Source organism: Streptomyces sp. NPDC102462 (assembly GCF_044765425.1).
In the GTDB taxonomy this organism is placed as follows: Bacteria; Actinomycetota; Actinomycetes; order Streptomycetales; family Streptomycetaceae; genus Streptomyces.
The window spans coordinates 1-52,814 of record NZ_JBIWKB010000063.1 but is presented as its reverse complement, the minus strand read 5'-3'; the positions used below and the strand labels follow the sequence as shown (position 1 = coordinate 52,814).

37 protein-coding genes, 4 pseudogenes and 1 riboswitch are annotated in these 52,814 nt (G+C 70.4%); of the genes and pseudogenes, 15 read left to right on the top strand and 26 right to left on the bottom strand.

What is annotated here, in order from left to right; all coding sequences use genetic code 11:
- From ACIRFL_RS36150 to ACIRFL_RS36135, 4 genes are all read right to left on the bottom strand, one after another.
- The coding region (locus ACIRFL_RS36150; protein WP_404037456.1) for an RHS repeat-associated core domain-containing protein at positions 1-4,545 on the bottom strand (4,545 nt) is incomplete at its 3' end.
- Positions 4,546-4,695: 150 nt separating this feature from the next.
- Entirely contained in the window at positions 4,696-8,334 is a 3,639-nt protein-coding gene (locus ACIRFL_RS36145) for a LamG-like jellyroll fold domain-containing protein (RefSeq protein ID WP_404037453.1), read from the bottom strand.
- A 329-nt stretch (positions 8,335-8,663) separates the two neighbouring features.
- Positions 8,664-9,635 (bottom strand): NmrA/HSCARG family protein, encoded by a 972-nt coding sequence (locus ACIRFL_RS36140; protein ID WP_404037450.1) that lies wholly within the window; start codon positions 9,633-9,635, stop codon positions 8,664-8,666.
- Positions 9,632-10,594, bottom strand: a complete 963-nt coding sequence (locus tag ACIRFL_RS36135; protein ID WP_404037458.1) for an NADP-dependent oxidoreductase — start codon at positions 10,592-10,594, stop codon at positions 9,632-9,634. The genes ACIRFL_RS36140 and ACIRFL_RS36135 overlap by 4 nt, the downstream gene beginning before the upstream one ends.
- 132 nt (positions 10,595-10,726) lie before the next feature.
- Here ACIRFL_RS36135 and ACIRFL_RS36130 point away from each other — a divergent pair, with 132 nt between their 5' ends.
- Complete coding sequence (locus ACIRFL_RS36130) at positions 10,727-11,722, top strand: GlxA family transcriptional regulator (protein WP_404037447.1); 996 nt, start codon at positions 10,727-10,729, stop codon at positions 11,720-11,722.
- Positions 11,723-11,976: 254 nt separating this feature from the next.
- Here ACIRFL_RS36130 and metE read toward each other — a convergent pair whose 3' ends face one another.
- From metE to ACIRFL_RS36110, 4 genes and pseudogenes are all read right to left on the bottom strand, one after another.
- Positions 11,977-14,301: a 5-methyltetrahydropteroyltriglutamate--homocysteine S-methyltransferase gene (gene metE, locus ACIRFL_RS36125; protein WP_404037444.1), complete on the bottom strand. Its 2,325-nt coding sequence runs from the start codon at positions 14,299-14,301 to the stop codon at positions 11,977-11,979.
- A 167-nt stretch (positions 14,302-14,468) separates the two neighbouring features.
- Positions 14,469-14,694, bottom strand: a riboswitch (cobalamin riboswitch).
- Between the two features lie 157 nt (positions 14,695-14,851).
- A pseudogene (locus ACIRFL_RS36120) lies at positions 14,852-14,988 on the bottom strand (NADP oxidoreductase); the annotation flags it as partial.
- A pseudogene (locus ACIRFL_RS36115) lies at positions 14,989-16,183 on the bottom strand (DUF692 domain-containing protein).
- Positions 16,180-16,983 carry a TIGR04222 domain-containing membrane protein gene (locus ACIRFL_RS36110; protein WP_404037441.1) on the bottom strand — a complete coding sequence of 268 codons (804 nt, stop codon included), beginning with the start codon at positions 16,981-16,983 and terminating at the stop codon, positions 16,180-16,182. The pseudogene ACIRFL_RS36115 and the gene ACIRFL_RS36110 overlap by 4 nt, the downstream one beginning before the upstream one ends.
- Positions 16,984-17,488: 505 nt before the next feature.
- Here ACIRFL_RS36110 and ACIRFL_RS36105 point away from each other — a divergent pair.
- The 3 genes from ACIRFL_RS36105 to ACIRFL_RS36095 all read left to right on the top strand — a co-directional run bounded on the left by ACIRFL_RS36105 (position 17,489) and on the right by ACIRFL_RS36095 (position 20,143).
- Positions 17,489-18,613 carry an SPFH domain-containing protein gene (locus ACIRFL_RS36105; protein WP_404037438.1) on the top strand — a complete coding sequence of 375 codons (1,125 nt, stop codon included), beginning with the start codon at positions 17,489-17,491 and terminating at the stop codon, positions 18,611-18,613.
- Positions 18,610-19,428 carry a C40 family peptidase gene (locus ACIRFL_RS36100; RefSeq protein WP_404037436.1) on the top strand — a complete coding sequence of 273 codons (819 nt, stop codon included), beginning with the start codon at positions 18,610-18,612 and terminating at the stop codon, positions 19,426-19,428. Before ACIRFL_RS36105 ends, ACIRFL_RS36100 begins: the two co-directional genes overlap by 4 nt.
- Before the next feature lie 106 nt (positions 19,429-19,534).
- Positions 19,535-20,143 carry a response regulator transcription factor gene (locus ACIRFL_RS36095; RefSeq protein WP_404037433.1) on the top strand — a complete coding sequence of 203 codons (609 nt, stop codon included), beginning with the start codon at positions 19,535-19,537 and terminating at the stop codon, positions 20,141-20,143.
- A 219-nt stretch (positions 20,144-20,362) separates the two neighbouring features.
- On the opposite strand, the gene ACIRFL_RS36090 is transcribed toward ACIRFL_RS36095, so the two are convergent.
- The 4 genes from ACIRFL_RS36090 to ACIRFL_RS36075 all read right to left on the bottom strand — a co-directional run bounded on the left by ACIRFL_RS36090 (position 20,363) and on the right by ACIRFL_RS36075 (position 27,654).
- Entirely contained in the window at positions 20,363-20,713 is a 351-nt protein-coding gene (locus ACIRFL_RS36090; RefSeq protein WP_404037431.1) for a hypothetical protein, read from the bottom strand.
- Positions 20,710-20,880: a hypothetical protein gene (locus tag ACIRFL_RS36085; protein WP_404037428.1), complete on the bottom strand. Its 171-nt coding sequence runs from the start codon at positions 20,878-20,880 to the stop codon at positions 20,710-20,712. Before ACIRFL_RS36085 ends, ACIRFL_RS36090 begins: the two co-directional genes overlap by 4 nt.
- A gap of 280 nt (positions 20,881-21,160) precedes the next feature.
- Entirely contained in the window at positions 21,161-22,948 is a 1,788-nt protein-coding gene (locus tag ACIRFL_RS36080; protein WP_404037425.1) for a sigma-70 family RNA polymerase sigma factor, read from the bottom strand.
- A 401-nt stretch (positions 22,949-23,349) separates the two neighbouring features.
- Positions 23,350-27,654 (bottom strand): CshA/CshB family fibrillar adhesin-related protein, encoded by a 4,305-nt coding sequence (locus ACIRFL_RS36075; protein WP_404037423.1) that lies wholly within the window; start codon positions 27,652-27,654, stop codon positions 23,350-23,352.
- A 606-nt stretch (positions 27,655-28,260) separates the two neighbouring features.
- On the opposite strand from ACIRFL_RS36075, the gene ACIRFL_RS36070 reads away from it, so the two are divergent.
- The gene (locus tag ACIRFL_RS36070; protein ID WP_404037419.1) at positions 28,261-29,166 is read left to right on the top strand and encodes a GNAT family N-acetyltransferase; all 906 of its coding nucleotides are present in this window, start codon (positions 28,261-28,263) and stop codon (positions 29,164-29,166) included.
- A 457-nt stretch (positions 29,167-29,623) separates the two neighbouring features.
- Positions 29,624-31,804 carry a SpoIIE family protein phosphatase gene (locus tag ACIRFL_RS36065; protein WP_404037416.1) on the top strand — a complete coding sequence of 727 codons (2,181 nt, stop codon included), beginning with the start codon at positions 29,624-29,626 and terminating at the stop codon, positions 31,802-31,804.
- A 33-nt stretch (positions 31,805-31,837) separates the two neighbouring features.
- On the opposite strand, the gene ACIRFL_RS36060 is transcribed toward ACIRFL_RS36065, so the two are convergent.
- Together ACIRFL_RS36060 and ACIRFL_RS36055 are read right to left on the bottom strand one after the other, a co-directional pair.
- Positions 31,838-33,022, bottom strand: coding sequence for a type III polyketide synthase (locus tag ACIRFL_RS36060; protein ID WP_404037414.1), 1,185 nt, complete (start codon positions 33,020-33,022; stop codon positions 31,838-31,840).
- A 183-nt stretch (positions 33,023-33,205) separates the two neighbouring features.
- Positions 33,206-33,961 (bottom strand): NIPSNAP family protein, encoded by a 756-nt coding sequence (locus ACIRFL_RS36055; protein ID WP_404037412.1) that lies wholly within the window; start codon positions 33,959-33,961, stop codon positions 33,206-33,208.
- A gap of 69 nt (positions 33,962-34,030) precedes the next feature.
- Here ACIRFL_RS36055 and ACIRFL_RS36050 point away from each other — a divergent pair, with 69 nt between their 5' ends.
- Entirely contained in the window at positions 34,031-34,408 is a 378-nt protein-coding gene (locus ACIRFL_RS36050; RefSeq protein ID WP_404037409.1) for a hypothetical protein, read from the top strand.
- 37 nt (positions 34,409-34,445) lie between these two features.
- On the opposite strand, the gene ACIRFL_RS36045 is transcribed toward ACIRFL_RS36050, so the two are convergent.
- On the bottom strand, positions 34,446-35,351 hold the full coding sequence (locus tag ACIRFL_RS36045) for an SDR family oxidoreductase (RefSeq protein WP_404037406.1): 906 nt from the start codon (positions 35,349-35,351) through the stop codon (positions 34,446-34,448).
- 100 nt (positions 35,352-35,451) lie between these two features.
- Between ACIRFL_RS36045 and ACIRFL_RS36040 the strand changes: the two genes are divergently transcribed.
- The 3 genes from ACIRFL_RS36040 to ACIRFL_RS36030 all read left to right on the top strand — a co-directional run bounded on the left by ACIRFL_RS36040 (position 35,452) and on the right by ACIRFL_RS36030 (position 37,446).
- Entirely contained in the window at positions 35,452-35,997 is a 546-nt protein-coding gene (locus ACIRFL_RS36040) for a TetR/AcrR family transcriptional regulator (RefSeq protein WP_404037403.1), read from the top strand.
- 202 nt (positions 35,998-36,199) lie between these two features.
- Positions 36,200-37,228 (top strand): aldo/keto reductase, encoded by a 1,029-nt coding sequence (locus tag ACIRFL_RS36035; protein WP_404037400.1) that lies wholly within the window; start codon positions 36,200-36,202, stop codon positions 37,226-37,228.
- Between the two features lie 38 nt (positions 37,229-37,266).
- Entirely contained in the window at positions 37,267-37,446 is a 180-nt protein-coding gene (locus ACIRFL_RS36030; RefSeq protein WP_404037397.1) for a hypothetical protein, read from the top strand.
- A gap of 112 nt (positions 37,447-37,558) precedes the next feature.
- Here the strand turns inward: ACIRFL_RS36030 and ACIRFL_RS36025 are convergent, their stop codons facing one another.
- A complete protein-coding gene (locus ACIRFL_RS36025) occupies positions 37,559-38,413 on the bottom strand; it encodes an NAD-dependent epimerase/dehydratase family protein (RefSeq protein ID WP_404037394.1) in 855 nt (284 codons plus the stop codon).
- 135 nt (positions 38,414-38,548) lie between these two features.
- Between ACIRFL_RS36025 and ACIRFL_RS36020 the strand changes: the two genes are divergently transcribed.
- Complete coding sequence (locus ACIRFL_RS36020) at positions 38,549-39,397, top strand: helix-turn-helix transcriptional regulator (RefSeq protein WP_404037391.1); 849 nt, start codon at positions 38,549-38,551, stop codon at positions 39,395-39,397.
- Between the two features lie 89 nt (positions 39,398-39,486).
- Here ACIRFL_RS36020 and tpg read toward each other — a convergent pair whose 3' ends face one another.
- On the bottom strand, positions 39,487-40,044 hold the full coding sequence (gene tpg, locus ACIRFL_RS36015) for a telomere-protecting terminal protein Tpg (RefSeq protein WP_404037388.1): 558 nt from the start codon (positions 40,042-40,044) through the stop codon (positions 39,487-39,489).
- A 9-nt stretch (positions 40,045-40,053) separates the two neighbouring features.
- Positions 40,054-42,282: a telomere-associated protein Tap gene (tap, locus tag ACIRFL_RS36010; protein ID WP_404037385.1), complete on the bottom strand. Its 2,229-nt coding sequence runs from the start codon at positions 42,280-42,282 to the stop codon at positions 40,054-40,056.
- A gap of 192 nt (positions 42,283-42,474) precedes the next feature.
- Here tap and ACIRFL_RS36005 point away from each other — a divergent pair, with 192 nt between their 5' ends.
- A complete protein-coding gene (locus ACIRFL_RS36005; protein ID WP_404037382.1) occupies positions 42,475-42,807 on the top strand; it encodes an antibiotic biosynthesis monooxygenase family protein in 333 nt (110 codons plus the stop codon).
- Here ACIRFL_RS36005 and ACIRFL_RS36000 read toward each other — a convergent pair.
- On the bottom strand, positions 42,693-43,394 hold the full coding sequence (locus tag ACIRFL_RS36000; RefSeq protein WP_404037379.1) for an alpha/beta hydrolase: 702 nt from the start codon (positions 43,392-43,394) through the stop codon (positions 42,693-42,695). The genes ACIRFL_RS36005 and ACIRFL_RS36000 overlap by 115 nt on opposite strands.
- A 12-nt stretch (positions 43,395-43,406) precedes the next feature.
- On the opposite strand from ACIRFL_RS36000, the pseudogene ACIRFL_RS35995 reads away from it, so the two are divergent.
- Positions 43,407-44,154 (top strand): annotated as a pseudogene (locus ACIRFL_RS35995) (helix-turn-helix domain-containing protein).
- A 59-nt stretch (positions 44,155-44,213) separates the two neighbouring features.
- On the opposite strand, the gene ACIRFL_RS35990 reads toward ACIRFL_RS35995, so the two are convergent.
- The 4 genes from ACIRFL_RS35990 to ACIRFL_RS35975 all read right to left on the bottom strand — a co-directional run bounded on the left by ACIRFL_RS35990 (position 44,214) and on the right by ACIRFL_RS35975 (position 48,292).
- The gene (locus ACIRFL_RS35990; protein WP_351738851.1) at positions 44,214-44,615 is read right to left on the bottom strand and encodes a DUF6009 family protein; all 402 of its coding nucleotides are present in this window, start codon (positions 44,613-44,615) and stop codon (positions 44,214-44,216) included.
- A complete protein-coding gene (locus tag ACIRFL_RS35985; RefSeq protein ID WP_404037374.1) occupies positions 44,612-46,138 on the bottom strand; it encodes a phage/plasmid primase, P4 family in 1,527 nt (508 codons plus the stop codon). The genes ACIRFL_RS35990 and ACIRFL_RS35985 overlap by 4 nt, the downstream gene beginning before the upstream one ends.
- Positions 46,135-47,247 (bottom strand): bifunctional DNA primase/polymerase, encoded by a 1,113-nt coding sequence (locus ACIRFL_RS35980; RefSeq protein ID WP_404037372.1) that lies wholly within the window; start codon positions 47,245-47,247, stop codon positions 46,135-46,137. Before ACIRFL_RS35980 ends, ACIRFL_RS35985 begins: the two co-directional genes overlap by 4 nt.
- 706 nt (positions 47,248-47,953) lie before the next feature.
- The gene (locus ACIRFL_RS35975) at positions 47,954-48,292 is read right to left on the bottom strand and encodes a zinc-binding dehydrogenase (protein WP_404037369.1); all 339 of its coding nucleotides are present in this window, start codon (positions 48,290-48,292) and stop codon (positions 47,954-47,956) included.
- Positions 48,293-48,637: 345 nt separating this feature from the next.
- On the opposite strand from ACIRFL_RS35975, the gene cpt reads away from it, so the two are divergent.
- Positions 48,638-49,168 carry a chloramphenicol phosphotransferase CPT gene (gene cpt, locus ACIRFL_RS35970; RefSeq protein WP_404037366.1) on the top strand — a complete coding sequence of 177 codons (531 nt, stop codon included), beginning with the start codon at positions 48,638-48,640 and terminating at the stop codon, positions 49,166-49,168.
- A 44-nt stretch (positions 49,169-49,212) separates the two neighbouring features.
- Here the strand turns inward: cpt and ACIRFL_RS35965 are convergent.
- The 3 genes and pseudogenes from ACIRFL_RS35965 to ACIRFL_RS35955 form a co-directional block, all read right to left on the bottom strand.
- Positions 49,213-49,410: pseudogene (locus ACIRFL_RS35965) on the bottom strand (IS630 family transposase); the annotation flags it as partial.
- 51 nt (positions 49,411-49,461) lie between these two features.
- Positions 49,462-50,487, bottom strand: a complete 1,026-nt coding sequence (locus tag ACIRFL_RS35960) for a GNAT family N-acetyltransferase (protein WP_404037363.1) — start codon at positions 50,485-50,487, stop codon at positions 49,462-49,464.
- A 306-nt stretch (positions 50,488-50,793) separates the two neighbouring features.
- A complete protein-coding gene (locus ACIRFL_RS35955) occupies positions 50,794-51,927 on the bottom strand; it encodes an FAD-dependent oxidoreductase (RefSeq protein WP_404037360.1) in 1,134 nt (377 codons plus the stop codon).
- Between the two features lie 110 nt (positions 51,928-52,037).
- Here ACIRFL_RS35955 and ACIRFL_RS35950 point away from each other — a divergent pair, with 110 nt between their 5' ends.
- A complete protein-coding gene (locus ACIRFL_RS35950) occupies positions 52,038-52,724 on the top strand; it encodes a TetR/AcrR family transcriptional regulator (RefSeq protein WP_404037358.1) in 687 nt (228 codons plus the stop codon).
- Positions 52,725-52,814 lie beyond the last annotated feature (90 nt).

The following is a 52,814-nucleotide window of genomic DNA, read 5'->3' as shown; positions in this document are numbered from 1 at the left end:
GAGTTCGGAGTAGGCCGCGCCGAGGACGTAGCCGGTGGTGCCACCCAGGGTTTTGGGGTTGCCGAGGTTGTCGTAGGTGGGGGTGATGCCTTCGAGGGGCAGGCCGGCCACAGCCGGTTCATCGATGCCAGACGGCAGATTCGCCGCGTTGTAGTAGGCGCTGAACTTCAGTGTCTGCGGGACGCCCGCCTTCACGAACTCGTCAGTGGCCGGCAGGGTCAGCTGGCTGTCCCTGGCGTTGTAAAGGCTGTCGAAACTGGTGACCTTCTGGATGTAGGCCTGACCCGTGGTTCCGCCGACGTAGCGGGTGGCGGTGTCGTGCTGGCCCTTGGCGACCTGGTCGTAGTCCCAGTGCGCGAGTTTGTTGGCGTCCGTGGTGTCGGACTGCCACAGGTCGGTCCTACGGCCGAGGATGTCGTACTTGTAGAGGAGCTTGTTGTTCTCGGCGTCCTGGGTCCATTCGACCTGGTCCAGCGTGGTGTAGTGGGTGTCGGTCGTGCCCTTGTCGGGGTCGGTGGTGCTGGTCTGGCGGCCGAACAGGTCGTAGGTGTAGGACCAGACACTGTTGTCGTGTGCGGTGATGGTCTTCTGCTGCCCGCCGGGGGTGTAGGTGTAGCGGGTGTGGTTGTAGGAGCCGGTGGCCTGGGAGGCGGCGTACTGGCGGGTTTCGGTCGTCTGGCCCAGCGCGTTGGTCAGCGTGGAGGTGGCCTGTCCGCCGGCGGGGGCCGTCTGGATGACCCGGTCACCCTGGTAGGTGGTCGTGGTGGTCCAGCGGTGGACGCCCTGCACCTTGGTCTCGCCGGTGATGGCCCGGGCGGCGCCGTCGTAGGTGGTGTCGATCTGCATCGGGGCCTGGCCGCCCTCGACGGTGGCCGGGGTGCCGGACGGCGCGTTCTTCGCGTCCCAGATGTCGCTCAGGGTGGAGACGGCCAGGCCGCGGGTGTCGTACTGGGTCAGGGCCACGATCCGCCCGCCCGACGGTGACGGGGACTGGGTCTCCCGGGCGCGCAGCAGCGAGTCGTAGATGGTGTAGGTGGTGTTGTAGCCCGAGGCGGTCGGAGTGAGGGTGCTGGTGGAGACCCAGGACGCGGTGTCCTTGGACAGGTGGTACTCGTACTTGTAGTTCGGTGTGGCCCCGCCGATGCGCAGCCGGTTGGGCAGCCAGACGTCGGTGACGCGTCCGAGGCTGTCGTACGCCGACTCGGTGACCTTGTTGTTCGGGTCGGTGATCTTGGTGGGCGCGCCGGTGGCGAAGTCGATGAGGGTGTTGGTCGTGTAGTCCTTGCCGTCGGCGACCGCGGTGGCCGTGAGCGGGCCGGTGTCCGGGGGCGTGTAGGTGGTCTTGCTGATCTGGTCGTCGTTGGTGTCGGTGACGATCCGTGGCCGACCGAGGGTGTCGAACGTGGTCGTGCTGACCTTCTGCCAGGTCGGCTTGCCGCTGCTGTCGTAGCCGCCGGCGCGTCCGGCCCACCGGGGATCTCCCTTGGTGGGGGTCTGGTCCGCGGTCCACGCTGTGGCGGCGTCGTAGGTGGTGGCGGTGTCGGAGACGATGTCGCCGGGGGTGGCGGAGGAGGCCGGGAAGTCGAGTGCGCTGTCGGCGGTGGCGCAGGGCTTGGCGGTGGTGCGGGTGCGGGAGACCAGGGAGGTCAGGCCGGCTGAGAGGTTGCGGGCGTACCAGGTGCGGGTGCAGGTCTCGTCTCCGGTGACCGCGTCGTCGCCCTTGTCCTCGACGGTCTGCGGCATGCCGTAGTCGTCGTAGGTGGTGGCGGTGGAGCGGATACGGTCGGTCGGCTGGCTGCTGCTGGTGATACGGGTGCGGGTGTGGGTGGCGGCGGTGCGGACGTAGTACGCCTCGGTGTCGGCGTAGGACTTGTGCTGGGTCGCGGTCCTGCGGGACCAGGGGTCGTTGACGGTGCCGGTGACCTCGTCGGCGCCGTTGTAGGTGACGGTTTCCCGGGTGAAGCCGGCGTACTGGTCGGCGTCGGTGAGGGCCGGGGCCTTGATGCCGGTGCTCTGGGCGCTGCGGCGGGCGTCCGGGTCCAGGGTCTTGCCGTCGGCCTTCAGGAGACGGTCGCCGTTCATGCCGCGCAGGTAGACGGTGACGGTCTTGCTCCGGGTGCCGCCGCTGGGGCCGGTGAGGTGGGTGACCTTCTCGAAGCCGCGCCAGATCGACCAGGTGCGTTCCTTCTCCGGGGTCATCGGGTCGTCGTTGTAGTGCCAGGCTCCGCCGCCGGAGTACTGGTAGGTGTCGGTGATGGTGCCGGACGCCCCCGTCTCGTCGGTGGCGTTGACGGCGGTGACGGGGTACTTCTGGAACCAGTCCAGGACGGGGTCGATGTCACCGCCGTTCGGCCGCCAGTACACCGGATAGCAGGTGCGGGTGTTCTGGTCGGGCCGGGGCATGGTCTGCCCGGCGACGCAGTCCGCCGCGGCGTAGGTGACCGCGGTCCTGCCGCCCGTCTCGGTGGTGATGCCGGTCAGGCGCGGCTTGGCCAGGGGAAGGATGTCGTCGGCGGCGCCGTCCACCCGGTTGGTCAGGAACTCGTAGGTGAAGGAGACGGGGTCCAGCGACAGGGGTGTGCCGTGCTCGCCCGTGTGCCGGATGGACTGCAGCCACAGGGACTGGTCGGCCGAGTCACCGCTCTCCCCCGGGTCGACATACACCTGGGTCAGCTTCCAGGAGTCCACGGGTTCGAAGTCGGCGCTCGAGCTGCGCGCGGCGTTCCAGGCGTGGGTGGTGACGCCGGTGAGGCGTTTGCGGGTGAAGAAGGTGGGGCCGACGTTGCCGGTGCACGGGTCGCCGTTCTTGCAGATGGCGTCGAAGGGTACGTCGGGCCAGTGCGGGCTGGTGGATTCGGTCAGGTCGTCGCAGCCGTTGTCGGTACGGATGCATCGCTCGGCATAGGTGAAGGTGACCTGGTTGGAGGCGGTGGGGGTGGCGGTGAACAGGGCGCCGGCCCGCTGCCCGTACAGGATCTTGGTGAGGTAGCCGCCGCGGGTGTAGTAGGAAGTCCCGGTGCTCGCGCCGTTCTTGGCGTAGTAGTTGGACTCCTTGGTGTACCAGTACGACATGGCGTTGCCGTGGGTGTCCTCGACGTAGTCGAGATTCCACCGCCATGCCTGTACCACGGAGCGGCCGGAGAACGAGGTGCCGCGGCCGTAGCCGGGTTCGCCGGAGTCGTCGCCGAACACCGCCGCTGTCCATACCGAGTTGGTGCGCTCGGTGTCGGCGCCGTCGAGTTTGTTCAGGCCGAAGACGTACTTCGTGCCGTTCCCGGTGACGACGGTCCAGTACTCGCCCTTGCCGTCGTTGCCGCTGTCGCCGTCGTCACCGTTGTCGGCGCCGGTGGAGTGCGTGACGGTCGACGCGTCGTCGTTCTTCAGCCGCCAGGTTCCGGTGGTGTCGTCCTTGACCAGTTCGGTGGCCTTGCCGTTCAGGACGAGAGAGGCGTTGTCGTACTTCCAGCACAGGTCGTACTTGCCGCTCTGGCCGTCGTCGTCGCACGAGCCGTACTTTCGCTCCACGTAGGACGAGGTCAGGTCGAAGCCCTCGCCGATCAGGCTGCCCTGGTTGTTGGTGTTGGCGGTGCGTCCGTCCACGCTGCCGGAGTCGTAGGAGATGGACAGGTCAGGGCTCGGGCCGGCCGCGGCCGGGGGTGTCTTGAGCGGGTAGTTCCAGGTGAAGGTGCCCGAGGAGCCGCCGGCTTCCCAAGTGGAGGATGCGGACAGCGGGGTGGCCTTGTAGTCGCCGCCGCCGGACTTCGTCCCGGCCGCGAGTGCCAGCACCATGGTCTGCCCGCCGACCGTTGCCGCTTTCGCGGACGGGGCGGCGCTGAAGGAGAGTTGGGTGCGCAGCGTGTGTGCACCGCGGTCGTTGGCGGAGTTCACCGGCTCCGTCGTGAGGCACGTCGCCTTGCCGGGGTCCGTGAGGGCGCAGCCGGGCAGCCGCACGGCCTGGAGGCGTCCGGCCCAGTCTCCGCCGTAGGCACGGGCGATGGCGGAGTAGTCGATGCCGAGGTCCGCGGTGCCGCCGCTGCGCGGACCCGTGACGGCCAGAGCCAGCCCCTTGATGCCGAGGGCTCGTGTCTGTGTGCGGCTGAGCACCCGCACCGTGACCGCCTGCGCCGCCTTCTTCGTCCGCCCCGCCGCGGTCGTGGGCGTGAACAGTGTCAGCGGCAGGGACCCGGCCGTGGCCTTGGCCGTACCGGTGGCGGGTGCGGTGAGCGTGGCGCTCCCGGGCGCGGGCCAGGTCACGGTCGTGTCCTGGTCGCGCAGTGCCCGGGCCGCGGCCTTCTTGTTCGCCGCTTCCTGCCGGGCGATCAGGCGCGAGGTCGCCGTCTGCTTCGGCTTGAGCGGCACCGTCCGCACCGAGACCTGCTTCGGATCATCCGGCCGGCCCAGCGGCTCTGCCTCCCGCGCGAGGGCCGTCAAGGGGCTGAGCAGGCCGGGCAGAAGCGTGAAGGCGGCGGTGACGGCTATGCGGCCGCGCCAGCGGGATGACCCCGTGGCGGGGGCAGAGCGGCGGAACAGCGGCATGGGTCTCATGTCCAAGCTCCATCCAGAGCCCCGCTTGAGGCGGGGCGTGACGTGGGGTGTGGTGCCGGTGCAGGCTGGTCGAGGTCGCAGCCGGGCCGGCTGCCGTTCGGGCGGGCCCGGGAGCGAAGGGTGGTGACCCCTTCGCCCCCAGGCGACCGGTCAGTCGGAGGAGATGACGCGGGACTGGACTGCCTCGCGGTTCATGGCGCCCGTCCAGATCCGGAGCCGAGTGACCTGTCCCGCGAAGTGGCTGCTGCTGGTGGTGCCGCCCATGGACAGGGCCCCGGTACCCTGCAGGGGCCCGGTGAAGACGTTGTTCTCGCCGTCGGCCACCGGCGTCGCGCCTACGTACAGGTGCAGGCGGCCGCCCTGCTCCTGGGCGTCGTATACGCCGGTCAGGGTTACCGTGGCGGAGGCGTCGGCCAGTTCGGACAGGTTCGTCACGTCGGCCGTGGCCACGGTGGTACCGGAGGGCGTGGTACGCAGGAACTGCCACACATAGGTGTCCTGCGCCAGCTTCTTCACCGTCAGGGCCCAGGAGGCTCCGCCGGTCCCGGCCTGCCCGGCGATCTGAGCCTGGTAGCCGTCGGGCTTGGTGTTCAGGACATCCGGATTGATCCTGGCCTGGGCGGCAACGGTGAACGAGCCCGTGTCGTCGACCACCGGTCCGGTCGTCGAGGCGTACCCGCCCTTGCCGTCCAGGACCAGGGCGCTGCTCTCCTCGTCGAGGGTGGCGCCGGAGGACAAGGTCATGGAGCCGAGCGGGTACGGCGAGAACTCGCTGACCGAAGATCCCGTCGAGTTCTCGGCGTTCCAGTCGGCCACCAACTCGACGTCAGGCGCTCCGTCTTCGCGGGCTTGAGCCTCCTGAGCGATCTCGTCGGCTGACAGGGCGCTCTGCCAGGCGGCGACTTCGTCGATGCGGCCCCGGAAGTACTGCCCGGCCGCGTTACGCACGATGGACCGTCCTACCTGCAGGCCCTTCCCCGCTTCCCAGGGCACGTAGGACGGTGCGGCATCGCGCAGGTTGACCGGGGCGCCCTGGGCGCAGCCGTTGACGTACAGCTGGATGGTGTCGTTCTGCGGCATGCGGTTGCCGTTGGCATCGGTGGCGGCGGTGTAGACACCGGCGACATGGGTCCATACCCGCAGCGGGGGGTCGGTGGCTGTGGCGACGGACTTGACGAAGACCGGAGTGGCGGAGTCGGTGGCGGTGTAGTGGAAGACGTAGGAGCGGGTGGAGGACGAGTAGTACAGGGCGAACGCCTGTGCCTCGGCACCGGGTTCGGCCAGGATCATCCGGCTGGTGGAGGCGTCCGTGAGGTTGACCCAGGCGGACACGGTGAACGAGTGCGCGGTGTTCACCACCGGCTCGGCGGATTCCGCGTACGCCTGCTGCCGGGCGGGATCGCTGCTGTCCAGCCACAGCGAGGTGTCCTCGTCCCCGCGGCGCGCCATGCTGGAGAATCCTGCACCGCCTGTCATTTTCAGGTCGTGCTGCGGGTCATCGCCCACGCTGTTCTTGGCCGTGGTCACATCGGAGCCGGGTGCTCCGTCGTCGAAGTGCCAGCGCCCCACCGGCCCCGGCGGAAGGCTGACCTGGAAGTCGAAGGTCTCCGGCTCCCCCGTGCGCGATCTCACGTCGATCGCCCACACCGTCAGGTGATGGGTGCCACCCAACGCCGGAGTGACATCGGGGGCCTCGGCGGTGTGGTCGGCTTGGGCCTCGATCGTCCGCGGCTTTCCGACGTTTCCTGTCGGTCCGGCCAGCACCCACCGGTACCTTTTGATGTCCGGGTCGGCGCTGTTGGGTTCGAACACGAAGGAACCGGGAACTCCCGGCCCGCCCTTGGCCGGGCAGGAGTTGGTCGTGCACTCCACATACGGGGAACCCTTCACGGGATCCTCCGGGTGGATTCGGGGGGCCTTGGGCGCGGTGGAGTCGATGACGAAGTAACACCACGGCGAGAACGTCGAGTACAACTCGCCGCTGGTGCCGTTGTAGGACCAGTGGGACTGGGTGCGGGCCCGGTAGCGGTAGGTGGTGCCGTCCGTGCGCTTCGTCGTCTGCTTGTCCAGCAGCGTGCCGTCCGGGACGTAGCCGCTGTCGGGACTGTCATCGGCCCAGATCTCCTCCCACCCGCCCGTGTCCAACTGGCGGGCGATGCGGTAGTTGATCTTCAACTGGCCCTTGCTGTCGTTGGCACCCGGCTGGACCTGCGTCTCCACCCTCGCCCGCACGGTGGGCTGGTCCACCGTCACCGCCAGCGGACTGTCGTCCGGATAGCAGTACCCGTGCGCGTTCGCCCCCGCCACTCCCGGGATGACACCCACGTTGATCGGGACACCGGGGTTGGGTACGTAGTCGACGGTGATCTCGGCGTTGTCGTCGAACCGCTTCCAGGCCCGCGGCTCGTCCTCGTCCAGCGCCCGCAGCATCAGTGTGAGCCGGGAGAACTTGCCGTCGGCGAAGTCCTGCACGTTCTTTGTCAGGCTGCCGTTGAACTCGATCCAGGAATCGGGCTGCGCCGGGTTGCACCTGTCCCCGCGGCCGGCCGACACCTTCCGCGAGTCCATGAGCGCGCCGATGGCCGGGCCGGGCCACCGCGTCCCTTCCGAGATGTTCCCGGTGCGCTCCAGAGTCACCGTGTAGGGGCTGCAGTTGAACGACCACGTCTCATGCGCACGGAACGTCGCGTGCAGAACGTGCTTGCCGGCCAGGGCGCTGGGACTGAACTCGAAGTACATGCGGTTCGCGTAGTTGTCGCCGCAGTAGTAGCCGTCCGCGTTCGAGCAGAGGCCCACACCGTATTCTCCGGAGAACTGGTAGAACTTGTCCCCGTCCGAGGACAGCACCGTGCGCTCCGCACGCGACAGGCCCACCGACGGGTCGATGTAGACCGGGTACACCGTGTCGGCACCCCGCAGCAGATCCAGGTCGGGAGCGACGGCGATGCTGCCCTCGTCGACCCGCACCGGCAGCGTGGCGGTGGCAGAGCCGTCCCCGGGCCCGACCATCGTCTCTGCGTCGGCAGCCGCCGCTCCGGCGTTCTGGCTGTCGTCCGCCGGCGCCTGCGGAGCGGCGGGACCGGAGCCGGCCGCGCGCACCGCCTGGGGCTGGGTTCCTTCCGCCGGGGTGCCGGCCGAGTCCCACATCTGCCCCGCCGGCCCGGTGAACACCGCGTTGCCGTCCGCGTCCAGCGCCCTCAGCCCGCCGGCCGCGCCGGAGACCACCGACACCCCCTGGCCGGCAACGGTGAACCGCAGCTGCTCCAGTGCCTCGTTCTGGGCCGCCTGCGCCGACTTGACCAGCAGAACCTCGCGGTATCCGTCGGGCATCGCCGTCAACTGCAGATCGACGCCGGGCAGCACCTCCGCATAAGTGGCGGTGGCACCGTTCAGCGAGGGCTCCGGCAACTGACCCGGCCAGCCGACGGACAACGCCCGGCCGTCCTTCGCCAGACGGACCATGTCTCCCCTGCCGCCGCCCGAGAACGACGCGTCCACCGCCGCGTAGCGCGGGCCGACCGTACCGTCGGCCCGGCGCACCAGCGTCGTGTCGATGTCATGCCAGCCGCCCGAGGCGTCCCTGGCCCGCTGCGGGGACGTCGCCTGCTTCAGGGTGTAGGTACCGTCCGGGTTGGCGAACGTCTGCGTGTACTCGGTGCGTTCCGCCGTCACTTCGACCGGCTCATCCGACGCCGCAGCCTGCTCGGACGGCGTCCGCGCCGCCGGGGTACCGGCCTGCGCGGCCGGAGCGGCCGTCACGGCCGGCCCGGCCGCGAGCAATGCCAACACCGTAAGTCTCGCGAGTGTGTGACGTGCACGCCGTCTCCGCGCAGGCGAAAACGGCCCCTCCCAGTGCGATCTCACAGCCCCACCCCATGTATCACACAAGCATCACAATGATGGAGGCGATCATAACGGGGCGGATAAGCAATAAATCAAGAGTGGCATAGATCACACTGGGGTAATTCAAGCCACCATTCGAAGAGAGAGCGGGATTCAAAGGCCGGCAATTTCGAACAACACATTGAACACACAGTTTTTCAGAACTGAATAGCAGGTGAATGCGAGTCGTCCGAATATGGACAGCAGTCGGCGGCCGTGGTGAGGCCGCCGCGTTGTCATCCCCCGGCGGTGCCGTCCCAGCCGGTGGTGGTCAACCAGTCGCCGAAGGTGGCGAGTTGTGGGTGCAGGGCGCGCAGGGCCTGTAGGTCCCGGTCGCGGGAGAGGAGGTCGCGGTCCTGGAAGAACGCGAACATCGCTGCCAGGTCGTGGCCGATCCCTGGTAGGGAACGGCTGAACTCGTCCAGGTCCACCGCCCGGTAGACGCTCGGCACACCGGTCGCCTTCTCGAACGCCGCCGCGATCTGGTCACCGGTGAGGGCGTCGGCGGCGATGCGCAAAGTCCGGCCACCCCAGTCGTCCCAGTGGTCGAGCTGGTGGCGGGCGAAGAAGGCGATGTCCTCCAGCGCGATCAAGGGCCAGCGGCCGGCCTCGCCGAGTGGCAGGGCGAACACAAGGCCCTCACGTCCGTCGGGCAGCCGGGCCGGCTGCGGGGCCAGGCTGTAGAGGTTTTCGAAGTATGGCGCGGTCACCAGGACGGCGACGTGCCGCGAGTACCAGCCGTCGGTCTCCTGCCGCATAGCCTCTTCGGAGCGCTCCAGCGCGATGTGGGCCTCCACCGCGGCCTTCGCGTCGTAGTGCGGGACCGGGATACGCCCGTCGGTGAGGACGGCGGCGTTGTCCAGTGACGACCAGACGAACCGGTCCACCCCGGCCTGCTGTGCCGCGCGCAGGGCCCGTAGCCCCTGTGCGTGCTCCTGTCGAGGGCTGGCGGTGGCGAAGAAGTCGGTATTGCAGAAGACCTGGTCGACACCTTGGAAGACGGCCTTCAGGGACCGCTCGTCGTCCAGGTCACCGCGGACCGGCCGAATGTCACCGGGGGTGTTCTCGACGAGGGCACGGGCCCGGTCCGACGACGGGTCGCGGGTCAGCACCCGCACGACGGTGCCGGTCCGCGCGGCCAAGGCCCGGACGACCCGGCTGCCCATGGCACCGGTGCCCCCGACCACGAGTGCGGTCGTCGACGTCACTGCGCCACCTCCAGCACGAGCTTGCCGCGGGTGCGGTTGGTCTCCCCCAGCCGGTGCGCCTCGGCGGCCTGTTCCAGGGCGAAGCTGCGTTCGACCTCGACCCGGACCCTGCCGGAGTCGACCAGGTCGGCGATGGACGTCAGAGCGGCGGCGTCCGGCTCGACCAGCAGCGGGCTGGTGCGCACACCCGCCTGTCCGGCCGCGGCGGCCAGGCCGTCCGAGACACCGCCCGGGACGGAGACGATCAGGCCGCCGGGCCGGGTCACCGGCACCGATCGCACGTCGGTGTCATCTGCGGCGCCGATCAGGTCGATGACGACATCGACCTCGCCGGTGGCCTCCTCGAACCGCTGCCGGGTGTAGTCGATCGTCTCGTCCGCGCCCAGTTCCCTGAGCCAGGTGTGCCGGGGCTCGCGGGCGGTCGCAATCACCTCGGCGCCAAGGTGTTTGGCGAACTGCACCGCCAAGTGCCCGACACCACCGGCCGCGGCGTGTACCAGCACCCGCTGCCCGTCGGTGACGCGCGCCGTGTCGACCAGGGCCTGCCAGGCGGTGAGCGCCGCGAGCGGCAGAGCCGCGGCCTCGACATGCGAGAGCGAGACCGGCTTGCGGGCGAACTGGCGGGACGGTGCCGTGACGAACTCGGCGTAAGCGCCGGCCGGGCGCGGGAACCACGGCATGGCATAGACCTCGTCGCCAGGTGCGAGCGTGGTCACACCGAAGCCGACCTCCTCGACGACGCCGGAAACGTCCCAGCCGAGGATCAACGGCAGCGTCTGCAGCCCGGCCATGCCGTGGCCCGCACGGGTCTTCCAGTCCACGGGGTTGATTCCGGCGGCGTGCACGCGTACCAGCACCTCGGTCGGCAGCGGCTCGGGGCGCGCGACCCGGCCGGCGGTCAGCACTTCCGGTCCACCGAACTCCTTGACGGTGACGGCGCGCATCGTCTGCTCGCTCATACGTTCCTCGCTCATATCTGCTTCGCATGTTCTTCAGCCCGGGGCCAAAGGCCCCGGGCATGTGCTTCAGCCTCGCCGACTCCCAGGGACGTCGTGAGTGGCCGGGCAGCCACCTGTCGTACCATTCCAGCCATGCCACATCGTGTCGCCGTTCTCGCCCTCGACGGGGTCATGCCCATGGACCTGGGCATCGCGGCCCGGGTGCTCAACGAGGCCACCGATCCGACCGGGGCACGGCTCTATTCCGTGACGACCTGCTCGCTCGGCGGCCGGCCGGTCCGTACGAGCGAGGGCTTGCGGATCGTCGTCGACGATGACGAATCGCTCCTGGACGGTGCGGACACCGTAGTGATCGCCACCCAGGAGCCCGACGAACACCTGCTCGCCACCGGCGAGCTGCCCGCCCGGCTGGCCGCGGCCTTCTCCCGAATCGGATCTGAAACCCGCATCGTCAGCCTGTGCACATCGGCGTTCCTGCTCGCGGCGGCCGGCCTGCTGGACGGACTGCGGGCCACCACCCATTGGGCGCTGTGCGACCAGTTCACCCGGCTGTTCCCCGACGTGGAGGTGGATCCGGACGTGCTGTTCGTCGACAACGGACGCGTCCTGACAGCTGCCGGCGGGGCTGCCGGCATCGACCTGTTCATCCATCTGGTCCGCAGGGACCACGGCGCGGCCGTGGCCACCTCCGCAGCGCGACGATGCGTGGTGGCTCCATGGCGCGAAGGCGGACAGGCACAGTTCATCGAGTATCCGGTGCCGAAGGATGCCGACCGTTCCACCTCGGCCACCCGCCAGTGGGCACTCGGCCGGCTGGCCGAGCCGCTCACGCTGCAGGACATGGCCCGCCACGCCCACATGAGTGAGCGCACGTTCACCCGACGGTTCCGTGCCGAGGTGGGCACAAGCCCCCTCCAATGGCTGCTGCAAAGCCGTCTGAACCAGGCACGCGGCATGCTGGAATCCAGCGACCTGACCGTCGCGCGGATCGCCACAGCCTGTGGCTTCGGGAACCCCGTCGCGCTGCGCAAGCACTTCCACACCCACCTCGGCCTGTCCCCACTGGCCTACCGCCGCGCCCACTGCGCCCCAGAACCGGCCAGGGCGGAGCCTCTTCGGATGACGTGAGCCTTGGACGAGGACTCCCCGCTGTCCTGCCTGCTCGTCGGCGCGGGCCGTCCCGGTCGGCGCCGAGTTGCGGTGGCCGTGACCGCCGCCGGGATGCCGTTGCCGGCGACGATGAGGGCGACGGGTCTCGGCACGCGCTGATCCGGTCCCTGGACTCCTGTGCGGGGCCGGATCAGCCGGCAGTGTCAGGGTTGGCAGGTCGGCGCCGGAGGGAGGGAGCGGGCGACGATACTCCCTCCCCCGGCGGACGGATGTCAGCCTGAGGCCGCGGAGAGTTCCCCTCGAAGGGCGCGAGCCGCAGTCACAAGGTTCTCCAGCGAGGCGCGGGTCTCGGGCCAGCCACGGGTCTTCAGCCCGCAGTCGGGGTTGACCCACAGCCGCTCGGCGGGGATCGCCTCAAGTCCCTTCCGCAGCAGGGTGGCTGCCTCGACTGCGCTCGGCACGCGGGGAGAGTGGATGTCGTAGACGCCTGGTCCGGCCTCGCGCGGGTAGCCGTGGGCGGCGAGTTCGCGGGCGACCTGCATGTGGGAGCGGGCGGCTTCCAGGCTGATGACGTCGGCGTCGAGGTCGTCGATGGCCTGGACGATGTCGCCGAACTCGGCGTAGCACATGTGGGTGTGGATCTGGGTGCCGGGCCGTACGGCGCTCGTGGTGAGCCGGAACGCCTCCGTTGCCCACGCCAGATACGCGGCGCGGTCGGCGGCCCGCAAGGGCAGCGTCTCACGCAGCGCCGGCTCGTCCACCTGGATCACCGAAGTGCCCGATGCCTCCAGGTCGTTCACTTCGTCGCGCAGGGCGAGGGCAACCTGCCGTGCGGTGTCGGCGAGGGGCTGGTCGTCGCGGACGAAGGACCAGGCGAGCATGGTGACCGGCCCGGTGAGCATGCCCTTGACCGGCCGTGAGGTCAGGGATTGGGCGTACGTCGTCCAGCGCACCGTCATCGGCTCGGGCCGCGAGATGTCACCGGCGAGGATCGGCGGGCGGACGTAGCGGGTGCCGTAGGACTGGACCCAGCCGTGCTGCGTGGCGAGGTAGCCGGTGAGCTGCTCGGCGAAGTACTGGACCATGTCGTTGCGTTCGGACTCGCCGTGCACCAGGACGTCGAGGCCCGCCTTCTCCTGGAAGGCGATCACCTCGCCGATCTCCGCCTTGATGCGCTCCTCGTAGCCGGACGTGCTGATCCGTCCGGCGCGCAGGTCGGCGCGGGCGGTGCGCAGTTCGGCGGTCTGCGGGAAGGAACCGATGGTCGTGGTCGGCAGCAGCGGCAGCCCGAGGCGGGCACGCTGGGCGCCGGCGCGTGCGGTGTACGGCTGCGAGCGGCGCGTGTCGGTGTCGGTGACCGCGGCGGCCCGGGCCCGTACGGCGGGGTCGTTGGTGATCGGTGAGCCTGCCCGGGAGGCCAGATCGGCGCGGTTGGCGGCCAGTTCGGCGGCGATGGTGTCGGTGCCCTGGGCGAGGCCCTTTGCGAGGGTGACGATCTCGGCGGTTTTCTGCTGCGCGAAGGCGAGCCAGCGCAGGATCTGCGGTTCGATGCCGCGTTCGACGGCGGCGTCGAGAGGGACGTGCAGCAGGGAGCATGAGGCGGCCACGTCGACCCGGTCCGCCAGGCCCAGCAGAGTGCCGAGTGTGGACAGTGACTTCTCCAGGTCGTTCACCCAGATGTTGCGTCCGTTGACGACGCCGGCGACCAGCCGCTTGCCGGGCAGTCCGCCGACCGCCGCGAGGTCGTCGAGGTTGGCGGCGCCGGCCTCGGTGAAGTCCAGGGCCAGACCCTCCACCGGCGCCTGGGCGAGGACGGGCAGGGCCTCGCCGAGCCGGTCGAAGTAGGAGGCGACCAGCAGCCTGGGCCGGTCGGTGAGAGTGCCGAGGTCCCGGTAGGCCCGGGCGGCTGCGTTGAGTTCGGCCCGTGTGCGGTCCTGGACCAGGGCGGGTTCGTCGAGTTGCACCCATTCCGCGCCGGCCGCGCAGAGGTCGGCGAGCGTCTCGGCGTACACCGGGAGCAGGCGGTCCAGCAGGGTGATTGGCTCGAAGTCGGCGGGTACGCCGGGCGCGGGCTTGGCCAGCAGGAGGTAGGTGACCGGACCGACCACGACGGGCCGGGCCGTGAGGCCCAGCGCCAGGGCTTCCTTCAGCTCGGCGACCTGCTTGGTCGTATCGGCGGCGAACACTGTGTCCGGGCCGAGTTCGGGGACCAGGTAGTGGTAGTTGGTGTCGAACCACTTGGTCATCTCCAGTGGCGCGGCATCCTGGGTGCCGCGGGCCATGGCGAAGTAGCCGTCGAGGCTGTCGGCTTCGACGGCGGCCCGGTGCCGCGTGGGGATCGCACCCACCATGACGGTGGTGTCCAGGACGTGGTCGTAGTACGAGAAGTCGCCGGTCGGGACCTCGTGGATGCCTGCCTCGGCGAGCTGCCGCCAGTTCGTACGGCGTAGCTCGGCGGCGGTGCCCTGGAGGGCGTTCGCGGTGACGCGGCCCTGCCAGTAGCCCTCGATGGCCTTCTTCAGTTCCCGGCTCTGTCCCTGGCGGGGGTAGCCGTACACGGTGGCCCGTGCTGCCGCGGCTGCGGACTTGGTGGTCACGGAGATCTCCTTCGCGAGATGATTCCCTGAGGTCCCGGCGACGGGACGAGAGCGCGAAGGGGTGACGGAACCAGGCGGAGGCGACCTCGCGCGGCATGGCGCGGTCGTCCGCCCGGTATGTACGCCGACCCGCCCACGAGGTCACCGGGATGTCCGCGCGCGGAGTGGTCCGCACACGGGCAGGTGGCAGGTCTTCGGACTCACGGGCACGCCCTCCTTGTCCGGAGGACACCTACTGGCCGTCGCTTCCCAGACCCGGTACGTCGGATCCAGTGCGTATGACGGCGGTCGTTCCCGCTCACCGCTGCGGGGCAGTCCCGGATTCCCACCGGGTTCCCTCTTACGACGCATCCCGCCTGGCGGACGGGGCGAACCAGCTGCACGGGCCAGCGTAAGGGGATGGCCGCGAGTCCGGAGGCTTGCGTCCATCATTCGGATGGTGAGTCGGCACACGCGGGAGACAGGTTTGAAGCGGGCGGAGGGCGGAAAGCCCCGCACACGCGTCTCCCGCCCTTTCAGAAAGCCCCCTGCCGCCTTCCGTTTCCTGGTGGCTCGGTCCGGCCGCGTATGCCAGCGGAGGAGCGATTGCTTGTGCATCCGCTCCCTCGCCGACCCACAGGGCGATGAACAGCGCGGCGGTCGCTTCCAGGAGTCCGCACATTCGAGACCGCCGCCGGACGCGGGCTCTCAGCGCCCCGGCCGCAGGCGGCGCAGTAGGCGGGCCCACCGGCGCGGCCCTGTGCCCCGGGGCAGCAGGCCGCGAGCGCGCAGGTGCGCCGTGAAGGCCGCCGCGTCGGCGTGCGGCCCGCCCGGCGGGCGCGGCCGTCCCTCGGCGTACCCGGCGAAGAGCCGGGGAATCTGCTCCCCCAACGCCTCGGCCACGTCCGGCAGATGGGCCGCCACCACCCTGCGCCGCTTGTCCAGCAGCGCACTCTCCTGCACCCGCAGCCGGTCCGGGTCGAAGCCCTCCGGGGCCGGGCCGCCCGCGACCAGGGCGGCCAGCAACTCGGCCTGGCGCCGCGCCAGTTCCTCGCGCGCGGCCCCTGCCCCGGCCGCCGGGGGCTCAGCGGGCATCGCGGGCCTCCCGTACGGTCCGCCGGATGGCGGCGAGTTCGGCGGCGAGTTCGTCGTCGCGCGGGTAACTGCCGTCCCGCTCCAGCAGCACCCCGGGCGGGTCGGTGCGGCGGGCGAGTTCTGCGAGGACGTCCAGCACCGGTCCGGTCACCGGGTGGGTGTGGGTGTCGTGCCACAGGCCGTCGCGCAGCACTCCGCCCGCGACATGGACGTACGCCAGGTGTTCCAGCGGCAGCGCGTCCAGCACCGCCACCGGGTCGACGCCGAGGTTGACCCGGGCGGTGTGCAGGTTGGCCACGTCGACCAGCAGCAGCACCCCGGTCCGCTCGACCAGCTCGGTGAGGAACTGCGCCTCCGTCAGCTCGTCCCCGGGCCAGGCCAGGAGCGGCGCGATGTTCTCCAGGGCCAGCGGCACGGGCAGCTGCTGCTGGGCGATCCGGACATTCTCGGCCAGGACGTCCAGCGCCGCCCGGGTACGCGGCACCGGCAGCAGATGGCCGCTCTCCAGCCCGCCCGCCCGGGTGAAGGCGACGTGCTCGCTGACCAGGGGCGCCCCCAGCGCCTGAGCGCAGGCCGCCAGGTGGGCCAGCCGCGCCGGGTCGGGCAGCTCCGCCCCGCCGAGGCCGAGCGAGACGCCGTGCGGGACCACCGGGGTGCCCCGGCCCCGCAGCACCCGCAGCGACTCGGGCAGCCGCCGCGGGTCGACCGCCTCGGCGATGACCTCCACGAAGTCCACGCCCGCAAGCCGCTCCACGGTGAGGTCGATCGGGGGCCGCCAGCCGATGCCGAAGCCCAGCCGCGCCGTCATCCGCCGCACCCCCCTCCCCCTCCGCCGCCGCAACTGCCGCCGCCGCAGCCGCCCCCGGAGGACGACGAGGACGAGGACCCTGAGCTGAAAAGGGACGAACGGAGTGTCGGATCAGGGATGGTGATCCAGCCTGCCGTGGCGACGGCGACTACCGGGGCCGACACCTTCGGGCCGTCGCCGGCCGGCCCCCAGAGCACCGGGTAGCTCGACCTTCCGGCGTTGAGTACCGCGTACCAGCCCGCGGGGGTGATCCGGGGCGGTGTGCAGACGAAGACCGCCGCCACCACGAGGGAGACCAGCAGGAAGGCCACCAGCACGCGCACCGGGCGGCCCAGGTGGACGCCGTTCACCATCCGGGCGATGCCGACTCCGACCAGCACCAGCATCGGCAGCCCGGACAGCCGCCCGGCCAGCCGGCGTTTACGGCTGGGCAGCAGACCGAGCTTGCGCGCGGCGTCCCCGGCCCGACGGATCTCCGGCAGGCGCCGGGCTGCCTCCTGCACCAGCGTCGTGTTGGTGGCCTCCCGGGTCCGCGCGGCCTCCAGGACGGCCCGCTGCACCGGCTCGTCGGGGACGCTGCCACAGAAGGTGAGGGTGCCGTCCCGGGCCGTGCGCAGATGGCCGGCCCGGATGAGGGCGTAGAGGGCGGTGCTCACCACCTGGTGGGCCCCGCCGACGACCCAGGCGATGGTGTAGACGTCCGGTATGACGCTGGTGTCCGTGGCGGGGTAGAAGGGGCGGGCTGCTTGCCGTACGGCCACGCCGAGCAGCACGGCGACCGCGAAACCTGCGGCGTACAAGCCGAGGAACTGAGGGCCGGTGAAACCCAGGGGGCGTTCATCGCTGCCTCCCTTGAACGATGTCGAAGCCGTGTCAGGCGATGCGGGTACGGGCAATGGCGTCGAACACGACGTCGACAGGTATCCGGGTGGTTCCCGCGCGGCGACGGGTGAACCGGGAGCGGGGGTGCGCGGCGCTCCGGGCTGCGCGGTGGGGAGCCCGAAGCGGGCGAGGACCAGGGCTTGCTGCGCGACGTTGGTCAGGGCTTCTTGCACGATGCGAAACGCGGTCAGGTATGCCACCCGCGTCTTCCGTGGCGCACGTCACACAGGTCCCAGGTCTGTGCGCGTCATGAAACGTCCGGTGGCGTCTCGTTGGCCCGAGACCGGTCAACGCGGCCGGGCGACATGGGCGAAGAGGAAGCCGCGGTTGAAGGATGAGCGTGCAGGACGTCCCACGCATACGGAGCTGCCCGTCAATGAGTTCCCCTGCTCCCTTTCGCAGTGGGGGAACACCCCGTTCAAGGTGCCGGATCCGTCCGAGAAACCGCCCGCCGGGCAGGGAAGACCCCTCGGGTTCGCCGCCGACTGCATACCGGAGCCGGATCCCGGCCCCGTCCTGATTCCCGAGCCGCAGCCACCCGCCCGTGAGGCACGGCGGCGACCGCCGCGGCTGACGACACAGGCACGTGAGTTCCGGCCCCGTCTTGTCCTGCCCGGCTGGATCGCCCTGCTGGGCGCGCTGCTGTGCGGTGCGGCCATCGCCGTACTCGTGGGGAGGGGCCGATACGTCCGGCGCTGGGTGAGCGTCCCCGAGCCGTCACCGTCGCTCCTGATCTGTCTCGCCCTCGGCCTGCTGCTCGCGGTGAGCGGCCTGCTGGCCAACCAGGAGGGCTTCGCCGTCGTGCTCTCCCGGTGGGGCCGGTACCGGGGCACGGTGCGCGGGGCGGGGCTGATGTGGGTGAATCCCTTGCTCAGGCGGCACCGCGTGGACGTGCGGCTGCGCCACTTCCGGGGCGACTCCCTCGCCGCCGTGGACCGCGTCGGCCATCCGGTCCTCGTCAGCCTGCTGGTCGTCTGGCGGGTCCAGGACACCGCTCGGGCGACGTTCGCGGTCGGTGACCACGAGGAGTTCCTGCGCGCACAGGCGGCGGCCACCGTGTCCGAGGTCACCGCGACGCTGCCCGCCGACCGGTTCGGCACACCCGGGCCGACGCTGCGGGACGGGACGTGGTTCGGCGAGGAGCTGACCCGCGTCCTGGCCCCCGAGCTGGCACCGCTGGGCCTGGAGATCTACTCCGTCCAGCAGCTCTCCCTCGACTACGGCACGGAGATCGCCGAGAGCGTCCGCCGGCTGCAACGCGCCGAACTCGACGCCGATCTGCGCACCACCGTCATCAGCGACGCCGTCGATGTCGCCCGCACGGCCCTCGACCGGATCAGGGCCGACGAAGACACCGACACACACCCGTCCGCGGGCCAGGACTCCCTGTTCCTGCGCCTGCTCGTGCTTTCGCTGCTCACCCCGAGCGCGAACCTCAAGGAATGGGGAATCCAGTGGCCGGAACAACAGAGTTCGTCGAAGCGGGACCTGCGAAGGGATGCGAGTACCGCGACTGCCGCACCGGACGGCTCCCCGACGGTGCCATGACCGCCGAGGCGGAGCAGCCATCCCGCGGGCGCCGCACCATCCGCGGGATACAGGCGGCCGGTGCGGTGCTCGCCATCGCCACCGGCGTCGTGGGCCTGAGCGCGCTCACCGCTCCCCCGGCCCAGGCCCTTGCGGCCCCGCGCCACGCGGGGTGGGACGGCTCCAGGTACTGGTTCAAGTCCGACGGACAGTGGCGCTGGACCAGTCACCACAGTGTCTACCTCCAGCGCTCCGGGCAGACCACGGCACAGCGGACATGGCTGCCGGCGCCGAAGCGGGCGGGGTGGGACGGCTCCAGGTACTGGTTCAGGTCCAACGGGCAGTGGCGCTGGACGAGCCACTACGACGTCTACCTCCAGCGCACCCGCACCTCCGGCTCCTCGTCCCCGTCGTCCTCCGCCCCCTCTTCCGCCTCGGCGGCAAAACCGCCGACGGCCGGCAGGAGCGGCAACGCCTCCGTGGAGCGGGCCGTCGGCTACGCCCTCGCCCAGCTGGGCAAGCCCTACATCTGGGGCGGCAACGGGCCCGTCGGGTACGACTGCTCCGGTCTGGTGCAGCAGGCGTACAAGCGCGCCGGGATCTCACTGCCACGCGTCGCCGCCGCCCAGTACGGAGCCGTCACCAAGATCTCGGCGAGCAGTCTGCGCCGCGGCGACCTGCTGTTCTGGTCGTCCAGCAAGAGGCAGTCGGGAATCGAGCATGTGGCCCTCTACCTGGGCGACGGACGCTATGTGGAGGCACCACGCCCCGGGAAGGACGTCCGTGTCTCGGCCCTGTCGAGCGGCTACTACCCCACCTTCTTCGGCCGCCCCTGACAAGGCTCTGAGCGTCCGTCCATGAACGCGTCACAGGAGCAGGGCCGGGGTCTCTCTCAGGTGCAGCCCGCGCTCCAGTGCCGGCCCGACGAGAGAGGTCCCAGCCATGACATCGCCCACGCCGTCCTCGACGCAGCCGCTTCCGCGTGTTCTCACACCACGTCAGGAAGAAGTGCTCAGGCACATGTTGAACGGTGCCACGGCGGACCAGATAGCCCACAAGCTGTCCATAAGCCGGGCCACCGTGCACACACACCTGCGTGCCATCTACGCGGCCTTCGGCGTCAAGAGCCGCGCCCGAGCCGTCATCACAGCCATCGAACAGGGCTACCTCCCGGAGAACGCCGACCCGGTCTGGACGCACGACCGAAAGCAGGTACTACGCGCCCTCCGCCAGGCCTGGAGCCCGTGCTGGGTCCATCCGGTCTACACCCCCGACTGCGCCGTATGCGTCCGCGCTGCCACCCTCGCCCACGCGATGATGCTGGTCCGCACCCCCGACGCGACACCCGGCCCACCGCAGGCGACCGCGGGACCACCGGCCAACGACCCACGACACCTCCCGGACGCCCGCCCGCCCGGCCGGCCCGGCGAGCCGTCCGCCGTCCCCGCACGGTGCCTCACCGAAAGGGGCCTCGCCGAAAGAGGTCTTACTGAAAGGGGCCTCGCTGAAAGGGGCCTCGTCCTGGCGACAGCGCGGCAACCGCGTCAGTGACCCGTCAGCCGGACCGCGCCGTCACCGCCGGAGGAGGTGTGACGGCGCGGTCCCGTGTTCCGCGCGGGCGGTCGACCCGCCGCGCCATGGCGCCCAGCCCCGTCCTGGTTCGTGGCGGGCCGTCCCCACCCCGGTGAGTCCCGACGGCAGGCCGGCTCCCGGCGTCGCGACCTCCGCAGTCGGTCGGGGCCGGCGCCCAAGTCCCGGTCTACGAGCCGGTCATGCGGCGTTGCTCCGTGATCCCCGGTGCCGGCAGGCCGGGTCGTGCTCCGCGCCGGCGGTGGCCGCCCATGCGGTGCAGCACCAACCGGCGAGGGCGACGGCTGCCGCGGCGGCACCGGCGTCGGCGGGGTGCGGGTGGGTCTCGCGTTGGGCTCGTACGGCCTCGCGTCGCCGGGCGTCCGCGAGGTCGCCCTCGCGGATCACGGCGACGAAGACGAGGCAGGAGCCGGCGACGAACGCGGCGCATGCCCAGGGGGCGTGGTTGCGGGCTGACTGCGCGGCGCACCAGGCGAGCCACCCGAACAGGGCGCCGTACGCGGTGCGCAGAAGGCCGGACAGGCGGCTCACGGCTGCTCGCCTCCGTCTGTGGAGGGGACCGGCGTCTGCGGTCGGCGGGTGCCGGACGGGGCGGGCATGCGGTTCCTCCGGTGTGCGGGGCGGGCGAGGACGACGAGGGCGCCGGCCGCTCCGCAGAGGAGCAGAAGGCAGGCCACGCCGATGACGGTGGCGGTCACGCTGTCTCCCGGTGGTCGTGCGGCCGTGTGCGCCGCGGCCCGGCGGCGACGGGCCGCGGGGACGAGGGTGGCTGCTGCGCGATCGGCATCTGAACCTCGGTGAACAGGCGTGAGTACGGGACCCCTTGTAGGTCCGGTCACTCACTTGAGACACGAGTCGGCCGCTCATGACGCGTGCGAGCGGCGGGAGTTGGGACGACGGCGCCCTTGGAGAGTGACCCGTCCGCCGTGGTGACCCGGCGGCGGACGGGGGTGATCGCCATGTTCCCGTGCGACTCGGTCAGTCGGGGAAGCGGAAGCCGTACCGCCCGAGCACCGAGAGGATCGCGGACAGAGCGGAGGGAACACCGTCCGACGCCCCCGGCACGAGGGTGTCGGCACGATCGACCCGGTGACTGTGCGGGTGACAGGGCAGGCAGTGGCATGCGTACCCATGGCAGTCGTACCAGTGGCAGTGGCCGGGTGGGCCGCCGGGCGCCGGTTCGGACGGGGTGGGGCTCGGTCCCGCAGTGGGGTCGTCCGGCACGTCGGGTGTGCCGGAGGCGGGATCCTCCGGCTCGGTGGATGTGCCGGGCGTGGGGCTGGCCGGAGCTGTGGGGGACGCGGGTGGCTCGGGGCTCCCCGATGGGCTCGGCGCCTCGGACACCGTCGGGGTGTCTACGGGGGTGGTCGTGGCCGAAGCGGTAGGGGTCGGGCTCTCCGACGGGTGCGGGGTCTCCGACGGGTGCGGGAATTCCGACGGACGCGGGGTTTCCGGCGTGGTCGGTGTGCCTGACATGGTCGGTGTGCCCGACGGTTCGGCGCCAGGTGGCGCGGACGCAGACGCCGACATCGAGGCGAGGGAGACGGGGACAAGGACGGGGTTCCACTCGAAGGGCGTGGGCAAGGGGCCGCGGCTCGCCGGCGCTCCCTCCGGTGTGCCGTCGGCCGGCACCGAGGCGGCGGACGCGTTGGGTACCAGATCCGCCGGTGGCCACCCCGTGGTGGAGTCGGTGTCGGAGACCGGGTCGAGGGGCAGGGCGCTGGAGGAAGCCGACGACGACGGCCCCGCCGCGGGCGACGGGGGCCGCCCGGCCTGCGTGTTGTACGGGTCGTCGTCGGCAGCGCGGTGGATACCCGTCAGCGCGAGGGCCAGGGCGCCCGCGCCCACCACGACGGCGGCCGCGGCCGACCCGGCCAGCGGCTTGCCGCTCGTCCCCTTGCCCCTGAGCCGCACACGCGCGCGAGGGGGGTGACCGGCACCCTGCGGGACGGCGGACCCCTGGGCGTGCAGCAGAAGGGCGGATGCGGCAGGGCCGAGGATCAGCGGGGCGACGACCGCGCGCATCGAGGCCGAGACATCGGCCAGTTCCAGGTACAGGCCCTTGCAGCGCTCGCAGTTCTCCAGGTGCTCCCGTACGAGGCCGGTCTCCATCGTGCTGAGCCTGCCCCGGGTGTACGCGCCGAGCTTGGCGGTGTGTTTTCGGCACGCCTGGTCGGACGCGGTGGTGATGTGGGCCTGGATATAGGCCATGCGCAAACCTTCACGCGCCCGATAGGCAAGCGCCGAGACGCTGTTGGGCCGTAGGCCCAGGACGGGCGCCACGGCCGCCGGTGTCTCGCCCTCCACTTCGGTGTGCCACAACACCGCCTGCCAGCGCTCGGGCAGGGAACGGAATGCCTGGCTGACCGCCTCGCTGTCGAATGCCTCCGTCGCGGGATCTCTGACCGGTTCGACCAGCGCGCTCGATTCCCACATGTCGGTGAGCACCGTTCGTCGCTGCTGTCTGGTGGTGCGAAAAGCGCTGTGCCGGATCGCCTGCATGAGATAGCCGCGGAAGAACTCGGTGGGGCCCGATCCCTTGCGTATCGTGTCCAGAACGTTGGCGAAGCCCTCGGCGACCAGATCGTCGACGTCCGCCTCGCGGGGGGCGTAGTACCTGGCACAGGCGACGGCGGCCTGGCGGTGGCGCGAGTACAGCACTTCGTATGCCGCACTGTCTCCGGCGCGTGTTAAGGCTATGAGTTCGGCGTCGCCGGCTTCGGCGGACTGCTGGTCGTCGGGAGGGTGTGGGGTTCTGTCGCTCATGAATCCTCTGCTGCGGCAGTGCGGACACTGCTTGTCTGACCTCTGATGACAGTGGGTGAGCAGCACACTAAGAATGCGTGAGCCAATACGTCAACGGGTGGGGATAAATGCCTCCATAAAAGTAATGAGGAAAAACCCCGCACACACGGTGCATTTGATATGTCCACGGCACCGTGAATTCATTTTCGCAAATTCACCCACAGTGTCTTTTGTGACGTGGACCACGTAGGTCGCCTTTTGCGGGGACCGCGAAAAACACTGAACTGCCTTTGGGGCGTTGGAGGTTGGTGAGGCGCAGGGGCGGGCGCATTGCTTTCGGGAAGCCGTAGCAGCGGCGAGACGGACAACGCGGGCCCCGTCGGTGTGACGGGGCCCGCGACAGGAGGGTCAGAGAGGGTCACCTACTCCGCTGTCCCCTGCCCTTGCCGTCCTCGGCGGCGGGCGGCCAGAAGGAGCCCTCCGCCGAGGCCCAGGGCGAGGAGTGCCGCCAGGGCGGCGGCCAGCAAGACAGTCGTGCCGGTGTGCGCGAGGCTCCCCGGGATGCCGGGCACGGCCCACCCAGGCGGGTCGACGGGGTCCGGCGGGTCGGTCGGGTTCTCCGTACACAGCGGGTTCTCCGCGACACACTTGGCCGGCGGCTTTTCCCCGGTGAGGGTGAGGAAGTTCCCGAGGTGATGGTCTCCTTGCTTGTCATAGGCGTTGACCGTCACCGTGTAGGTGACCGTCCCCGTCCTGCCGGGCTGGACCGCTCCGGTGATGTGGAGCGCCTTTCCGTCCGGTCCGGTGACGGTCAGCCCGTCGCCGGCCTTGATGTCACCGGTGAGGGTCACGTCGTCGAGGACACCGGCCATGTGGTCGGTGTAGTCGACGCTCGCCACGCCCCGCCCGGTGTTCTCGAACGACAGGGTGTAGGTGAGCTTCCCACCGGCCTTCACTGTGGTCCCGCTGCGCGGGGCGACGGTCTTGGACGGGGCGATGTCCCCGACGGGGTTGACGGTGCAGTCCGGCCGTTCTCCTTCCCCGGGCTCGCAGACCGGGTCGGTCGGCGGTTCCTTGCCGGGGTCGATCAGGAAGTTGGCGAGGATGCCGTCGCCGCGTTTCCCGGTGGGTCTGACCTTCACCGTGTACGAGACGGTCACCGTCTGGTCCGGCTTGAGGGTGCCGGTGATGGTGATCCGGTCTCCGTCCCGGGCCACGGACAACGCGTCGTCGGAGGCGGCCGGTTCGGTGATGACGTCGGCGTCATCGGTCACATGGGTCAGGTCGTCGGTCTTGTCCACCTTGCCGTCGGCTGCGCCGCTGTTGGTGAAGGTGAGGGTGTAGGTGAGTTCCTGACCGCCCACGACAGGTGTGCCCGAGGCGGGGTCGACCGTCTTGGTGTCGGTGATCAGCGGGACAGGATGCTCGGTGCAGTTCGGGTCGTCCTTCTCGCACGCGGCGGGCGGTTCGGTACCGGTCTCGACCAGGAAGTTGCCCAGCCGGTTGTCGCCCCGTTCGCCGTCCGGCTTCACGGTGACGGCGTAGGTCACGGTGACCGTCTGGTCGGGCGCGAGTGTCCCGGTCACCCGGATCACACCGTCCGTTCCCGGCGTCGCCCGGAGTGCCGGGTCGGAGGTCTTCGGGGCGGTCGTGATCCGCGCGTCGTCCAGCACCTTCGTCAGGTCGTCGGAGTGGTCCACCGGGCCTGCCGCCTCACCTGTGTTGGTGAAGGTCAGGGTGTAGGTGAGCTGCTGGCCCGCGACCACGGTCGAGCCGGATCCGGGATCGGCGGACTTGGCCGACGAGATGTTCGGCAGCGGGTTGACGGTGCAGTTCGGGTCGTCCTTCCCGCACTCGGCGGGCGGTTCGGTGCCGGTCTCGACGAGGAAGTTGTCCGCGGTGTTGTTGCCGCGGTCCGCCGTGTCCTTCACCGTCACCCGGTAGGTCACGGTGACGGTCTGCCCGGGGTCGAGCCCGCCGGTGATCCGCATGGTGTCACCGTCGACCGCGACGCTCAGCGCGTCGTCGGACGCGGCCGGCCGGCCGGTCAGCTCGGCGTCGTCGAGGACGTCGCCGAGGATGTCGGTGCGGTCCACCTCCACGGGGCCCTCGCCCTGGTTGTCGAAGGTGAGCGTGTAGGTCAGCACCGTGCCCGCGACCACGGGGGTCTGTGACGCGGAGACGGCCTTGGAGGTGAGCAGCCGGCCGATCGGGGTGACCGTGCAGTTTGGCCGCTCCTTGTCCTCCGGCCGGCACACCGGGTCGGCCGGGGGTTTCTCGTCCGGGGCGAGCAGGAAGTTCGCCGCGGTGTCGTCACCGCGTTCGCCGTCCGGCTTGACGGTCACCTGATACGTCACCGCATACGTCTTGCCCGCCGGCACGGACCCGCTCACCGAGATCCGGTCGCCGTCCCGCGCCACGGCCAGACCGTCCGCGGAAGCCGGCTCGACCGTGACATCGGCGTCATCACTCACGTGCGTGAGGTCATCGACCGCGTCCACATCCGCGGCCACGGCGCCGTCGTTGGCGAAGAACAGCGTGTAGGTCAGCACCGTGCCTGCGACGACGGGTGTCTCGGACGCCTGTACCTGCTTCCGCTGCGTCAGATCCGAACCCGGGATCTGCACGATGTCACAGCTCGGCTCCCCCGCGGCGGTCTCGGCTTCGGGAACGCACGCGAGGTTGCGCAGGTTCTGATCCCCCTCGCCGGTGTAGGTCACCGTGTAGGTGATCTCCACCGATTCCCTCGCCGCCAGCGGACCCGACCACGACAGAGTCGGCTGGGCGTAGGACACGGTCCCGGCCGTGGCCGACGCGTCGTCATCGAACGTCGCCGCGTCCAGTACGGCCGACAGGTCGTCGGTCATCGACGCGGGGGCATCCGCGGTGTAGTCACCGGGGCCCTCGTTCGTGACCGTGATCGTGTACGTGACCTTGTCGCCCACGGCGGGAAGTTCGGTGCGGTCCGCTGTCTTGGCGATCGACAGCCTGGGCAGCGGGAACTCGGCCTCCGCGCACGGCTGACCGGTCTTGGGGTCCACGCCGTCCTCGGGCGGGTCGCAGGCCGGCGGCTCGGGTTTTTCGGGGTCGTCGGGTTCCCAGGCGACGTTGCGGACGGTTCCGTCACCCCCCTCCTTGAGGGTGACGGTGTAGGTCAGTTCGACCGTCTCGCCTGCGGGGAGTGCGCCGGTCCAGGACAGCAGTGGCGACGCGTAGGAGACCGGGCCGGGGCGGCTCGCGGACGCTTCGCCCGGGTAGGTGGCGTCGTCGAGGACACCGGACAGGTCGTCGAAGACGACGGCCGGGAAGTCATCGGTGTAGTCGGTCTCGCCCTTGTTCGTCGCGCGGACCGTGTAGGTGACCGTGTCGCCGGGGCGGGAGTCCGTGGTCGCGGTCGAGGTCTTCTCGACCGCGAGCCTCGGCAGGGCGACGTTCAGCGCGTAGTCCTCGACCTCACCGGACGTGGTGAACCCGGTGGGCGAGGCGACGGCGTCCTCGTCGTCTGCGATGCGAAGCCGCAGGAACGTCTGGTCGGCGCCCGGCGAGTCGACCGCGTCCGCGGGAACGTTCCAGGCCAGATCGACCGAGGTGCCGGTGCACTCCTCGGTGCCCGACCGCTCACCGGCGTCGAAGGTGCCGTTGTGGTTCCAGTCGATCCAGCCCGCGACGTGTCCGGGGCCGGTGCACTGCACGTCCTTGAGCGTGTAGGAGGAACCCGGCGTCACATGGATCGTGCCGGGCGGGTCGATGACGTCTTCGTCGGCGCCGCCGGTGGTGTCGTCGCCGGTCGCGTCAGGGGACGCGTTGTACCCGGGTTCGGCGTCAACGGTCGCGCCCAGCCGCGGAGTCGGCTGCCCCGGGGTGCCGAGCTCGAAATCGCTGCCCGAGACCGGCGTCGTACCGACAGGAACGGTTCCGCCCTGCCACGACGGCTCGAACAGCGAGCCGGCCTCACCGTAACTCGCCGGCGCGTCCCCGAAGTCCGTCTGCAGTACGACACCGAGTGCGACGGCGCTCTTGCCGCCACCATGGATGGAGACCCGCGCGCTCGTGGCACCGTCCATGAACCCGACAGCCGTCGGGCCTGCCCACGCGTCGTTGTGGCGCATGCAGTCCCGGTCGTCATTCGGCGTCAAGCGCATCGTGTCATCAGCGGACACGATTGCCAGAGCTGACACCTCGCAACCTTCGCTACGGAAACGGTCGATCACCCGCCACGTCACCGGTTGCTCTGGGCGCGCTTCCACATACTCGTTGGAGCTGGCGCCGCTCGACTCCGCGTCGGCGAAAACCAGCCCCTGAAGCGGAACCGGGACACCATCAAGGGTCACCGAGCACGAGAACCGGAACGAGACCAACGCGCCAAATTCGCTGTTGGCGAGTCCGGCCACCATCTGATTGGCGCCGCCGGTACCACCCACGTTGTAGAGATCGTCCAGCCCGTCTCCCCTGAACGATCCCGACCGGTACGTTCGCAGCTCCCCTTCCAGATTCGAGATCGTGCAGGTGGTGGCGAGCGTCCGACCCGCCACATCCCGGGTGTTGGTGCGGGTCAGACCGTCCGCCGGTATCAACTCGTCGGGCGCACCCCACTCGAACCAGTCGATCGAGCCTTGGTAGAGACCGGATCCGCCCGTAGCGAAGGCCGCCTGGGTCGGCGTCGCGGTCAGCAGCGAACCCGTGGCACCCAGCAGACCCGCGAGAAGCGTCGTGACAAGAACCAACACGACGCTGCGTCCTGGCCGGGCCGCTCGCACCTGTGGTCTCGCGCGGCTGTCGCTTCCGCGTCTGAAGAACCGGCATCTCGGCACACGCATTCTGGAACACCTCTTTCAGATCTGGTATCGCAGCGCGCACAGCACCGGCCGGGAATCCCCCGCCCCTCACCATCCGACGGTTCGGCCCGGTCAATTCAGCGGAATTCGAAACAGCTGATTCGGCGTCTCACGCCCCGGCATCCACATTTGTGTTGACCCTGCGATCCTCACCGCGAATTCACAGGTTGCTGCAGTACGTTACGTCGGCCGTCACAGACCATCGGGCAGAACGGCGGGAAATCAACAATTTCACGGAGTCATTCCACTGAAAAACGACCTGATGGCTACTCAGAAGTCGTTGGTCCAGCAGGGCATCCAGCAAGTCAGGCCGATGGTGCAGCTCTGCGAGACCGGCAGGGCGACCAGGGAGACGAGCACGCCGGTAGAGGGCGTCGGAGGGGGCGCGCCTCGGATGCGCAGCCGGGCTTGGGGTCTGCTGTTGCACACCGTAAGATCGGCCGCGTACCGCATCGCATGGCGGCCTCCCGATGACGTTTCTTCTACCGGAGGTCACGTATGCCTACCGTGCGCCCCTTCCGACGCGACGACCGCGATCAGCTGACCGAACTCGTCAACGCCCATGTCGCAGCTGTCGTCCCGGGTGTTTCCGTCTCCGTGAACACCGTCCTGAGCAGGCTGGAACGCCGGCCGGACGAGTTCGTCACCGACCCCTGGGTGGGTGAGCGGACGACACTCGTCGCCGAGCACCGCCGGTGCGTCGTCGCGGCCGTCCATCTGCTGCGGTACCGCGCTGACGCCGGCGTCGGCGCCGACTACCGGGACGCGGGGGCCGTCGACTGGTTCGTGTGCCGTCCGTCGACGGCCCTGCTGCCGCAGGCCGAGAAGGCGGCGGACATGCTGATGAGCGCCGGCCTCGCCCAGTTCGCCCGCTGGCAGGTCCGCGCCCGGTACGGCGACGGCGCCCTGCCCGCCCCGGGGGTGTACGGGCTGCCGCGTGTCTGGCCGCATGTCCGGGCCGCCTACCAGCGCGCCGGCTTCCGGCACACCGGGGACACGGAGGTGCTTCTCCTCGCCCGCGTCGAGGACCTGCCGCGACCGCAGTCCCGGCCCGGTGTCACCATCGAGCGGAGTGTAGGAGAGTACGGCACGCGCTTCACGGCGTATGCCGGCCGGCAGGCCGTGGGATTCGTCGAGGTCGACACCGCTCTGACCCGGCCCGAACGACTCGCCCGGGCAGAGGGCCTTGCCGAACTCGCGGACATGGACATCGACCCGGCACATCAGGGCGAGGGCTGGGAAGACCTGCTCCTCGCACACGCTGCCGACTGGCTGCGCCTGTGCGGTGCGGACCGCCTTCTCGCGTACGAGAGCGCGGACGACCAGGCCGAGATCGAGCAACTGCTCGGCTCGGGCTTCCGTGAACTGACTCGTACGGACCGTGGCTGGGCCCACCGGCCGTAGGCCCTGTCGTCAAACCCCCGCCTGCGCCGATCACCAGGTCGGCGGTGCGCCGGGCGCGGCCGGGTCGGGACCGGGGCACGGCGGGGTGGCGGTCACCGCTCCCCTGTCCCGGCGCCGGGGGCCCGCATGCGTGCCGGCGCCGGGCCTGGGCGGGGTTCCGGTTGCCGTCTCGGGGTTGCTGGTGGCGGGGGTAGCGGCGGCGGGGGCCGCTCCCCTACCCGGCGGCGGAACGGGTCCTCGCGGCGACGTTCATACAGGTGGTGGGCCCCGTCTGCGGCACCGCGCACGCTTGCCGCCGTTACCAACCGCTTACGTTCCTTTACCCGGCTTTACCCCTTCGGTGAACCGGGAATCTGTGTTACTCATGAGGTGTGCGGTGAGGGACCTGGGAGCTTGACCGTACGGACTCGGGACTATCGTCCGGCACGCGCCGGAGTCAGCGAGCTGGGGGAACTGCATGGACCCCACACCCTCCTCTTCCTCCGCTTCGCCGTTCGACATGGTCAGCGACGCCCTGGCGGACTACATCCCCAGGGCCGGAACAGGGGCGGCCGAAGGCGCCGGCGCCGCACCGGCCGAGCACCACCCGCGCCGGCCTCCGAGCGCCGGCCGGGAGAGCGGAGGCCGGGAGCAGATTCTCGGGGCGGTCGCCCTCGACCGGGACCTGAGGATCACCGGCTGCAACCTGGAAGCCGCTCCCTTCACGGGGGTGCGTGCCGCGCCGGGGGCCGCCTTCGCCGATCTGCTGCCCCCCGCGGACGTACCCACGGTGACACAACGGTTGCAGAGGGTTCTTGAGACGCGGGAAGCGCACGTCGCCCGGGTCCAGCGGCTGCGGCGGGTCGACGGGACAGAACTGGTCGTCTCGATGAGCATCCTGCCCGCCGCACCACCGCGGGACGGTCTGACCGTGTCCCTGATCGCCATGGCCAAGCGGCTGCACCTGTACGCCTCCGCGACCGCGATCGGGACGTCACTGGACATCGGGGAGACCGCGTTCTCCCTGGCCCAGTCCCTGCTGGCCTGGGGGGACGTCGCCGCCGTCGACCTCGACTACGCCGTATGGACGGGCGAGGCGGTCACCGAGCAGGCACAGGAACGCATCCGGCTCAGACGGGCGGCCCTGGTACCGGACCGGGCCTGGCCCGACGGCTACCTGACACCCGGGGACAACCTTCCCCGCGAGGCGAGCCGCCTGCTGGCCGGTGCCGAGATGCGCGACGACATGCCCCAGGCCATCGTCATCCCCGACCGCGCGGCGATCGAACGCACCCTGCTCAACGATCCACAACTGGTACGCGCGCTGGTACCCGGCGACCGGCCCGTCAGCGTCGCCTGCATACCGCTGGTCGTGGACGGACCGGAGGACACACCCGGACCCATCGTGCTCGGCATGACAGAGGTCTGGCGGCGGCCGGAACGCCCCTTCCGCGACGGCGAACTCCTCGACCTGCAAGAACTCGTCGCCAGGACCGCCCGCCACGTCGACCTCGCCCGGCAGCACCAGCGCGAACACGCCCAGGTCCTGGCACTGCAGCGCCGGCTGCTGCCCCGCGCCGGCAGCGACACCATCGAGGTCGCCACCGTCTACGAACCCACCACCCCCGACAGCGCGGGCGTCGGCGGCGACTGGGTCAACAGCTTCCCCCTCCCCGGCGACCGCACCGCGCTGGTCGTCGGCGACGTCGTGGGACATGGTCTGGGGGCCGCGGCGGCCATGGGCCAGCTCAGCATGGAGGCCCGCGCACTGCTGTCCGCCGGGATGGGCCCCGGGGAGGTCCTGGAGCGTCTGGACGAGACGGTCACCCTCCTGGACGACACCGACACGGGCCTCGCGGCCGGATACAGCGCGCTGGGCTCAACGTGCTGCATCGCGGTCTACGATCCGGTCGAGCACCGGGTGGTGATGTCCAACGCCGGCCACCTGCCCCCCATCCTCATCCACCCCGACGGATCCGCCGAGACCATGACGGCGCAGCCGCACCCCGGTCTGGGTGCCGTGTTCGCCGTCCGGGAGCCGTTCGACGAGCACGAGTTCACCGCGCCGCCCGGCTCCCTTCTCGTTCTCTACACCGACGGCCTGGTGGAGGATCCGGCGGCCTCGATCGACGACGGCATCGGCCGGCTGACGGACAGGGTGCGCGAGGTGCATCCCTGGGACGATCTCCAGCAGGCCGCGCGTCGCGTGGTCGCCGCTCTGGCCCCGCAGGGGCGCCTGCGCGACGACATAACCCTGCTGCTGGCCCGTATGGCCGGCCGCCGCAGCCGGGACACCGCCACCTGGCGCCTGCCCGCCCGCGAGGACACCGCCGCCCGCAGCCGCGCCCTGGCCTGCCCCTTCCTGCGGCGATGGCACGCCGGCGCGCAGGCCCGGGACAGTGCGCTGCTGGTGATCAGCGAACTGGTCGCCAACGCCGTCCGGTTCGGCATCGGGCCCGTCACGGTACGGCTGGTGAAGGCCGGGAGCCGGCTGTCGTGCGAGGTCGGCGACCACGGCAACGGCCGGCCGCGCCTGCGCCGCGGTGAGCCGCTTGACGACAGTGGCCGGGGTCTGCACGTCGTCCACAAGCTCAGCACGCGCTGGGGGGTGCGGTGGACCAGCACCGGCAAGGCCGTCTGGGCGGAACTGGAGGCGTAGCGCCCGTGCCGGTGTGAGGGCGGCGGGCTTCGGCTACAGCCACTCCCCCTCCACTGCCGTGGCGGTCAGCCCGGGCGCGGCGGCGTAGAGCACCGTACGACTGCCCGTCTTCTGCCCGGCGTCGTGCGCGCGCCCCAGTATGTCGAGTACGGCGGCACCGCCGCGGTTACCCGTGGTGTAGCTGTCCCGGCTGTAGGCCAGCAGTCCCGAGGGCCACCCGTCGGGCATCGTCTGCTCCATGTACTCCAGCACCCGTGTGCCACCGGGATGCGCGAGCAGCAGATCGGGATGCCACTCGGGCCCGTCGTCCTGGTGGCGCACGCGCAGCCACTCCCACATCGCGGCCACCGTCTCCTGCACGGCGCGCGGCCCACGGCGGTCCATCACGAAATGCGTGCCGTCGGCCCGGGTGTCCAGCCGGTGCAGGTCCGCGGTGCCGGGCAGTGTGTGATGCCAGGCCGCGTCCAGGCGCAGGACCGACTCGGTCCTGGGGCGGCCCGTGACCACCACGGCGACCGCGGTGTCGGCGAACAGCAGCCGGACGATCAGTGATTCCAGGGTGTCGTCGGCGGGCTGGTAGGTGGTGCTCAGCGCCTCCGATATCACGACCAGTACCACCCGGTCGGGGTCCGCGGCGACCAGATCGGCCGCCAGCGCCAGCGACCGGGTGCCGGCGATGCAGGCCCACTGGGTGGCCGGCAGCAGCAGCACGTCGCGGCGCAGCGGAAGCCGGTTGAGCAGGGACAGGTCCAGCCCCGGCAGGGCCGGGGTGGTCGAGTGACTGGTGATCAGACAGTCGACGTCGGCGGCGTCCAGTCCAGCGGTCCGAAGGGCCTGACGGGCCGCGCGCTCCCCGTATGTCTGCACGGCCGCCCAGGCCGGCGCGGTGCGCTCCTCGATGGTCTGCGGCGCCGGTATCGCCTCCAGTGCGGCGATCGCGCGGTTCACCTCCCGGTCGGTGAACCCGCCCGCGGCCAGTGCCGCACGGGCCGGGCCGGCGCCCGGAGTTCGCAGGCCGCTCCCGTCTCCGGGCGCGACGGCCGTCTCCAGCGGCAGCATCCAACCTCGGGAGGCGATCCCCGTACTCGCGGCGATGCCGTCGATCCGCGGCAGCCAAGGCGCCTGCGGGTGCCGGCTTCGCACCTCCGCGAGGATCTGGCCGGTCTGCACGATGTGTTCGCCATGGAGCACGGCGGGAGGGCACAGGTAGGCGCCCATAGTTCGCACCTTTCTCCGAAAACCCATGAATGGCGAAAAATGTCCGAAACATGCCCAATTGGGAAGGCCCGGGGTCAAGTCGCCGTCATCGCACTCTACTTCGCGTTCGACCACCTTGGCCTATATCACGAGTGAACGATGCCATGGGAGTTGCCGCCGGCGAGGAGCCGACCGGGCCGCGCCTCAGGACAGGGGCGAGCCTGGGATGGGCCATGCGATCGTCGACGTCGCGCGGTCGATGAGTTCGGGGGCGCCGGGCGGCGGCCAGCTGCCTGCGGCGTAGAGTTCCCGCCGGATGCGCACGCGTTCGTCGAGGCCGTGGAAGGGCCATACATGCACGATGCGTTCGGGGCCATCGAGTGCGTACATCACGACCGTGACCGGGTCGATCAGGTCACGGTCCGGCAGTGCCCTGCGCCACCCTTCGATCGTGCCCGGCAGACCACCGGGGACGAGGGTGTAGTCGCGGATCTCGTAGACCGGCCCGAGTGCTCCTGTCTCGACCGCCGGCATCATGGGCAGCCCGGCGAAACTCGCCACATCGATGCCGGTGATCTCGCCGGTCCCGGAAAGCGGGTGCCCGCTGAGCCGCATGGCATGCCGAGCGGTGAAAAGGGCCGCCTCGTCCGGGAACGACCGCAGCGCCCAGATGCGTCCGAGTTCGCCGTTCTCCGATGTCCACCCGCCGAGCCAGCGGCCGCCATCGCCCGCGTCCCGCGCCCAGGCACCTACCGCTTCGGCGACACGCGGCCCGTTCACCAGCGCGCAGGCGACCGTTGTCCACTCGTACCGGATCGCTCGCTGTTCCGCGGAGACATCCTCAGAGGTGATGGGCGCTTCCCGCAACGTACCGCTTCCCTCACTCGATGCGTGGTCTCGCTGCGACAGGACCGCGCCGTGATCGCACACCATACGGCAGTCGGTGAGCACCCGTGCCACGGTCGTGTCGTACGGCGGACGGCGCAGAAGGGGCGCGCTTCGGGCCGGCCGCACGGATACGCTGGGATCATGTCTGTGCCGATCCGCCTCAACTACCCCGCGGCCATACCCGTCGGCCACGTGATCGAGGTGACCGAGTTCCTCGACACCCGGCCCGAGAAGAAACGCCGGAGCTACGCTCGTGGCGAGCCGTTCCAGATTCCCGTCATCCTCGACCTGGACACCGGGATCCGCTACATGAACCACCGGCACGTCAGCCGCGGGGACAACGGCGGCAACGACTTCGTGCCGAACAACTACTCGTCCGAGCCGCGTTCGGACCTCGTGGTCAGCCGCGTCTACCGGGCCAAGGTGACGGCCTGCACGCTGGTGATGGTGGAAGGTCTGGAGAACCAGCACACCACCCTGGTGGTCGATCCGGTCGAGGACGTCTCCCCCGGCTCGTGAATCACCTCTGACACGCAACACCGCCTGACGGAACCGCTCACCGCGAGCGTGCCGTCTCGTGCGCCCACTGCTGGAAGGTCGTCGTCTCGATGCCCAGGGCGTGGGCCATGGCGGGGCGGGCCGGTGCCGGGTAGGTGTCCATCCGCCGCTGCGACTTCGCCAGTTCCGGCGGGATTCCCCAGGCGATGGCCTGCTCCGGGTCGTTCGGTAGCTCGATCGGCGTCGGCCGCAGGGAGTTGAGGATCTCGACCGCGCGGCGCAGGGACAGTTCGTCTCCCGCGAGTTCCAGCACGACCTCGTGGAAGCGCTGCGGATCCACGAGGGCCGCGAGCGTGGCCTTCCCGATGTCCTGGACCGCGATCCACGGCCGTGCGACGTCGAGGTCGTTGACGACGGTCAGCCGGTCCGACGTGAACTGCGCGAACCACAACGAGGGTTGTTTCAGGTTCTCCATGAAGCCGGCGGGTCGCAGGATGGTCCAGGTGCGGAAGCCCGCCTCGCGCACCACCCGCTCGGCCTCGATCTTGCTGCGCCAGTAGTGGGCGGGGAAGGCTCCCCAGCGTTCCTCGTCGAACGCCCCGGGGTCGTCGTTGCCGGCGCCCGACACCGACGAGTGCACGATCTGCTCGATCCCGGCCTCCCGGCTCACGGTCACCAGGTTGCGGGCCCGTTGCACCTCGAAGTCGGCCATCAGGTTCGCGTAGTCCGCCGTCTGTATCGAGAACACCGCGCCCGCCCCGGCCGCCGGCCCCTTGAGAGAGGCGGGATCGTCGAGATCGCCGCGCACCAGCGTCGCTCCGGCCGCGGCCAGCCGGCGGGCCGCCTCGGACGACGGATTCCGGACCAGCGCACGGACCGGCCGTCCCGCCGCGAGCAGCGCGCGGGTGACCGCGCCGCCCTGGTTGCCGGTCGCTCCCGTCACCAACACGGGTTCGGTTGTCATGGATACCCCTCTCGTCAGCTAAACGGGGTACCACCCCGTTTCAGCTCCGGACTATATGGGGTGGCCCCCCGTTTGTCGAGGCGAGGTTAGAATCGGCGCGATGACCAGCCAGCAGACCCCGCAGCGCGCCGACTGGCGGCGCAATCGCGAACGCCTGCTCGCCGCCGCCGCCGAGGTGGTGGCGCGGGACGGCGCCTCCGCCTCGCTTGAGGAGATCGCCCGAAGGGCCGGGCTCGGCTCGGCGACCCTGCACCGGCATTTCCGCTCCCGCGAGGCCCTGCTGACCGAGGTCTTCCATGAGGGCGTCGAACGACTGGCGGCGCGCGGCCGGGAGCTCAACGAGACAGCGGGCGGCGACGGGCTGGGGATCTGGCTGGAGGAACTGACCCGCTACACCGCCACCACCCGCGGGCTTGCCGTCTCCCTGCGGCCCACCGCGGCCGACAGCAGTTGCCACGGCGTGCTGGCGGACGTCGCCGTCGACCTCGCGGCGACCGCGGTCAGAACCGGTCGGCTACGCCCCGAGGTCACGGTCGATGACCTGCTCGCCCTGGCCAGCGGCATCGCCATCCGGGCCGAGGACGACCCGAAGTTGGCCACCCGCCTGCTGCGCATCGCCATCAACGGCGTGGAACCCCGGCCCTGACACTTCGCCGGCAGATGGTGCCGGTCCCCTTGCCCGCCCGCTCGCCGGGCCATGCCGCGGTTCCCGCCTCTCGCTCGCTTGCATAAGCGGAACAAGGTTCCGTACGATCGAATCGGATCGCGGTTCCGTTTCAACTTTCCGCACCCCCGCCGCTTCGCTCACAGGTGACCGGACGGGGGTGTCCTGATCGGAGGACACAGCTATGCAGTACCGCACGCTGGGACGCACAGGCGTCCAGGTCAGTTCGCTCGCGCTGGGTGCGATGAACTTCGGCGCGCTCGGCCGCACCAGCCAGGACGACGTCGACCAGATCGTCGGCACCGCTCTGGATGCCGGGATCAACCTCATCGACACCGCCGACATGTACAGCGGCGGACAGTCGGAGGAGATGGTCGGCAAGGCGATCGCCGCGCGCCGTGACGATGTCGTACTCGCGACCAAGGCCGCCCTGCCCATGGGCGAGGAACGCAACCATCAGGGGGCCTCTCGGCGCTGGCTCACCAAGGCCCTCGACGACAGCCTGCGGCGCCTCGGGGTCGACCATGTCGATCTCTACCAGATCCACCGCTGGGACCCGCGCACCAGTGACGAGGAGACCCTTGCCGCGCTCACCGATCTTCAACGGGCCGGGAAGATCCGCTACTTCGGCACCTCGACGTTTCCCGCGTACCGCCTCGTGCAGGCCCAGTGGGCCGCTCGCGAGCATCGTCTGGGCCGCTACGTCACCGAGCAGCCGAACTACTCGATCCTGCAGCGTGGCGTCGAGAGCGAGGTTCTGCCCCTGGCGCAGGAGTACGGCCTCGGGGTGCTCGTATGGAGCCCGCTGGCCTCCGGCTGGCTCACCGGCTCCGTGCGTGAGGGCCGAGCGATCACCACCAGCAGGTCCGCGTTCATGCCCCAGCGCTTCGACGTCACCGTTCCGGCGAACCGGGCCAAGCTCGACGCGGTGGAGAAACTGGCGTCGCTCGCCGACGAGGCCGGCATCAGCATGATCCAGATGGCGCTCGGTTTCGTGACCGCGCACCCGGCGGTCACCAGCGCCCTGATCGGCCCCCGGACCATCGACCACCTGCACTCCCAACTGGCCGCCGCGGACACCGTCCTGTCCCCGCAGGTGCTCGACGCCATCGATGCCATCGTGGCTCCCGGAACGGATCTGGCGGCACACGAGAAGAACGCGACACCCGCACCTTCGATCGCCCGTCCGGCACTGCGCCGCCGCGCTTCCTGACCCAAGCCCTCCTCGCCACAAAAATGGGAGAAGCCGCCGTGTCCACCTGGTCGCCGCAGACCCTCAAGACGGCCGCCGCCACCGACGATCCAGAGGTCGCCCCCCGGGTGGGCCGCCGTAAGCCGTTCGTGCTGTGGTCCGGGGTGCTGATGGGGGTGGCCACGGCTCTGCTGTCAGATCCGGCAGACCTGGCCGAGCGATCGCCGCGCCGATCGTGACGTACCTGGGCGGGTACCGGGTGCTGTCCCTCGTGGTGGCCCTGATCGCGGTGTCGGGGGCGGTGCTGGAGGGGTGGATCACGGGGGTGGACCGGCCCGGCGGCGGTGACCGTCACAGTGCTCCGGCGTCCCGGGCCGTCCAGACGCTCGGGTAGATCGGCCGGAAGCCGAGCTCCCGGCGGATCCGCTGGTTGGACACGATCCCGAACCACGGGTCGGGGTCCGTGAGCTCGTGGAGCCCGGCGGGCACCTCGACGCCGTTGAGCTGGTACAGCTCGACCGTCGTGACGGGGGCGTCATCGGCGATGTTGTAGATCCGGCCGGCGATGCCCGGCGCGTACAGCAGACGCATCAGGCCCTGGGCGACGTCCGCGTGGTGGGCCATCTGCAGGCGCTGGTGCGGCGCCCAACGGGCGGCCCAGTGCAAGGAGTTGGCGAGGTGCGGGTCGCCCTCGCCGTAGACGAAGGGGAGCCGCCCGATGCGTACGTCCAGGCTCTTGAGCGCGAGCAGTTCGCGCTCGGCCGCGGCCTTGGACTCGGGGTAGGCGCCCCACATCTCGCCGCCCGGCCGGCTCTCGTCCTCCTCGGTCAGCGGGCGGCCCCGTCCGACGCCGTACACATTGTTCGTGCTGACCTGTACGAACCGCTCCACGCCTGAGGCCTGCGCGGCGCGGCCCAGGGCCACCGCGGCGTCCCGGTTGACGGCCCACGCCTCCTCGTCCGGCACCCCGCGGAAGGAGGCGGCGACGTTCACGACGGCGTCCACGCCGGCGAGCGCCTTGCCGAGTGTCTCCTCGTCGCGCATATCTCCCACGGCGACCTGGGCGCCCAGCTCCGCGAAGCGCTCGCCACGGGCCGCGTCCCGCACCAGGACTCGCACCTGCTCGCCCGGCTGTCGCTGGGCCAGCAGCCTCGGCACGAAGCGGCGTCCGACCTGTCCTGTCGTACCGGTCACCAAGGTCAGCATGATTGCTCCTCACGCACTGTGTCGTCTGTCGTTGCTGACCAGCCTCGGCGGATGCGGGGACGACCGGGAGAGACCTCTTCGTCAGGGGATCGGGAGTCCCTGGATAAGCCGGCCGGCGTCCCGCACCCTGGGAAGGTGAACCGAGCCGAACTCGCCGACTTCCTGCGCCGCGCTCGCGCCCGTCTGGACCCCTCCGACGTGGGTCTCACGGCCGGGGCCCGCCGCCGTACGCCGGGGCTGCGCCGCGAGGAGGTGGCCCAGCTTGCCGGCATGTCCGTGGACTACTACACGCGGCTGGAACAGTCCCGGGGCCCGCGCCCGTCCCGCCAGATGCTCACCGCGCTGGCCCGCGCCCTGCGCCTGACGGAGGATGAACGCGACCACCTCTTCCACCTCACCGGTGAAGAGCCACCGCGCCGGGAGGCGACCAGCACGCATGTGCGTCCGGGTCTGCTCCTGGTGCTGGACCGGCTGCACGACACCCCGGCGATGGTGGTGACCGACTGCGGCGAGATCCTGGCCCAGAACGCGCTGTCGCGGGCGCTGAGCGGAGACATCCTCGCCCGGCCGCCCCGAGGACGCAACATGATCCGCCGCTTCTTCCTGGACCCGGCGGCCCAGGAGCTGTTCCCGCCCGAGGACCGCCCGGAGCGCGCACGCGAGCAGGTCGCCGGCCTGCGAGCGGTGGCCTCGGCCCGCCCCACGGACCCCGAACCCGCCTCCCTCGTCGCCGAACTACGCGCCGCGAGCGAGGAGTTCGCCCACCTCTGGGACGAACACGAGGTCGCCGTACGCCGCGCCGCCACGAAACGCTTCCGGCACCCTGCGATCGGCGTCCTCGAACTCGACTGCGAGATCCTCGTCAACTCGGACCACAACCAGCAGCTCGTCATCCACACGGCCCGCCCGGGCACGGAGTCGTACGAGCGCTTGCAGTTGCTGCGGGTGGTGGGCTTGCAGGACCTGACGCCGACGAGCGCCTGACCGCGTGCGTGCCTTTCGAGTTCGCTCCCTGCCCACCCTCGTGCTTCGGCGCACGTGTACGCGGGTTTCTCGCGGGCCGCGAACGGTGCCTACAGGTCGAACTCCACGTGTTCGACGTCCGTGAAGCGGACCTCCTCCAGGCTGCCGGCGCGGCGGCCGTCGTCCTGGAAGTAGATCTCCCTGAGTCCTTCGGCGGCGATCTGCTGGAGTTGCTGGTCGCCGGCGCCGGCCTGCTGGGCGTCGAAGAGGCGGGCGGCGTAGCGGGGTGGCAGGGCGACGGTGAGGTGGCGCAGCCGGGCGTCGTCGGTGGTGCCGACCGGGGCGGTGTAGCCGATGCGGGCGCGGGTGTCGATGACGATGCCGCCGGTCGTCGCGGCCTGCGCCCGCGCCCTGGCGCGGACCTGCGGCTGCCAGCGCTTCTTCACCTCGCGTTCCATGCGGGCGGCGAGGTCCGGGCGGGGCTTTTTGATCTGGTCCTTCACATACCGTTCGACGGTGCGCTGGGAGATCCGCAGGAGTTCGGCGACCGCTCTGGTGCCCTTGAGCTGCCTGACCAGATACCGCATCTGCGCGCCCGCGCTCTTGGGTGCCGGACGGGTGAACGTCTTCTGCACCGCGGCGTCCAGGCCGTCCCCGAACAGGGTCATCGCGCTCCCCTACTCTCCGTTGTCGACGTCCGTGACGGTGCCGTCCTTGATGTAGCGGGCGAGGTTGAGATCCGGGGCGTCGAACCGCTCGCGGACCTCTTCGCCCCACAGGACGCTCTGGGTGCCCTCGTGCTTGACCAGGCCCGGGTTGACGCCGAGTTTGAAGCCGCCGGGCAGCGGCTTGCCGTCCCGGTAGGGCAGGAAGTCCAGCGGCGAGGTCCCGTCGGCCGCGTACACCACGCAGTCGGACAGGATCGCGACCGGGTACTGGCCGGTGAACGCCGCGTGCTTGACGATCTTGCGGTGCAGGTTGACCCGTGTGCGGGAGATGACCGCGGCACGGATGTCCGGCCGCCAGGTGGGTCGGGCCAGGGCCCGCCACGGCTCGCCCGGCCGCCAGCCCTCGCCCCTCGGGCGTTCGCGCAGCTTGCCCAGGCCGCCCTTGACCGTCGCCTTGATCGCCGTGACGACGATCGTCAGCTGGGGATCGCGCTCCTTGTAGCCGTCCATGGCCGTCAGGAAGTCGGCCGACGGCAGGTCAGCGGGGACGCCGAGGTCGGCCATGGTGGCGAGGTAGGCGTCGCGCAGCCGGTTGTACCAGCCGTCCAGATAGCGGCCGTTGTCGTAGCGGACGTACGCCTCGACCGGGCGCACCTCGTAGCCCAGCTCCTGCGCGTAGGCGACGGTGGGCGTCGCGTACCAGGCGGGGCCTTCGGGGCGGTCGCCCTTCGGGGTGAACGGGCTGGGCAGCATCTCGCCGTCCAGGTCCGCCCACCTGTCCTTGGCGATCTTCACGCGGGACAGGTCGACATGGGACAGGTCGACCAGCCACGAACCGGGCAGTTTCGCGTCGAACACCGGCGCCTTGACATGCGTGGGCGCACCGAGGCCGACGACCAGGCCGTTGGCGCCGGCCGCGAAGGCCATGTTGACGTCGATGCCGATCAGGTTGCGGCGCATGCATTCGGCGTCGGTGAGCGGGCGCGCCCAGTCGTACGCCTCCTCGAACAGCTTCTCCGCCGGGCCGCGGACGTGGAAGCGCGGCAGGTCCTTCAGGAGCGGATGCCCGTCCGGGGCCTCGCACGGCGCGCACTCCACCGGGTGCGCGCCCAGCGAGCCGGGGTTGTGCTCCGAGTGCCGGCGGCCGTCGGCGTCGGGCTCGGACGCGCGGGTCGGCGGGTGCAGCGCGGTCATCAGCTCCAGGCCGGTGACGGCCGTGGAGCCTCGCGGTGTCATCACCCGGGACGCGTACACGCCCAGCAGGCGGGCGAGTTCGGGCGGCGGCAGCTGGGTGGCCGCGCCCCAGTGCCGGGTATCGAGCGCGTGCCAGGACGGGATGCACAGCTGCACGCAGGCCCGTTCCGAGCCGCGGGCCGGACGGTAGATCCGCGCCCAGGGCCCGAGCCCGCGCTTGGTCAGCTTCCAGTCGGCGCGGGCCAGTTGCTTGACGACCTTGTGGCTCTCCGGGATCCGCCCGGCGAGCCGCTGCTCATCCGTGAGGGCGACGGGCAGGCCGTAGCGGCGCAGCGCGGCCTCGGTGAGCACGAGCAGCGGATCGGCGTCCTTGCCCGGTCCCGACAGTCTCGGCTGTCCGAGCTTCGCCTCGCGCAGGGTCCAGTCCACCAGGGCCGGCAGGGACTTCGCGGGCACGTCCAGGACCAGACCGCCGACGCAGTACGCCAGCACCTGGCCGTCGGCGTCTACGTCGACCACGGCGAGCGGGCCGTTCTCGAAACGGGGGTCCGCTACTGCGGGGGCGGCGGGGGCGGGCGTGGTGATCCTCGCCGCTGGCCGCCGGGATGCCGGTGACGGTCCGGTGCCGCGCGCCGGCCGCGCTGCGGGGGGCTGGGTGTCCTGTCCGGCGGGCGGGGGCGCGGCGGGGGCGGCGTCGGGGTGCGGGGGTACGGTCTGCGGTTCCGGGACGGTCGCGGACGTCTCGACCCGTGCCGTGTTCTCGGCGGAAGTCGCCGTGTCGGCATCGGCGTCGGCGTCGGCGGGGTAAAGCTCCGCGAGCTTGTTCAGCAGGCGCGCGTACGCCTCCCGCTCCGGGCCGCGCGGCTCCGTCGGCTTCTTGACGGACTCCCAGCCGGACACCGTGGCCCGGCGCACCTTCAGCGCGGTCGCCACTTCGTCCAGCGTCAGGCCGTGCGCCTGGCGCAGCCGCTTGCGGTCCGCCGGGGACGGCAGCGGAGACCGGGACGCGACCAGCGCGTCGACCCGGTCGAACAGCTCGGACATGCTCACCTCCTGCCTCCGGATCATCCCACGGAACGTACGTTCCACGTACCCACACCGTACGGATCGCGTACGACAGCATGAGGTCGCCACCTCCCAGCCCTGACACGAGGTTGCGTGTGGGGCCGCGTCCGATCGGTGGAATGCGGGGGTTTTCCTGTCCCCCTCTCCTCGGGTAAGGGGAGCAAGAAGATCATGACTGTTACCGCACACATCGACAGCAGCCGCCCGGTGGCAACCCTGATCAACGTCTTCGCCGTCTCGCCCGACCGCCAGGGCGAACTCCTCGCGCTGCTCGCGCACGCCACCGAGGAGACGATGAAGCACCAGCCCGGCTTCGTCTGCGCCAACTTCCACGCCTCCCAGGACGGCGAGCGTGTCGTCAACTACGCCCAGTGGGAGTCCGAGGAGCACTACCGGGCGATGCTCGCCAACCCCGAGGCGCGCGTCCACATGGAGCAGGCGGCGAAGATCGCCACCGATGTGCAGCCCCGGCTGTTCCAGGTGCATTCGACACACGGCAGGTGACATGTATGACCGGCCCGCCGCTGAGCCAGAAGGTGGTGAGTTTGGCTACGGCCGGGGTGACGTGCTCGTCCTTGTCGTAGAGGGAGACGTGGGTGCCGCCCTCGATGACGAAGAGTTCCTTGGGCTCGGCCGCCGTAGGTCTCGACGTCCACGGCCTCGGTGATCTGTTCCTGGCAGTGGGCGGCCTCGTCGCGGGCCTCCGCGGTGCGTGCGGCTGCGGCGCGTTCGAGCATGGAGCGCAGGGTCCGCGGGCCCTGGGGGCGGCCGAGGCCGTCGCGCATCACCGTTCCCAGGTCTCCCGCGCTGACCGTGGCGACGGCCTTGATGCGCAGGTCGGTCTGGGCGGCGTAGGGGACGTAGCCGCCGGATGCGCAGATACCGAGGGCACCGATCCGGTCGGGGTCGATCTCGTCGCGGGTGGTCAGGAAACTCACGGCGGACTTGATGTCCTCGGCACGCTGGAAGGGGTTCTCCAGACCGCGCGGCTCGCCCTCGCTCTCGTCTTCGTGGGCGGCGTCGAAGACCAGCGCGGCGAAGCCCTCGCGGGCCAGCCGCTCGGCGTAGATGCCTGCGGTCTGCTCCTTCACGCCGCCGCCCGGATGGGAGACGACGACGGCGGCAAGCCGGTCGGAGACGGGCGTGTCGGGCAGGAAGCGGCCCGGTGCAAGGAGCTGAGCCCCGCGGCGGCCGGGCTCCCCGAGGGCGGGCGGCGGCTGGTCACGGGCCTGCGCCGGGAGGAGGTCGCCCTGCTGGCGTCGATCAGCCCCGACTACTGCACCCGCCTGGAACAGGGGCGTCGCCGGGCGTCCGAGCCGGTGCTTGACGCCCTTACGCGCGCTGCGGCTCAGCACGGACGAGCGCGCCTACCTCTTCGAGCTCTCCGGCAAGGATGCCGGCCGATCGCGCCGGCGGCCCGCCCAGCGGGTCCAGCCGCAGCTGCGGCGCCTGCTCGACGATCTCACCAACACCACGGCCTGCGTGGCGCAGCTGCGGATGGAGGCGGCCCGGGACCCGGAGGATCCGCGCCTGGCGATGCCGGTGGGAGAGCTGTCGGTGCGGGATGCGGACTTCCGTACCTGGTGGGGCGATCACCGCGTGGCCGTGCGGACCGCGGGCACCAAGGCCCTGCGCCACCCGGTGGTCGGCGAACTCGCCCTTGGGTGGTCCACGCTGACGGACGCGGCCGACCCGGACCAGCAGCTCATCGCCCTGACCGCCGCGCCGGGCACGCCCTCGCACGACGGCCTGCGGCTCCTGGGCGCCCTCACGGCGGAACCGTCCGCATCACGTCGGCCGGTGAGCGGTTCCCCCGGCACTCCCCCGGGTGCGCCGCCCACCGGAGTCTGACCGGGCACCCGGGGCACCCGCCACTCTTGTCGGCCGCCTCCGTCAAGGGCGCCGGGCGGTCACAACGGGAGCGTTATGCCGAGCTGCTGCATGGCGCTGGAGGGCGGGCCGCCTTCGGAGCGCTCCGTCTTGTAGCCCTTGGTCCGCGGTGCCAGGGTGTGGGGGTCGACCGCTTCGGCGGGGGCGCTCTTCGCGTAGAGCCCGTCCGGCTGGCTGTCGCGGTCGTGCGGCAGGAGCCAGAAGACCCGCCGGCGGAAGGTTCCGGACTGCCGGGAGGGCTTCGCGGTCGGGCCGAGCAGGGCGTAGCCGACCATGCGGCCGTCGCGGTGGTAGGGCGGCTTGCCCTTGCGGGTGGGCAGCCGGTCCAGGCTCTGACGGACGTAGTCGAGGCTGTCGATGTCCTCCAGCCACACCAGCTCCGTCTCGTGGCTGATCTCGTCCTCGGCGATCAGGGAGCTCATGCCTCGGCGTCCCTTTCCTGGTCGGTGAGCAGTCCGATACCCGGGTAGTGCTTGCGCTGGTTGGACAGGATCATCTCCTTGGGCGAAGCCAGTCCCACGAGTTCGCGCGTGCGGGCGGCGAACGCCCTTGAGGACATGATCGGTGCGCCCTCATTCTGACACCACGTCCTGTAGGCCGCGTAGAGGGCCGTCTGCTCCGCCCGGAGATCGGGGCCCAGCACGCAGCACTCGTCGTAGAAGCGGCCGGTGTGGTCCTCGGTCTCGGCGTAGGCGTTGGTGGCGATGCGTACCCGTTCGGGACCGGTGAGGTCACGGTCGCTGGCAAGGTAGCGGCGCGAACCGTCGATGAGCCAGCCGAGGATGCCCGGCCCCTCTTCGGTGACGAGGATGTCGGCCAGGTTGTCGATCTTGCGGTGGTCGGGGACGACACGCTCGAAAGGGATCAACCGCATACGACGCCAGAACGCGAAACCACCCGTACCCACCTCCGGCCGATGGTTCCCCAGCAGCCACAGCTTGTGGGTCGGCTCGAAACTGAAGAAGTCCTGCCGCATCCGACGCGCCTTGATCCGGTCCCCACCCGTCAGAAGCTTGACCCGCGCCTCATCGAACTTGTCACCCGGCTTCACCTCCGAACACACGATCACCCGCCGACCGTGCAACTCCGCCAGATCGGTGGGGTGGCCTTCATAGGGCCGCGCCATCAGAAAGCCGGGCGGAGCCGCGTCCGCGTAGTCCCCCAGCAGTTTCATCAGCACGTCCAGCAGAACCGACTTGCCGTTCTTTCCGGAGCCGAAGAGGAAGGGCAGGATCTGGCCGCCGACGTCGCCGGTGACGGAGTACCCGAGGAGCAGTTGCAGATAGTCGATCATCTCCCGGCCTTCGGAGTCGTCGCCGAAGGTGTCGGTGAGGAACCTCCCCCACCGCGGGGTGGCCACGTGCCGCGGCCCGACGGTGGTGGAGCGGGAGTGGAAGTCCTTGTTCGGGTCGGGGGTCTTCACCAGTCCCGTGCGCAGATCGACGATGCCGTCGGGCGTGCACAGCGCGTACGGATCGGCGTCCAGCAACGCCGCGTTCAACACCATCCCGGGCGCGGACTTGGCCTGGGCGAGCATGGCGTTGATGCCGGTGGTGGACAGCGCCCGGCGGCGGTGCTGTTGCAGCGCCGTGGTCGTGAAGACACCGCGCGCATCATGGCCGGAGATGCTTTCCGCGAGGTCCCCGGCCGCCCACAGCACCGTGTCGTCCTCGTCGATCTGCCAGCGGGTGGTGTCCCACCGGTACCAGCCGATGCCGGGAACGTGCCGGTAGTCGTTGGCGTACAACTGCACGAACAGCTTGGCGTTGCCGCGGTCGGAAAGGGTGTCCGGCAGCAGCCCGTTCGCGGTCACCTCCCCGGCCGGGGCACGGCCGGCTTCGGCCTGCGCGGGGCGCGGCACGGCGGCGGACCCCTGAGCCCTGATCTGAGCGGCTACGGCCTCCGGGTCGAACTCGAAGAGCGTTTCCGGCTTGGGAGACGTCACAGGCGCCTCCCACGGCCGTGCAGAGGGCGCTTGAGGCCCGCCGTCAGACCGCTGTGGACGATCTGCTCGATACGCCGTTCCTGGCCGGGGCGGGCCGCGACCGCGGTGTCCCTGAGGGCCTGCACGGCCTCGTCCTGGAGCAGGCGGCCGGCCGCGACGAGCCCGCCGAGCGTGTAGGCGGCACGGTTGAGGACGTCGGAGAACCCGGCGCCCTCGGCGACCTGCCCGCAGGCCCGCACCGGGGCGAGGACGGCGTCGAGGGTGTCCCTCCCCCGCTCCCGTCCGCCGCCGGCGGCGAGAACGGCCTGCCGGGCCCGGGCGGGGACCGGCCGGGGCGCGGGGATGTTCGACGCGGGCAGATGGCCGGTGCGCTCCAGCTCCTGGGCGAGCCAGAACGGCAGCGCCGCCGGTTCGCGGGCCTCGCCGACCGGCGTGTACGTCCCGTGCTGCGTGGTGGTGCCGGGAGCGATGATGTAGCTGCCGTGAGCGCGGATGTCCACCTGCCAGGCCAGGGCGCGGCCGGGGCTGGAGCCGACGGAGGACTGCCAGCGTCGGCCGTCCGCCCGGTACCAGATGTGCATGCCGCCCGAGGGGGTGCGCACGCGCATCGTGCCCTCGTCGTCCGCGGGGCTCGGCTGGCCTCGCAGGGCGGCCAGGACGGCGAGGGTGTGGAAGCCGTTGGCGAGTCCCGTGAGGTCGATGTGGTCGGCGATGGGGATGCCCGGCAGGATCCGGTCCCGGGTGGGTGGCTCGGCGGGGTGGGCGTCGACGTCGATGACGACCAGGCCTGCCAGGCCGCAGGCGACGCCGATGCCGAACTCCGGGTTCGCTCCCCACCACTGCTGGATGCGGTCCTGGTCGAGGGTGGCCGCGTGGAAGCCGTGGCACCAACGGCCTGCCTGGAGGCAGGGGCAGCCTGCGGGCGGGTGGGGATTCCTGCGGCAGTCGGGGCAGTTCGCGGCCGGGGTCTTACGACCCTTGGCCAGGGGATGGACAGGCCAGCCCCGACGGGCACACCAGCGGGCGGTGGCCAGTGACAGCTCAGCGACTGAAGGACCGTCGGGGGCGCGCGTTGAGTCGCTGGGAGAAAACCGCAGATCAGCTGGCATCCCCACTCCCTATCAGCGACCGAAGCGACTCAACGACGGACACAGACTAGCGAATGAGGCTGCTGAGGTCGTGGACCACATGCCCCTGTGGACGGATCCAGCGACTGAAGGAAAAGGGCAGCTACTGAAGGCTCTTCGGTAGCTACTCAACGGCCAGGAGAAAACCGCAGGTCAGGCGAGTCTCAACAGCAAAACAGCGACTGAAGCGACTGAAGGCCTCTATATATCACGCACACGCGCACACTCTAACTTCCTCATATATACGGGCCTTGAGTCGCTTCAGTCGCTGTCTTCGGAACGACACCGCTCTGACCTGGGCTTTTACCCTCCCCGAGGGCAGCGACTGAACAGTCGCTGAGTCGCTGAGCTTCAGTCGCTGTGCCCTTCCGGGCCTCCTGGAGGGCAGCGACTCAGCGACTCAAGCGACTGAAGCGACCGAGCGCGGGACAAGCCCCCGCCCTCCTCGGCAGGCTTCTTTTTCCTTGGCTCGGTTGAAGCGGCCACCCCGCTTCCCGGGGAAGCAGGTGAACGTGCTCCCGCTCCCCCGGGCCTCCTCCCCCGCTGGCTTCCGTGGCCGTAACCACTTCCGGCGTGGTTCGTTGAAGCGGGTGTGCCTGAGCCCACGGAGCCGGAAACTGACGCTCCCTTCGATGTCGAGGCGAGACGTGGCTGTGCTGCATCGACCCGGCATCTCTGAGCCATGAGCCTACGCAACGCGCACGGCTGAGAACTTGCTCGGTGGCGTCGCCGGAGGACGCGCTCGACGGTGAAGCCATGCTGCGAGAAGAAGGCGCTCGCTCAGGACGCACAGGGTACCGTCGAGGCCCAGCATGCCGATGAGCGGCGAGAGCTCATGGTCGGCCGAAATGGTGTCGAGGATGAAATCGAAGCGGCCCCGTGCGGCGACGACCTGGGCCTCGTCGGCGGTCACGAGCAGTCGGGTCGCCCCCATGCGCCGAGCGTCCTGCTCTTTGGCCGTGCTGCGGCTGAGGACGGTGACCTCGGCTCCCAGCGCGGCGGCGAGCTTGACCGCCCGCTCGCCCACGGCGAAGCCGGTGACGGCCTGGCTGTGGCGACGACATTGATCCTGCGGCGCAGCCCTACGGGCGCCTACCTCGATGCGCAGGAAGCCGCGGCGAGGCCCGCCTCGGCGATCTCGATGTCCTTGCCCAGTGCCCACCGGAGACACCGATGGCGCCGACGGTCTCACCGTCGACCAAGAGCCGGCTCGGCCGTATTGTCGACGCTGCTCACAGAGTCACCGGACCGAAGACCAGCATGCCCGGCTAGGTGCTCTGACCGGGAAGGTTCACCGGGGTGTGGCAGGCGGTGCGGCGTTCACGGAAATCCGTTTCGAGCGTTGTTGCGGTGCCTCTACTGTGGCGCAGTGATGACTGAGGTGATCGTTCTCAACGGTGGTTCCAGCTCGGGGAAGTCCGGGATCGTTCGGTGTCTGCAGGCGGTCCTGCCGGATCCGTGGCTGGCTCTGGGGACAGACACACTGGTCGAGGCGATGCCCGCGTCCATGCAGGCATCGGATGCCGGAATCGAGTTCGCGCCGGACGGACAGGTGATCGTCGGGCCGGAGTTCCGGACACTGGAAGCGGCATGGATCGAGGGGGTCGCCGCGATGGCCCGTGCGGGTGCCCGGGTCATCGTTGATGAGGTCTTCCTGGGCGGAGCGGACTCGCAGGAGCGGTGGCAGAAGGCTTTGGGCGGACTGCGGGTGCTGTGGGTCGGTGTCCGGTGCGACAGTGCGGTTGCCGCAGGCCGTGAGGTGGCACGAGGTGATCGGGTCATCGGTATGGCGGCGTCCCAGGCGGATGTGGTCCACCGGGGCATGGTCTATGACCTGGAGGTGGACACCACGCATGCCGAGTCGATGGAGTGCGCACGGACCATCGCCGCGCATGTCAGTTGATCGGCGGCCTGGCTGTCTGCCGTTATGACCGCAGCGCCGGACGGTCAGGCTGCTGTGACCAGGGGCCGTCCTCTCCAACGGACACCCTTCTGTCTGCGGGTCCGGGCGCGTTCGCGGCGTTGGGCTGCCGGTACGTCGGGGTGGCGGGTGTTGGTGTTGCGCCGGCGTAGGTATCGGTGCGGCTCGCGGGTCTGGACGGTGTGGTTGGGATGGTGGGAGTTGGCGAGGGTGAACTGCCTGGGACTTGCCGCGGTCGGGATGGTCGGTCCACTGGTGAATCCCTGGCCACTGTGTCAGAAGGGCAGGCCCTGAAGGTCCACGCCGGTGGTGGGCTGGGGCAGCTCGGTCAGGTCGTACGTCATGGTGGTCAGCGGACAGAGTCGGGAGCCGGTTGGCTGCCGGAAGGTGACCGGCACCGCCAACTGGCGCCACCCGAGCTGTGTGTGGAGCGGGACCAGTTCAGGGCGGCAGAGCAGCATCACCGTTTCGGCCCCGGCCACCCGCGCGTGCTCGACCGCGACGCTGAGCATGGTCCTGGCGATGCCCCGGTCCCGATGAGCTGGATGAACCAGCACGCTGCCGAGCCCGGCGACACGGCGCGGCGCCCCGTCGAACGCCATCTCCCGCAGCAGCCACCCCAGAGAGGCCACCAGGTTGCCGCCGTACGTCGCTGTGAGCGTGTGCTCGTTGTCGGCGCGGACCAGACCGTCTGGTAGAGCGGTGGTGTCTTCCAGGCCACCGAGGCCGGGCGCATGGTGCAGTCGGAGGGTTGCATCACTGTCATCGCGGTCGTTGAGCGCATGGCTCGTCGCGGCCGGGTCGGCGGCGGAGTCGAACCGGAAGCGCAGACAGTGCAGACCGCTGGACTGGACGGTCCCGGCCGGCTGAGCACCCAGGCGGCGCAGCAACGCGATCGAGGCCGTATTGCCGGGCAGGACGAACGCGAAGACGACCGGGAGCGCGAGTCCATGAAACGCCAACTCCAAGCAGGCACGGCCTGCCTCCCCTGCGATGCCGCGGCCCTGCGCCCGTGGATGCAGGGCGAAGCCGAGGTCGACTCCGTACTGGACGCGGTTGCGCAGTCCCACGCGGCCGAGGAAGGCATGGGTTGTTGCGTCCCTGACCGCGAAGTCGCCGTAGCCGTGCCTGGCCCAGTGCGCGACGTGAGCGTCGCACATGGCTTCGGCCGCAGACCGGCTGTCCGCCCGGCCGGTCGCCAGCCAGCGCATCACGCTGTCCTGACTGACCACGGCCTCAAACAGATCGTCACTGTCCGCACGACGGATCGGCTCCAGCAGCAGCCTCTGAGTACGCAGCACAGGTCCATGAAACCAAGCCACGCGCAACTCCCCTCAGCCAACGCGGGAGGAGCCTCCCCAATAAGTCCGGTGTGTGAGTGATCGAATGTGACCAGCGACCGCATGGCCGGGGCGCCGGTCTTGTGGAGCACCTCGCGTTCGTCCGCTTCGGATGCGTCGGCGCCTACCGGATCGGCATCCCGGTCGGCGTGCAGACCAGGTACAGCGCAGGCCCCAGAAGGACCGGGAGCTGGACTACCCGCTACGACGCTTGTGGCCCGGGACGCACTGTGTCGGGCCGCCTGTTGCTGGGCGCGGAGGTGCGAATCACGCGTCCTGTTCGGCGCCGGTCATCAGGGCGAGCAGGCTGTGGGGCGCATGGTCGTCGATCATGGTCGTGTAGAAGTCGTCGTCGTCCGCTTCCACGGCGGCGGCGCGGGCGAACATGGCTTGTTCATGCGTGGCGAGCGCGGTCTCCGCATCGCCGGGGTGCGCGGCGAGGGCCCGGCCGAGTTCGGCGCCGTCCAGCATGGCCAGGTTGGCGCCTTCGCCGTTCGGTGCCCGGAGGTGGGCGGCATCGCCGAGCAGGGTCACTCCCGGTACGCGGTCCCAGCGGTGTCCGGCCGGCAGTGTGAAGATGGGCCGCAGGACTGGCGGGGTGTCGCTGTCGGTGATCAGGGCGGTGAGTGCGGGAGCCCACCCGTCGAACTCCTTCGCCACCCGTGCCGTGAGGGCTGCGGCATCGGTGGCGTCGAAGTCGGTGAACCAGTCCTGGGGCTTCTTCAGCTGCGCGTAGGTGTGCAGGGTTCCGCCGCCTTCACGGTGGGCCAGCAGTCCCCTGCCCGGTGCGAGCGCGAACAGCGAGCCGGCTCCGACCGCCTTCGAGGAGGCGGGGTGGAGGGTTTCGGCGTCGAAGAGGAACGTCTCCACGCTGCAGACGCCGAAGTACTCCGGAGTGGCTTGCGAGAGCACCGGTCGTACGCGTGACCAGGCGCCGTCGGCGCCGATGAGCAGGTCCGCGACCACGGTGGTGCTGTCGGCGAAGCTCACCTGGTGGCGGCCGTCGTCGAGGGACTGCACCGCGGTGACCTTGCGGCCCCAGTGGACGGTTCCGGCGGGCAGGGAGTCGAGCAGCATCTGCCGCAGTGCGCCGCGCGGGGCCTCCGGGCGTTCGCCGGTTCCGTCGTCAGGCAGGTCGAGCAGCACATTCCCCGCCTGGTCCATGACCCGGTACGCCTCGCGGCCCGGCAGGATCAGCTTGCGGAACTCCTCGATCAGGCCGGCCGCTTCCAGAGCGGCCTGCCCGCTGTGGGGGTGGAGGTCGAGCAGTCCGCCCTGGCGGCGGGCGTTCGGCGCGGGCTCCGCCTCGAAGACCGTGGCCGGGATGCCGTGCACATGCAGCACGCGGGCCAGCGTCAGGCCGCCCAGACCTGCTCCGATGATCGTGACAGGTGTCGTCATGGTGTCCTCCCTAGCCCCTTGTGGGGTGCCGTGACGACCTCGTTGGATCGCCACTCCAATAACGCTAACACGAAGTTGGATCGGCGCTCCATTCATGCGATGCTGGGGTCATGGCGAAGAGAACAGCGAAGGGATCTGCGCGGGCCCCGCGGCGGACGGACAGCCTGTCGCGGGAGCTGATCATCCAGACCGCGATCGAGATGCTGGACAACGGTGGCGAGAAGGCGTTGACGCTGCGCGCGCTCACCGTGCGCCTGAGCACCGGCTATGGAGCGATCTACCACCACGTCGCAGACAAGAGCGATCTGCTCGCGGCGGCTGCTGACGACGTCATTGCCGGCGTGCTGTCCGGCGCGGTCGCCGATGCGGACGCGCGCACCGCTCTGCGCCGTCTCGCCCTCGGCCTGTTCGATGCGATCGATGCCCATCCCTGGGTCGGGGCGGAATTCTCCCGCCAGCCGTGGCGGCCCGCGCTGCTGGACTTCTACGAGAGCATCGGCCGCCTGCTGGACGCCCTCGACGTTCCGGAAAACGCGCGCTTCGACGCGGCCGGCACGCTCGTGAACTATGTCCTGGGCGTCGCCGCGCAGAACGCCGCGAACGCACGGCTCCGCGTTGGCAGCGACACGGACCGAGAGACCTTCCTGGAGAACGCCGCCACGCAAGGGGCGCAGATCGACCCCGGCCGGTACCCGTTCGTGCACGCGGCGGCGACTCAGCTGGGCGAGCACGACGACCGCGAGCAGTTCCTCTTCGGGGTGGACATCTTCCTCGCCGGTATCTCAACCCTGCGCTAGTGTCTCGTGATCCTGTTCATGGAACCTGAGGCTTCTGTGATCGTTGAGTCAGGTATGGATCTCTCCTCTGAACAGATGGCAGAACTGCGG

Excerpts from the sequence above, each read along its gene's own strand:
- ACIRFL_RS36135 (WP_404037458.1), bottom strand. The coding sequence starts at position 10,594 with ATGAGCGAGCAGACGATGCGCGCCGTCACCGTCAAGGAGTTCGGTGGA.
- ACIRFL_RS36130 (WP_404037447.1), top strand. The coding sequence starts at position 10,727 with ATGCCACATCGTGTCGCCGTTCTCGCCCTCGACGGGGTCATGCCCATG.
- ACIRFL_RS36100 (WP_404037436.1), top strand. The coding sequence starts at position 18,610 with ATGACCGCCGAGGCGGAGCAGCCATCCCGCGGGCGCCGCACCATCCGC.
- ACIRFL_RS36095 (WP_404037433.1), top strand. The coding sequence starts at position 19,535 with ATGACATCGCCCACGCCGTCCTCGACGCAGCCGCTTCCGCGTGTTCTC.
- ACIRFL_RS36080 (WP_404037425.1), bottom strand. The coding sequence starts at position 22,948 with ATGAGCGACAGAACCCCACACCCTCCCGACGACCAGCAGTCCGCCGAA.
- ACIRFL_RS36070 (WP_404037419.1), top strand. The coding sequence starts at position 28,261 with ATGCCTACCGTGCGCCCCTTCCGACGCGACGACCGCGATCAGCTGACC.
- ACIRFL_RS36065 (WP_404037416.1), top strand. The coding sequence starts at position 29,624 with ATGGACCCCACACCCTCCTCTTCCTCCGCTTCGCCGTTCGACATGGTC.
- ACIRFL_RS36060 (WP_404037414.1), bottom strand. The coding sequence starts at position 33,022 with ATGGGCGCCTACCTGTGCCCTCCCGCCGTGCTCCATGGCGAACACATC.
- ACIRFL_RS36050 (WP_404037409.1), top strand. The coding sequence starts at position 34,031 with ATGTCTGTGCCGATCCGCCTCAACTACCCCGCGGCCATACCCGTCGGC.
- ACIRFL_RS36045 (WP_404037406.1), bottom strand. The coding sequence starts at position 35,351 with ATGACAACCGAACCCGTGTTGGTGACGGGAGCGACCGGCAACCAGGGC.
- ACIRFL_RS36040 (WP_404037403.1), top strand. The coding sequence starts at position 35,452 with ATGACCAGCCAGCAGACCCCGCAGCGCGCCGACTGGCGGCGCAATCGC.
- ACIRFL_RS36035 (WP_404037400.1), top strand. The coding sequence starts at position 36,200 with ATGCAGTACCGCACGCTGGGACGCACAGGCGTCCAGGTCAGTTCGCTC.
- ACIRFL_RS36025 (WP_404037394.1), bottom strand. The coding sequence starts at position 38,413 with ATGCTGACCTTGGTGACCGGTACGACAGGACAGGTCGGACGCCGCTTC.
- tpg (WP_404037388.1), bottom strand. The coding sequence starts at position 40,044 with ATGACCCTGTTCGGGGACGGCCTGGACGCCGCGGTGCAGAAGACGTTC.
- tap (WP_404037385.1), bottom strand. The coding sequence starts at position 42,282 with ATGTCCGAGCTGTTCGACCGGGTCGACGCGCTGGTCGCGTCCCGGTCT.
- ACIRFL_RS36005 (WP_404037382.1), top strand. The coding sequence starts at position 42,475 with ATGACTGTTACCGCACACATCGACAGCAGCCGCCCGGTGGCAACCCTG.
- ACIRFL_RS35990 (WP_351738851.1), bottom strand. The coding sequence starts at position 44,615 with ATGAGCTCCCTGATCGCCGAGGACGAGATCAGCCACGAGACGGAGCTG.
- ACIRFL_RS35980 (WP_404037372.1), bottom strand. The coding sequence starts at position 47,247 with ATGCCAGCTGATCTGCGGTTTTCTCCCAGCGACTCAACGCGCGCCCCC.
- cpt (WP_404037366.1), top strand. The coding sequence starts at position 48,638 with ATGACTGAGGTGATCGTTCTCAACGGTGGTTCCAGCTCGGGGAAGTCC.
- ACIRFL_RS35955 (WP_404037360.1), bottom strand. The coding sequence starts at position 51,927 with ATGACGACACCTGTCACGATCATCGGAGCAGGTCTGGGCGGCCTGACG.
- ACIRFL_RS35950 (WP_404037358.1), top strand. The coding sequence starts at position 52,038 with ATGGCGAAGAGAACAGCGAAGGGATCTGCGCGGGCCCCGCGGCGGACG.